The organism is Herbidospora cretacea (genome assembly GCF_001570605.1).
Lineage (GTDB): Bacteria > Actinomycetota > Actinomycetes > Streptosporangiales > Streptosporangiaceae > Herbidospora > Herbidospora cretacea.
Window position 1 is genome coordinate 346,029 of the sequence record NZ_BBXG01000001.1, and the last position, 57,671, is coordinate 403,699.

General features: G+C 72.5%; 42 protein-coding genes (2 of these 42 cut by a window edge). 20 read left to right on the top strand and 22 right to left on the bottom strand.

Annotated elements, in window-relative coordinates; all coding sequences use genetic code 11:
* On the bottom strand, window positions 1-764 hold the 5' portion of the coding sequence (locus AW270_RS00825; RefSeq protein ID WP_061289166.1) for a DMT family transporter. Its footprint begins 178 nt before the window's first position; the window shows 764 of its 942 coding nt (coding positions 1-764); it begins with the start codon at window positions 762-764; its stop codon lies beyond the left edge, outside the window.
* Between the two features lie 44 nt (window positions 765-808).
* Between AW270_RS00825 and AW270_RS00830 the strand changes: the two genes are divergently transcribed.
* Window positions 809-1,306: a MarR family winged helix-turn-helix transcriptional regulator gene (locus AW270_RS00830; RefSeq protein WP_061289171.1), complete on the top strand. Its 498-nt coding sequence runs from the start codon at window positions 809-811 to the stop codon at window positions 1,304-1,306.
* A gap of 138 nt (window positions 1,307-1,444) precedes the next feature.
* Here AW270_RS00830 and AW270_RS00835 read toward each other — a convergent pair whose 3' ends face one another.
* Window positions 1,445-2,602: an alkaline phosphatase PhoX gene (locus AW270_RS00835; RefSeq protein WP_061289174.1), complete on the bottom strand. Its 1,158-nt coding sequence runs from the start codon at window positions 2,600-2,602 to the stop codon at window positions 1,445-1,447.
* A gap of 115 nt (window positions 2,603-2,717) precedes the next feature.
* Here AW270_RS00835 and AW270_RS00840 point away from each other — a divergent pair, with 115 nt between their 5' ends.
* Genes AW270_RS00840 through AW270_RS00850 form a run of 3 tightly spaced genes read left to right on the top strand, consistent with a single transcriptional unit; the run spans window position 2,718 to window position 6,527 of the window.
* Window positions 2,718-5,078 (top strand): PEP/pyruvate-binding domain-containing protein, encoded by a 2,361-nt coding sequence (locus AW270_RS00840; RefSeq protein WP_061289177.1) that lies wholly within the window; start codon window positions 2,718-2,720, stop codon window positions 5,076-5,078.
* Window positions 5,079-5,092: 14 nt separating this feature from the next.
* Window positions 5,093-5,470: a YchJ family protein gene (locus AW270_RS00845; RefSeq protein ID WP_082801200.1), complete on the top strand. Its 378-nt coding sequence runs from the start codon at window positions 5,093-5,095 to the stop codon at window positions 5,468-5,470.
* Complete coding sequence (locus tag AW270_RS00850) at window positions 5,454-6,527, top strand: methyltransferase (RefSeq protein ID WP_061289184.1); 1,074 nt, start codon at window positions 5,454-5,456, stop codon at window positions 6,525-6,527. Before AW270_RS00845 ends, AW270_RS00850 begins: the two co-directional genes overlap by 17 nt.
* Here the strand turns inward: AW270_RS00850 and AW270_RS00855 are convergent.
* From AW270_RS00855 to AW270_RS00895, 9 genes are all read right to left on the bottom strand, one after another.
* On the bottom strand, window positions 6,514-7,014 hold the full coding sequence (locus AW270_RS00855) for a nucleoside deaminase (protein ID WP_061290108.1): 501 nt from the start codon (window positions 7,012-7,014) through the stop codon (window positions 6,514-6,516). The genes AW270_RS00850 and AW270_RS00855 overlap by 14 nt on opposite strands.
* A 2-nt stretch (window positions 7,015-7,016) precedes the next feature.
* Window positions 7,017-7,841, bottom strand: coding sequence for a carbohydrate ABC transporter permease (locus AW270_RS00860; RefSeq protein WP_218009044.1), 825 nt, complete (start codon window positions 7,839-7,841; stop codon window positions 7,017-7,019).
* Window positions 7,838-8,740 carry a carbohydrate ABC transporter permease gene (locus tag AW270_RS00865; protein ID WP_061289187.1) on the bottom strand — a complete coding sequence of 301 codons (903 nt, stop codon included), beginning with the start codon at window positions 8,738-8,740 and terminating at the stop codon, window positions 7,838-7,840. Before AW270_RS00865 ends, AW270_RS00860 begins: the two co-directional genes overlap by 4 nt.
* Window positions 8,741-8,742: 2 nt before the next feature.
* Entirely contained in the window at window positions 8,743-10,119 is a 1,377-nt protein-coding gene (locus AW270_RS00870) for an ABC transporter substrate-binding protein (RefSeq protein WP_169807234.1), read from the bottom strand.
* 86 nt (window positions 10,120-10,205) lie between these two features.
* A complete protein-coding gene (locus AW270_RS37350; protein ID WP_061289193.1) occupies window positions 10,206-11,747 on the bottom strand; it encodes a substrate-binding domain-containing protein in 1,542 nt (513 codons plus the stop codon).
* Window positions 11,748-11,794: 47 nt separating this feature from the next.
* A complete protein-coding gene (locus tag AW270_RS00880; RefSeq protein ID WP_061289196.1) occupies window positions 11,795-13,054 on the bottom strand; it encodes an enolase C-terminal domain-like protein in 1,260 nt (419 codons plus the stop codon).
* Window positions 13,051-13,905, bottom strand: a complete 855-nt coding sequence (locus AW270_RS00885; RefSeq protein WP_061289199.1) for an NAD-dependent epimerase/dehydratase family protein — start codon at window positions 13,903-13,905, stop codon at window positions 13,051-13,053. Before AW270_RS00885 ends, AW270_RS00880 begins: the two co-directional genes overlap by 4 nt.
* A gap of 96 nt (window positions 13,906-14,001) precedes the next feature.
* Window positions 14,002-14,586 (bottom strand): LGFP repeat-containing protein, encoded by a 585-nt coding sequence (locus AW270_RS00890; protein WP_061289202.1) that lies wholly within the window; start codon window positions 14,584-14,586, stop codon window positions 14,002-14,004.
* 73 nt (window positions 14,587-14,659) lie between these two features.
* Window positions 14,660-15,199, bottom strand: coding sequence for an RNA 2'-phosphotransferase (locus AW270_RS00895; protein ID WP_061289205.1), 540 nt, complete (start codon window positions 15,197-15,199; stop codon window positions 14,660-14,662).
* Window positions 15,200-15,296: 97 nt separating this feature from the next.
* Here AW270_RS00895 and AW270_RS37355 point away from each other — a divergent pair, with 97 nt between their 5' ends.
* Window positions 15,297-16,601, top strand: a complete 1,305-nt coding sequence (locus AW270_RS37355; RefSeq protein ID WP_082801202.1) for a glycosyl hydrolase — start codon at window positions 15,297-15,299, stop codon at window positions 16,599-16,601.
* Window positions 16,602-16,807: 206 nt separating this feature from the next.
* On the opposite strand, the gene AW270_RS00905 is transcribed toward AW270_RS37355, so the two are convergent.
* On the bottom strand, window positions 16,808-17,281 hold the full coding sequence (locus AW270_RS00905; RefSeq protein ID WP_063819065.1) for an NUDIX hydrolase: 474 nt from the start codon (window positions 17,279-17,281) through the stop codon (window positions 16,808-16,810).
* Window positions 17,282-17,325: 44 nt separating this feature from the next.
* Here AW270_RS00905 and AW270_RS00910 point away from each other — a divergent pair, with 44 nt between their 5' ends.
* The 11 genes from AW270_RS00910 to AW270_RS00960 all read left to right on the top strand — a co-directional run bounded on the left by AW270_RS00910 (window position 17,326) and on the right by AW270_RS00960 (window position 26,264).
* Complete coding sequence (locus AW270_RS00910; protein ID WP_157521597.1) at window positions 17,326-18,129, top strand: GNAT family N-acetyltransferase; 804 nt, start codon at window positions 17,326-17,328, stop codon at window positions 18,127-18,129.
* 9 nt (window positions 18,130-18,138) lie between these two features.
* Window positions 18,139-18,321, top strand: coding sequence for an EF-hand domain-containing protein (locus AW270_RS00915; RefSeq protein WP_245674515.1), 183 nt, complete (start codon window positions 18,139-18,141; stop codon window positions 18,319-18,321).
* Window positions 18,322-18,352: 31 nt separating this feature from the next.
* Window positions 18,353-18,934, top strand: a complete 582-nt coding sequence (locus AW270_RS00920) for an RNA polymerase sigma factor (protein ID WP_061289218.1) — start codon at window positions 18,353-18,355, stop codon at window positions 18,932-18,934.
* The gene (locus AW270_RS00925; protein ID WP_061289221.1) at window positions 18,931-19,806 is read left to right on the top strand and encodes a hypothetical protein; all 876 of its coding nucleotides are present in this window, start codon (window positions 18,931-18,933) and stop codon (window positions 19,804-19,806) included. Before AW270_RS00920 ends, AW270_RS00925 begins: the two co-directional genes overlap by 4 nt.
* 212 nt (window positions 19,807-20,018) lie before the next feature.
* Window positions 20,019-21,167, top strand: coding sequence for an inositol-3-phosphate synthase (locus AW270_RS00930; RefSeq protein ID WP_061289225.1), 1,149 nt, complete (start codon window positions 20,019-20,021; stop codon window positions 21,165-21,167).
* Window positions 21,164-21,766, top strand: coding sequence for an EboA domain-containing protein (locus AW270_RS00935; protein WP_061289228.1), 603 nt, complete (start codon window positions 21,164-21,166; stop codon window positions 21,764-21,766). The genes AW270_RS00930 and AW270_RS00935 overlap by 4 nt, the downstream gene beginning before the upstream one ends.
* 2 nt (window positions 21,767-21,768) lie before the next feature.
* A complete protein-coding gene (locus AW270_RS00940; protein WP_061289230.1) occupies window positions 21,769-22,626 on the top strand; it encodes a TatD family hydrolase in 858 nt (285 codons plus the stop codon).
* 1 nt (window position 22,627) lies between these two features.
* Entirely contained in the window at window positions 22,628-23,779 is a 1,152-nt protein-coding gene (gene eboE / locus AW270_RS00945) for a metabolite traffic protein EboE (protein WP_061289233.1), read from the top strand.
* Window positions 23,776-24,624, top strand: coding sequence for a copper resistance CopC family protein (locus AW270_RS00950; RefSeq protein WP_061289236.1), 849 nt, complete (start codon window positions 23,776-23,778; stop codon window positions 24,622-24,624). The genes eboE and AW270_RS00950 overlap by 4 nt, the downstream gene beginning before the upstream one ends.
* Window positions 24,625-24,636: 12 nt before the next feature.
* On the top strand, window positions 24,637-24,981 hold the full coding sequence (locus tag AW270_RS00955; protein WP_061289239.1) for a YajG family lipoprotein: 345 nt from the start codon (window positions 24,637-24,639) through the stop codon (window positions 24,979-24,981).
* Entirely contained in the window at window positions 24,981-26,264 is a 1,284-nt protein-coding gene (locus tag AW270_RS00960; protein ID WP_061289242.1) for a hypothetical protein, read from the top strand. The genes AW270_RS00955 and AW270_RS00960 overlap by 1 nt, the downstream gene beginning before the upstream one ends.
* Here AW270_RS00960 and AW270_RS00965 read toward each other — a convergent pair.
* The 4 genes from AW270_RS00965 to AW270_RS00980 form a co-directional block, all read right to left on the bottom strand.
* Window positions 26,242-26,799, bottom strand: coding sequence for a formylglycine-generating enzyme family protein (locus AW270_RS00965; protein ID WP_061289246.1), 558 nt, complete (start codon window positions 26,797-26,799; stop codon window positions 26,242-26,244). The genes AW270_RS00960 and AW270_RS00965 overlap by 23 nt on opposite strands.
* Window positions 26,799-27,533: a DUF427 domain-containing protein gene (locus AW270_RS00970; protein ID WP_061289249.1), complete on the bottom strand. Its 735-nt coding sequence runs from the start codon at window positions 27,531-27,533 to the stop codon at window positions 26,799-26,801. Before AW270_RS00970 ends, AW270_RS00965 begins: the two co-directional genes overlap by 1 nt.
* The gene (locus AW270_RS00975) at window positions 27,530-28,966 is read right to left on the bottom strand and encodes an amidase (RefSeq protein WP_061289252.1); all 1,437 of its coding nucleotides are present in this window, start codon (window positions 28,964-28,966) and stop codon (window positions 27,530-27,532) included. Before AW270_RS00975 ends, AW270_RS00970 begins: the two co-directional genes overlap by 4 nt.
* Window positions 28,967-29,193: 227 nt before the next feature.
* Complete coding sequence (locus AW270_RS00980; protein WP_061289254.1) at window positions 29,194-29,826, bottom strand: ATP-binding cassette domain-containing protein; 633 nt, start codon at window positions 29,824-29,826, stop codon at window positions 29,194-29,196.
* Between the two features lie 94 nt (window positions 29,827-29,920).
* On the opposite strand from AW270_RS00980, the gene AW270_RS00985 reads away from it, so the two are divergent.
* Window positions 29,921-30,874 (top strand): AraC-like ligand-binding domain-containing protein, encoded by a 954-nt coding sequence (locus AW270_RS00985; RefSeq protein ID WP_061289256.1) that lies wholly within the window; start codon window positions 29,921-29,923, stop codon window positions 30,872-30,874.
* Window positions 30,875-30,890: 16 nt separating this feature from the next.
* Here AW270_RS00985 and AW270_RS00990 read toward each other — a convergent pair whose 3' ends face one another.
* A complete protein-coding gene (locus AW270_RS00990; protein ID WP_061290116.1) occupies window positions 30,891-32,171 on the bottom strand; it encodes a lysine N(6)-hydroxylase/L-ornithine N(5)-oxygenase family protein in 1,281 nt (426 codons plus the stop codon).
* A gap of 92 nt (window positions 32,172-32,263) precedes the next feature.
* Here AW270_RS00990 and AW270_RS00995 point away from each other — a divergent pair, with 92 nt between their 5' ends.
* On the top strand, window positions 32,264-33,202 hold the full coding sequence (locus tag AW270_RS00995; protein WP_061289259.1) for a methionyl-tRNA formyltransferase: 939 nt from the start codon (window positions 32,264-32,266) through the stop codon (window positions 33,200-33,202).
* 16 nt (window positions 33,203-33,218) lie between these two features.
* Here the strand turns inward: AW270_RS00995 and AW270_RS01000 are convergent, their stop codons facing one another.
* Genes AW270_RS01000 through AW270_RS01015 form a run of 4 tightly spaced genes read right to left on the bottom strand, consistent with a single transcriptional unit; the run spans window position 33,219 to window position 36,736 of the window.
* Window positions 33,219-33,761, bottom strand: a complete 543-nt coding sequence (locus AW270_RS01000) for a hypothetical protein (protein ID WP_061289261.1) — start codon at window positions 33,759-33,761, stop codon at window positions 33,219-33,221.
* 56 nt (window positions 33,762-33,817) lie between these two features.
* Complete coding sequence (locus AW270_RS01005; protein ID WP_439649030.1) at window positions 33,818-34,609, bottom strand: ABC transporter ATP-binding protein; 792 nt, start codon at window positions 34,607-34,609, stop codon at window positions 33,818-33,820.
* A 14-nt stretch (window positions 34,610-34,623) separates the two neighbouring features.
* Window positions 34,624-35,685: a FecCD family ABC transporter permease gene (locus AW270_RS01010; protein ID WP_061289268.1), complete on the bottom strand. Its 1,062-nt coding sequence runs from the start codon at window positions 35,683-35,685 to the stop codon at window positions 34,624-34,626.
* Between the two features lies 1 nt (window position 35,686).
* Complete coding sequence (locus tag AW270_RS01015) at window positions 35,687-36,736, bottom strand: FecCD family ABC transporter permease (protein ID WP_245674517.1); 1,050 nt, start codon at window positions 36,734-36,736, stop codon at window positions 35,687-35,689.
* A 99-nt stretch (window positions 36,737-36,835) separates the two neighbouring features.
* On the opposite strand from AW270_RS01015, the gene AW270_RS01020 reads away from it, so the two are divergent.
* The gene (locus AW270_RS01020) at window positions 36,836-56,911 is read left to right on the top strand and encodes a non-ribosomal peptide synthetase (protein WP_082801238.1); all 20,076 of its coding nucleotides are present in this window, start codon (window positions 36,836-36,838) and stop codon (window positions 56,909-56,911) included.
* Entirely contained in the window at window positions 56,908-57,105 is a 198-nt protein-coding gene (locus tag AW270_RS01025; RefSeq protein ID WP_061289276.1) for an MbtH family protein, read from the top strand. Before AW270_RS01020 ends, AW270_RS01025 begins: the two co-directional genes overlap by 4 nt.
* 64 nt (window positions 57,106-57,169) lie before the next feature.
* Here AW270_RS01025 and AW270_RS01030 read toward each other — a convergent pair whose 3' ends face one another.
* Window positions 57,170-57,671, bottom strand: partial view of a DUF6492 family protein gene (locus tag AW270_RS01030; protein ID WP_157521598.1) — the 3' portion only. Its footprint extends 398 nt past the window's final position; 502 of the gene's 900 nt are visible here — the last part of the coding sequence; its start codon lies off the right edge, out of view; its stop codon occupies window positions 57,170-57,172.

The following is a 57,671-nucleotide window of genomic DNA, read 5'->3' on the forward strand; positions in this document are numbered from 1 at the left end:
GCGACCACGGTGCCGACGAGCACCCCCGTCACGGGGTTGAGCAGGCCGATGAGGCCGACCGTGCCGGCCGGGAGATGGCGCAGGCCGGTGAACCAGGCGGTGAAGGCGACCGCGGTGGCGATCACCGACACGTAGGCGTAGGCGGCGATCGCGGGGGCGTCCACCACGGGCGGGGCGCCCTCGGCGACGATCGCGACCGGGACCAGGACCAGGCCTCCGGCGGTGAGCTGCCAGGCCGTGGACGACAGCACGTCCACCCCCGCGCTCCAGCGCTTGGCCAGGATGAAGCCGACCGACGACAGGACCATCGCCGACACCGAGGCCAGGACGCCCCAGCCGTTCACCGCCCCGGCCCCGGTCAGGACCGTGAGGGCCACTCCGGCCACGCCGACGGCCGCGCCGAGCAGGTGGGTGACCGCCGGGCGTTCGGCGACCAGGCCCCAGGCCAGCAGCATCATCACCATCGGCGAGGTCGCCATGATGGTCGAGGCGACGCTCGACGGGAGCAGCTGCGCCGCCAGGTAGACGAGGGCGAAGAAGACGCTCATGTTGAGCGAGCCGAGGACGAGCGAACGCCACCACCACGACCCGCGCGGCAGGCTCCGCGTCACCAGCAGGAGCAGCAGACCGGCGGGGAGGGCGCGGAACACCGCGCCGTAGAGGGGATGGTCGGCGGGGAGGTAGGTGTGGGTGACGTAGTAGGTCGTCCCCCACGCGATGGGGGCGATGGCCGTCACCGGGGCCCACCGCCAGGTGGCTTCCATGGAAGCAATATAGCTTCCCGGGAAGCTATATCCTGACCGGCGTGATGGATCACGTCGCGCGCATCCAGCAGGAATGGGCCCGCGAGCGGCCCGACCTCGACGTCGGCCCGGCCGGGGTCATCGGGCGGTTGCACCGGGTCGGCGGTCACCTGACCGAGCGGCTCTGCCTCGTCTTCCGGCGGTTCGGGCTGACCGAGGGCGAGTTCGACGTGCTGGCCGCCCTGCGCCGGGCGGGCGCGCCCTTCGAACGGGCCCCCGGCGAGCTGGCCGCCCACACGATGGTGACCACGGGGGCGATGACCAAGCGGATCGACCGGCTGGAACAGTCGGGGCTCGTCACCCGGCGGCCCAGCGACTCCGACGGCCGGGGCCGCGTGGTGGCCCTCACCACGGCGGGCCTGGAGCTGATCGACGCGGCCTTCACCGAGCACATGGCCAACGAGCGCCGCCTGCTCGACGCCCTCTCACCGGAGGACGCGGAACGCCTGGAGGCGATCCTCACCACCTGGCTGGCCGCCTTCGAACTGCCCGTCGGCGACTGACGCGGCGTGACGGCGGGCGGGCCGAGCGGGTGAGGAGCGCCGGATGACCGCCGCACGCCGGGCGGCGGGAGGCGCCGGGGTGGGCGTGAGCCGTAACGGAAGAGGGGTGGCCGGTGGAAGGCCGGCCACCCGTTCGGTTCAGCGGCGGAACGGGCCGGTGACGCAGTAGGTGATGCCGCCCGACGACGAGCCCGACGTCCCGCGCTGCGACGAGAAGTAGAGGCGGTCGCCCGCCGGGCTGAAGGCCGGACCGGTGATCTCCGAGGAGCCCTGGCCGGTGATGCGGAGGAACGGGGAGATCTTGTCGTCGGGGGTGATCATGCAGATCTCCATGTTGCCGCCGTCCTCGGCGACGTAGAGGTCGCCCGAGGTGGCGCCGGTGACGTTGTCGACGCCGGTCAGCGGGGGAGTGCCCGGCGACACGAGGCTGTCGTCGTAGGCCAGCTCGTAGGTGTTGCCGGCCAGGTTGACCTGCCAGACGCGGTTGTCGCCCTTGGTGGTGAACCAGACGGTGTCGTTGGCGTAGTAGCAGCCCTCGCCGCCGTTGAACGACTTCGAGCCCGAGACCTGGCTGCGGGTCACTGTCGGCGAGCCGTCGGGGTCGGGGACGTTCGCCCAGGTGAACGAGCCGCTCGTGGCCGAACCGGCGACCATGACCTGGAGCCTGCCCGCCGACAGGTCGCCCCAGGTCGCCGGGACGAACCGGTAGAAGCGGCCGTCGGTCTCGTCTTCGGTCAGGTAGACGACCTTCCTGACCGGGTCGGCCGCCGCGGCCTCGTGTTTGAACCGGCCCATCGCGGGGCGCTGGACCGCCGCGCCGCCGAAGGGGTAGGTCTCGTACACGAAGCCGCGGCTGACCTCCTCGCAGGACAGCCAGGTGTTCCACGGGGTCTTGCCGCCCGCGCAGTTCTGCCGGGTGTCGGCCAGGATCCGGCCGGCCGACACGACGTCGCCGGAGGAGCCGAAGCGGATCGCCGAGGCGCCGCCGCCCGGGTTGATCTCGGAGTTGGAGACGTAGATCCAGCCGGATCCGTCGGCGAAGCAGGCCCCGCCGTCAGGGGCGTCGTGCCAGGTGTACGAGGTGCCGGAGACCACCTGCCGGGATCGGGCGATCACCCGGCTGGTGAAGCCCGACGGCAGCAGGATGCCGTTGGCGTCGGCCGCCAGGAGCGGGCCGTAGGGACTGGCGGCCGGTTGGGCCGGGGCCGCCAGGGCGGCGCCCTGCCAGAGAGTGCCGGAGAAGGCCACCATGCTCGCACCCAGGACGGAAGCGCGAAGGAAATTGCGTCTTTCCATGTTTTCTTACCTCCTTGACTGGGACTGTAAGCCGCGCAATGTTTACACACGGTGAACGGCACACGGGCGTGGCGTGTCGGGTTTGGTATGACCGAGTTTCCGGCATCATCCCGGAATGAGGCCCTATATCCCGCCCTACACCCTGCCGCTGACCAGCGAATCCGCCGACGTCGCGACCGCGGGCGGCAAAGGCGCCTCCCTCGCACGGCTCGCCTCGGCCGGGCTGCCGGTGCCCGGAGGGTTCCACGTCACCGTCGCCGCCTGTCACGCCGGGATGAACCGCGAGGTGACCGCCGCCATCGCGGCGGCCTACCGGGCGATGGGCGACGACGTGCCGGTGGCGGTGCGCTCGTCGGCCACGGCCGAGGACCGGCCCGACGTGTCGTTCGCCGGGCAGCACGACACCTATCTGGGGGTGCGCGGCGCCGCCGCCGTGCTCGACGCGGTGGAGCGGTGCTGGAACTCCCTCGACAACGACCGGGCGCGGGCCTACCGGCAGCGGGTGGGGATCGACCGGCCGGGGATGGCGGTGGTCGTCCAGGAACTGGTCGACGCGTCCGTCTCCGGGGTCATGTTCACCGAGCTCGACGGGAAACTGCTGATCAACGCGGCGTGGGGGCTGGGGGAGACCGTCGTGGGCGGCACGGTCACGCCCGACGTCTACACCCTCGACCGCGAGGGCCACATCGAGGAGACGATCTCCGAGAAGACGGTGATGGCGGGCACGTCCGGGCTCGTGCCGGTGCCCGCCGACATGCGGCTGGTCCCCACGCTGACCCGCGAGCAGGTGATGGCCCTGGCCGGTCTCGGCAGACGCATCGAGAACCTGTACGGCATGCCGATGGACGTCGAATGGGGGATCGCCGAGTCCAAGCCGTACATCCTCCAGGCCCGGCCGATCACCGGGCGGCGGGAGGTCTGGAACGACTCCCTGCGCGGTGACTACCTGTGGTGCAACGGCAACCTCGGCGAGGCCATCCCCAGCGTGATGACGCCGGTGACCTGGTCGGTGGTCCAGCGGTTCATGGCCGACGCCATGATCACCGGTTCGTTCGCCGGGCACCCGATGTGCGGCAACATCGGCGGCCGGTTCTACGTGAACCTGTCGGTCCTGCTCGCCATCGGCGAGTCGCTCGGCCTCACCCGGGTGATCCGCGACAGCCTGGAGCCGATCTTCGGCCGCCTCCCCGAGGGCGCCGACGTCCCGCGCCTGCCGCTGTCCAGGGCCCAGCTCGTACGGGGAGTCCTGCCCCTCCTGCGCGGCAGGCTGGGCCTGTTCACCTACGCCCGCAGGCTGAACCGCGCACTGCCCCGCGCCCGGCGCCGCGCCGACGACCTGCGGACCCTGATCGCCGTCAGCAACGACCTGCCGCACCTGTGGCGCGAGGCGGTCGAACCCTACTTCCGCGACTGCAACCGCCTCCTGGCCGCCGCCGGACGCCAGGACGCCGGCAGCCTGATCTTCCTGCGCAACCGCCTGGAACGCCTCGTCGGCACGGCCGACGCCAACGCGCTGACCAGCGGCTTCGGCGCTTACCTGGAGAGCATGGGGCCGCTGCTCAACCTCGGCCGGGTCAAGTGCGGGCGGATGTCCCGCGACGAGTACGCCCACCGCTGGGGCCACCGCTGCGCCGACGAGTTCGAACTCTCGGCCCCCCGGCCGGGAGAGGACCCCGAATGGCTCGACCAGGAGCTCCTCGGCCTGACCGAGGACCCGATCGAGCTGCTGCGGCGGCAGGAGGCGGTGTCCCGCGAGGCCTGGCGGCGCTTCCGGGAGCGCGACCCCGCCAACGCCTACCGCTACTGGGCCCGGATCCGGCGGTGGGGCGAGATCGTCCAGGCGCGGGAGGAGGCCAGGTCGGAGGCGGTGCGGGCGTTCTGGGTGCTGCGCGACTGGGTCCGCCGGGCCGGTTCGGTGGCCGGGATCGGCAACGACGTCTTCTTCCTGCGGATCGGCGAGATCCTCTCGCTCCTCAAGGGCGACCGGGACGTGCTCGGCCTGATCGGCGCCCGCCGCGCCGCCTACGACCACTACCGGTCGCTGCCGTCCTACCCCGGCGTGATCCGGGGCCGCTTCGACCCGGAACGCTGGGCCGCCGACCCGGACCGCCGCACCGACTACGCCGGCCCGAAGGCCGGGACGCCCGAACGCGACGGCTCCATCAGCGGATTCCCCGGCGCGGCCGGGGTGGTCGAGGGCATCGCCCGCGTCATCCCGTCGGTCGGCGAGTCGGAGCACCTGGCCGCCGGGGAGATCCTGGTCACGTCGGTGACGAACGTGGGCTGGACCCCGCTGTTCCCGCGCGCCGCCGCGGTGGTCACCGACGTCGGCGCACCGCTGTCGCACGCCGCGATCGTGGCCCGCGAACTGGGCATCCCCGCCGTCGTCGGCACCGGCGACGCCACCTCGCGCATCCGCGACGGCGCCCGCGTGCGGGTCGACGGGACCGCCGGGACGGTCGAGGTCCTCGACTAGGGAAGAATGGCCGGGTGGTCGAGACGGGGTGTCCTTGCGGGTCCGGCAAGGGTTATGGGGAGTGCTGCGGGCGGTTCCACGCGGGGGAGGCGGCGGCGCCGACCGCCGAGGCGCTGATGCGCTCGCGCTACAGCGCCTACGCCAAGGGCGACACCGCCTACCTGCTCACCACCTGGCACTCCTCGACCAGGCCCCAGCGGCTCGACCTCGACCGGAAGACCCGGTGGACGGGGCTGGAGATCCTCGGCGCCACCGGCGGGTCGGCCGTCCACACCGAGGGCACGGTCCGGTTCCGGGCCCGCTACGCCGAGCGCGGGCAGGCCGGCGTCCTGGAGGAGCACAGCGCGTTCACGCGCGAGAACGGCCGCTGGGTCTATGTCGCCGCTCTCTGACCTCGGCCTGCGCCGCTACCCCGACGACCCGCGCGACCGGTTCCGCGCCTGGGACGCCGCCGACGAATACCTCCTCGACGAGCTCGGCGAACCGCAGGGCACGGTCGTCGTGTTCGGCGACCGCTGGGGTGCGCTCACCACCGCCCTGGCCGCCTTCGACCCGGTGCAGATCACCGACTCCTACCTGACCCAGCAGGCCACCCGGGCCAACGCGGCCCGCCTGGGCCTGGGAGAGCCGCGCCTGCTGTCGGTGCTCGACGCGCCGCCGCCGCGGGTCGACACGCTGCTCGTCCGGATCCCCAAAAGCCTGGCCCTGCTGGAAGACCAGCTCGTCAGGCTCGCGCCGTCGGTCCACTCCGGCACGAGAATCGTCGGCACGGGCATGGTGAAGGAGATCCACACCTCCACGCTGGCCCTCTTCGAGAAGATCCTCGGCCCGACCCGGACCTCCCTCGCGGTGCGGAAGGCCCGGCTGATCTTCACCGAGCCGCGCCCCTCGCAGGCCACGAGCCGGTTCCCGGTCTCGTACAGCCACGAAGGGATGGAGCTGGTCAACCACGCCGGCGTGTTCTGCGCCGACCGGCTCGACATCGGCACCCGGTTCTTCCTCAAGCACCTGCCGGAGACGCGCAAGGGGCAGCGGGTCGTGGACCTCGGGTGCGGCAACGGGATCGTCGGGGCGTTCGTGCTGCGCGACAACCCCGACGCCGAGGTCCTGTTCGTCGACGAGTCCCACGCCGCGGTCGCCTCGGCCCGCGCCAACGTCCGGGGCCCGGCGGAGTTTCTGGTGGGCGACGGGCTGGCGGAGGCCGAGCCGGGGTCGGCCGACCTCGTGCTGTGCAACCCGCCCTTCCACGAGCACCAGGCCGTCACCGACGCCACCGCGTGGCGGATGTTCACCCAGGCCAGGCGGGCGCTGCGGCCCGGGGGCGAGCTGCGGATCGTCGGCAACCGGCACCTCGGCTACCACGCCAAGCTGAAGCGCCTGTTCGGCAACTCCGCCGTGGTCGCCGGCGACCCGAAGTTCGTCGTGGTCAGCGCGGTCAAGAGCCGGTGACGCCGGCCACTCGGTCGAACTGCCGGCGGTGGAGAGCCTTCATGGCGTCCTCGAACTCGGGGATCGGGCCTTCGACGGTCACCAGGGGGGCGACCTCCTCGATCGGGAGGGGGCGCACCGGCGCCGACGGCGCGCCCCACCCGTCGCGCCACCCGGTCAGCTGAGCGGCCGAGACGACGTACACGATGCGGCCGAGGCCCACCCATCCGTGGGCGGCCGAGCACATCGGGCAGTGTTCGCCGGAGGTGTAGACGGTCGCGCCCGCCCGGTCCTGCGGCGTCATGTTGGCGGCGGCCCACCGGGCCAGTTCGAACTCCGGGTGCCGGGTCTCGTCGCCGCCGGAGGTCCGGTTGTGGTCTTCGGCCAGTTTCGTGCCGTCGGCCGTGGCCAGCACCGAGCCGAACGGCTCCTCGCCCTTCTCGTACGCCTCGTGCGCCAGCTCGACGCAGCGCCGCAGATGCCCCAGGTCCGTCCCGGAAACCGCCATGATCACCCTTTCACCGCGCCGACCAGTCCGTTCACGAAGTAGCGCTGGAGGAACGCGAAGAGCGCGATCACCGGCAGCACCATGATCAATGATGCCGCGAGCACCTCGTTGTAGCGGACGACCGTACCGGAAATAAGGGATTCGAGCCCCAGCGGAAGCGTGTAGAGCGCCTCGTCGTTCAGGGAGACCCGGCTCAGCACGTACTCGTTCCACGTCGGGACCGCCGTCAGGACCGCGATCGTGATGTGGGCGGGCCTGGTCAGCGGCAGGTAGACGCGCAGGAAGATCCGCGCCTCGCTCGCGCCGTCGGCCCGCGCGGCCTCGCGCAGTTCCCTGGGGATGCCCCGGAACGCCGCCGTCAGCAGCAGCACCGTCAGCGGGGCCGTGCCGTTGACGAACGGCAGCACCAGGCCCATGTGGGTGCCGAGCAGGCCCAGCCGGTTCTCCAGGATGACGACCGGCAGCAGCACCGTGATGCCCGGGACGAACAGCAGCGCCACGAACAGCCAGTAGAGCGTCTTCGCGCCGGGGAACCTGAGCACCGCGAACGCGTAGGAGGCCAGGCTGTAGACGACCAGCACGCCGAGCACCGTCAGCCCGGTCACGACGAGGCTGTTGCGGAAGTAGTCGACGAACGCGAGCTGGTTCCACGTGGTCACGATCGTGTCGAACGTGGGCTCGCGCGGGATCAGGTGGCCGCCGTCGAGGATCTCCTCGCGGGTCTTGAACGCCCCCGACACCATCCACAGGAACGGGTAGAGGCTCAGCGCGGCGTAGATCGACAGCGCCACGTAGGCGGCCGTCCTCGCGATGCGGGCGGCGGTCACCGCACCCTCCTCAGCAGCCGGGCGTTGGCCAGGGTCAGCAGCACGGCCCCGACGAACAGCAGCCAGCCGAGCGCGCTCGACAGGCCGAGCGTGGGCGCCAGCCCCTTGAAGAACGCCAGCTCGTAGGTCTCCAGGGCGAGCACGTTGGTGTGCCCGCCGGGCCCGCCGTTCGTCATGATCAGGAAGATCTGGAAGCCGTGCAGCGAGTCGCGGACGCCCAGCAGCACGATCCCGGCCGTCATCGGCGTCAGCAGCGGCACGATGATCCGCCGCAGCACCTGGCGCGGGGCCGCGCCGTCGATGCGGGCCGCCTCGACCATGCTCGGGTCGATCGCCTGGAGCCCGGTCAGGTAGAGCAGCGTCGCGGTCGGCACCGCCGACCAGACCAGGATGAGGATCAGCGTCCACAGCGCGGTCGACGGGTTGGCCAGCCAGCCCTGCGGCTGCGCCAGCGAGCCGAGGCCCGCCGAGCGCAGCATCAGGTTGATCGACCCCTCGGGTTCGAGCAGGTAGCGCCAGGCGTAGTAGGTGGCGATGCCGGTGGTGACGTACGGGAGGAAGTACACCGAGCGCAGCAGCCCCCGCAGGCGGCGCACGGAGTTGAGCGTCACCGCCAGCGGCAGCGAGATGAGCACGGTCAGCAGCGGCACCGCCACGCACACCTGGAGGGTGTTCCAGGCGGCCCGGCGCACCCCCGGGGCCAGCGACGGGTCGGCCCACAGCAGGTCGGCGTAGTTCTCCAGGCCCACCCAGATCCACTCGGGGGTGAACCCGTTCCACGAGGCGAAGCTGAGCGCCAGGCCGCTGCCGATCGTGTAGACGCCCATCACCGCGAAGAGGGCCACGGCCGGGAACACGAACGCCCAGCCGGTGAGCCACTCCTTCCACCGGGCCGCCATGGCTACTCGGCCGACTTCCACATCGCTCCGAAGATGGCGTCCAGTTCCTTGCCCGCCTGCGCCGGGTCGAGCTCCTTCAGAGGTGACAGCCGGACGAACGCGTCACCCGGTTTGACCTGGTCGTAGCCGCCCGGGAAGAACGTCGTGTCGCCCGCGTCGTAGGTGCTGGCCGGGTCGCCGGTGAAGTACTTCTGCAGCGCGGCCAGCTCCGGGCCCATCAGCGTGGCCGCCTCGGCGCCCAGGTCGGTGGCCGGCAGGTCGAGCGACTCCTTGGCGACCAGGCCTGCCCCGGACGGCGAGGTGACGTAGTCGAGCCACTTGAGCGCGGCGGCCCGGTTCTTGGACGTCGAGGTGACACCGAGGGAGGTCAGGGCCAGCGGGGCCATCACGATGTCCTTGTGGGCCCCGGCCGCCGAGGGCGGGATCGGGAAGGTGAGCACCTTGTCGGGCGACATCCCGTTCTGGGCCAGGAAGGCCAGCGTGAACGTGCCGCCGACGTTGTAGGCCGACTTGCCCTGGGCGAACGCGATGTCGGCCTCGTCGATCCCGAGGGTGGTCGCGCCGGGCATCCAGTAGGGCGTCAGCTGCGAGTACAGATCGAGGGTCTTGACCCCGTCGGGAGACCCGAACCCGGCCGCGGTGTCCTTGCCGAACAGCCCCTGGAACTTCTCCTTGCCCAGGTAGGCGTGGGCGAGCGGCTGGTAGACCCAGTTGAACCCGACCTGGCTGACCTTCAGGCCGAGCGACAGGCCGCCCGCCTGCGGGTCCTTCTCCGTGGACGTCTTCAGCGCCGCCACGAACTCCTCCCAGCTGGCCGGGGGAGTGTCGGGGCTGAGCCCGGCGGCCTGGAGCTTCTCCTTGTTGGCGTAGACGATGCCGAACGCGCCCGCCGTGAACGGGACGGCGTACATCGACCCGGCCTTGGCCTGCTTGAACGGCGAGTCGGCCGCCGCCCGGTCGATTCTGCCCTGGTCGAGGACGCCCGCGTTCTGGGTGGACGGCAGGAACCGGCCCTTCCAGGCGTCGTTCACGTCGCCGCTGATGTCGGCGAGCAGCCCGGACGCGCCGAGCTCCAGGTCCTCACCGGCGGCGTGGGCCTCCAGCACGTCGGGCAGGTCGCCCGTCTGGGCGGCGCTCTGGATCTTGCTCTTGAAGACGTCGTCGGGCGTGACGGCCTCGACCTTCACGCCGATGCCGGTCTGCGCGGTGAACTGCTCGGCGGCCTTCTGGAGCGCCGCCGCGTGCGACTGCTTGAAGGTCCACATCGTTATCGACTGCCCTGACGCGGCCGGCTCGCCCGGCTGACCACCGCCGCCTGACGAACAGCCGGCGACCGCCACGGTGGCGGCGGCGGCCAGGGACAGGATTCGCGCTTTCATTGATGCCATGTCGGCCCCCTGGGGGTGGGACGCAAATCGTTAAGACTGAACCGTGAATTTACACGGGAGAAATCCTCTGTCAAGGGTCAGGCCGACTCGCGGCGGACCAGCCGGGCCGGGATGATCGTCTCCGTCGAGCTCTCGGTCAGCGTGCCCGACAGGCGGGCGAGCAGGCGTTCGCCGCAGGCCCGGCCGATCTCCCGCGCCGGGTTGGCCATCGTGGTCAGCCGGGGCGAGACCAGGCTCGCGGCCTCGATGTCGTCGAAGCCCATCACCGCCAGGTCGGCCGGGATCCGCAGGCCACGGGCCAGGGCGGCGTCGATCGCCCCCAGCGCCATGAGGTCGTTGGCGCAGAGCACCGCGTCGGGCGGGTCGGCGGTGCCGAGCAGCCAGGACGTGCCGCCCGCGCCGCCCGCGCGGCTGAAGCTGGTGTGCACCACCAGCCGGGGATCGGCCTCGATACCGGCCGACGCGAGCGCCAGCCGGTAGCCCGAGACTCGCTCGGCGGCGGGCCCCTCGGCGCGCGGCCCGCAGACGAACCCGATCCGCCGGTAGCCCGTCTCCAGCAGGTGGCGGGTCGCCTCGGCCGCGCCGCCCTCGTCGTCGCTGTGCACCAGGTCGACGCCGTCCTGCACCTGCACGCCGCCCAGCCGGACCACCGGCAGGCCCGCCTCGATGACCGGCAGGAGGTCCTCGGCGTGGGTGTGGAAGACGGCGAACGCGAGCCCGTCGACCTGCCGGGCGATCATCTGCTCGATCGCGGCACGTTCCATGTCCCGGTCGCCGTCGGTGTTGCTGATGATCTCGTCGTAACCGGCCGGCCGCAGCACGTCCTGCAGCCCCCGGGCCAGCGCCGGATAGAACGGGTTGGTGATGTCGGGGATGACCAGCCCGATCGTCTGGCTCCGGTTGGTCCGCAGCCCGCGCGCCAGCACGTTGGGCCGGTAGCCGAGCCGGTCGATCGCCTCCAGCACCCGCCGCCGCGTCTCCGCCGCGACCGGCCGCCGCCCGTTCAGCGTGTGGGACACCGTGGTCGCGCTGACCCCGGCCGCCTGCGCGACCAGCAGGATGCTCGGCCGCCGGGAGTCGGACCTCGGGGCGGGCGCGCGTCTGACCGGCGGCGCGGCGAACGAGGCCAGCGCCTCCCTGAGCTCCTCGCGGGCCTCCTCGGCGGCCGTGGGCGCGGGCACGCCGCCGGCCACCCGCAGGATCGCCGACTCCCACACCCGCCGGGCCGCCGCCGCGATCAGCGCCCCGGTCACGCCGGTGCCGAGCTCCTCCTCCCGCGCCGCGAACGCCTCCCGCGCGTGGGCGCGCAGGTCGGCGTTGTCGCGGTAGACGCGGGCCCGCGCCTGGTCGAGCACGCCGGTCGCCGCCACCCATTCGGCCACCACGCGCGGCACCGGCTCCCCGGGGAGCGGCCCGCGCGGCAGCAGCGGCGGATCGGCGTCGAAGTAGAGCTGCTCCTTGGCCGGGAAGTAGTTGAACACCGTCTTGACCGCGACGTCGGCCTCGGCGGCGACGTCGGCGACCGTGACGGCGGCGAACCCGCGTTCGGCGAACAGCCGCAGCGCGGCCCCGGTGATCGCCCGGCGCGTCTCGGCCTTCTTCCGCTCCCGCCGATCCATGGAGGGATCGTATATCCACACGCACCTTGCATCGGCTGTAACTTCACCTACGGCGGCTCGATCCCGCCGTCCGGGCGGCGGACCCGGGCCGACCAGCGTTCGTGGAGGTGCTTCTCCGGGGGGAACCTCGCGGCGGCGCGTTCGTCGAGGTCGACGCCCCAGCCGGGGGTGTCGTGCGGGAAGAGGTAGCCGCCGACCGGGTTGACGGTGCCGGGGAAGACCTCGGCGACCGGGTCGGGGTAGACGTGGCCCTCCTGGATCTGGAAGGCGTGGGTGGTGACGTCCAGGGCGATGTTGGCCGCCGCGCCGACCGGGGAGACGTCGGCGGGGGAGTGCCAGGCGGTGCCGACGCCGTTCAGCTCGCAGAGGGCCACCAGCTTCCGGGCGGGCGTCAGGCCGCCGATCGCCGAGACGTGCAGGCGCAGGAGGTCGACGCCGCCGTTCATGACGAGCCGCGCCGCGTCGGCCACCGACCCGAGCTGCTCCCCGGCCGCGATCGGCATCGGGGCCGCCGCCCGCACCTCGGGCAGCCGGTCGTAGTGCTCGGGCGCGATCGGGTCCTCCAGGAAGAACAGCCGGTACGGCTCCAGCGCCCGCGCCAGCTGGACCGCCTGCTTGACCGTGAGCCGGGAGTGGACGTCGTGCAGCAGCCCCGGCTCCTCGCCCAGCTCCTGGCGGGCCCGCTCGAACAGGTGAGGCGTCTCGCGGAGATAGCGCTGGACGTCCCAGCCGTCGGGATAGGGCGACGACGGGTAGCCGTTCGGCGAGCCCGGGGCGCCGTAGTGGCCCAGGCCCGGCGCCCCGGTCTGCAACCGGACGTTGCGGTAGCCCGCCTCCAGCAGCCGCCGGGCGTGGTCGAGGGTCGCCTCGACCGTCGCGCCCTCGGCGTGGAGGTAGGTGTCGGCCGCCGCTCTGACCCGGCCGCCCAGGAGTTCGTAGACGGGCATGCCGGCGCGCTTGCCCATGATGTCCCAGAGCGCCTGGTCCACGCCGGAGAGCGCGCTGTTCAGCACCGGGCCGCCCCGCCAGTAGGACGAGTAGTGGACCATCCGGACGATGTCCTCGATGTCGGCCGGATGACGGCCGATCAGCAGGGGCCCGACGTGCTCGTCGACGGCCGCGGCCACGGAGTGGAAGCGCTGGGTGAAGGTGGCGCAGCCCAGGCCGTACAGGCCCGGATCCGAGGTGTCGACCCGGACCACCACGAGCGGCGGCCCGCCGGGGGCGGTGACGATCGAGCGGACCCCGGTGATCCGGAGGTTGTCGCGGGACGGCCAGGGTGCCTGGGTCTCCTCGATCACGTTCATCTGCCCTCCACGGGGAACAGGTGCTCGGCGCGGAAGCCGAGGAGCGTCTCGGCCACCGTCAGGTCGACCGGGGCCTCGCGGCCCTCGAACCTCCGGCGGCGTTCGACGCCCGGGTGGAAGCGGTCGAGCAGGTCCTCCGTCGGCTGCGGCGCGAGCGTCGCCGGGGCCGTCACGAAGACGGCGTGGTAGCCGGTGAGCGGCGCGGTCAGGGCCAGCCACGCCGCGCGGGCGGCATCCCGGTCGTCCAGGTACGTCCACAGTTCCGAGGCCCCCGAGCCGGGGTCCCCGGCGTAGCGGGCGGCGGTCGTGTCGAACTTGTCGCCGGGCCCGCCGAGCAGCGGATAGCGCAGCGCCACCACGCCCGTCCCGAACCGGCGCGCCATCATCTCCCCGGTCGCCTCGTCGGCCTGTTTCGAGAGCCCGTAGGGGTCCTCGTTCTGGAGCGGGAGCCGCTCGTCGATCGGCAGATAGGCGGGGTGCAGCGGCTTGGCCGCCCACGGCATGCCGGTCACCGACAGGCTGCTGGCCAGCGCCACCCGGGATACCCCGGCCTGCCCGGCCTCCTCCAGCACCACGAAGGTCGAGCGGGTGTTGCCGCAGTAGACCTCCTCCGGCGTGCCCAGCGTCGGCGCCGGGATCGCGGCGAAGTGGAGCACCGCGTCGACCCCGGCGAGCGCCCGCCGGACCGTCGCCGGGTCGCCCGCGTCGCCCACCACGACCCGCGGCGCGTTGGGGGCCACCCGATCGAGCGCGGTCGCCTCGACCCCCAGCTCCGCCAGCAGCGCGAGCGTGGCCCTTCCCAGCCTGCCCGCCGCCCCCGTGACCAGCACCCGGCGGGGTGTGTCGGCCATTCGATCACCCTCCTGCAAAACGTTTTGCTTACGAGCAAAACGCGGCGTGCAGGGGTTTGTCAACGCACTTCGCTGGGGGATCTTATAGCCGGTATATCAGGCGTTCACCGAGACCGGGATCGTGTAGCCCTGACGGCAGGTGTCGCCCAACGTCCTGCTGTCGCAGCCCTTCACCCAGAAGGTGAACCGGGCCGCGTAGCCGCCGCTGGTGATCTGACCGGTCGGGACCGGGTGCACGACCTTGCCCGCCGTCCGCGAACCGGTCTTGATCCGGTACGACGGATACGACAGCGCCAGCCCGCCCAGGTCGCCCGGAGGGTTCACGGTCCAGTAGACCCGCCAGTAGTCGTAGTTGAACGGGTTGGACGGCCCCCACCGGAACACCGCCTTGCCGTTCTGCCGGTAGGCCGCCACGATCATCCGCTGGCCCTGGTCGGGCGTCCAGGCGACCTGGCCCCACTGGAACGACTGCTTGCGCCCGTTGGCGTTGGGCACGCTCCGCTCCTCGCCGGTCGGGCAGCCGAGTGGGCCGTTCTGGCCGCCGAGCGAGTGCCAGAAGTCGCCGATCAGCCCGTACGGCTGGACCGGGCACGGCGCGGCCGAGGCGGCGGTGGTGGTGGTGGGCAGGACCCCGGCCACGACGGCGGCGAGGGTCAGGAGGGCGCGGGACGAGGGTCGCATCTGAGGCTCCTTGATAGGGGGGGACGCCTTCAACGATGCGATCTCGGCCCCTTCCGCCGCAGGAGGGCCAGCCCTACGGAAAACGGATGAAACCCGGGGGTACGTGGGGGACCAGCCAGACCCTGTTGGCGCTGACCCGGAACTCGTGCCCGTCCCGGTGCATCGAACCGGCCTCGACCGTCAGGATCACCGGCCGGCCGCGCCGCGACCCGACCCGCGTGGCCGTCTCGACGTCTGCCGACAGGTGGACGTGGTGGCGGGCCATCCGCTGGAGCCCGCCGGCGCGGATCACGTCCAGGACCGGGGCGACGGTCCCGTGGTAGAGCAGCTCCGGCGGTTCGACCACCGGCAGGTCGAGGTCGACCTCGACCGAGTGGCCCTGGCTGGCGCGGATGCGGCCGTCGTCGATGACGTAGCGCTTCTTGTCGTTGGCCTCGACCACGTGGTCGAGCTCGGCCCGGTCGAAGGGGAAGCCGTGGGCGGCGGCGGCCCTGATCAGGTCGTCCACCGGGGTCCAGCCGTTCTCGTCGAGGACCAGCCCGATGCGTTCCGGCTCGTGCCGCAGGTGCTTGGCCAGGTACTTGGAGATGCGCACCATGCGCTTGTCGTCCATGGCCGTCGATTGTCCCGAAAAAGGGTTGTGAAGAAAAAGTGTTATCCGCAGGTCACGTGGGGGTCTCCGGTTCAGACATCCCCTACGAAGGACAACCATGACTCAGACAGTTCCCCGCCGGCGCACCGCGCTCGTCGTGGGCGCCTTGGTGGCCGCCCTGAGCGCGTCCCTGATCACCGGTGTCGGGCCCGCCGAGGCCGCCGACACGCTGGTCTCGCAGGGTCGGCCCGCGGTGGCATCGTCGGTCGAGCGGGGCGACCTGTCGGCGGCCGCGGCCTTCGACGGCAAGACGAACACCCGCTGGTCCAGCAAGTTCGCCGACCCGCAGTGGATCCGCCTCGACCTGGGCAAGGTCACGCCGATCACCCGGATCGTGCTCAACTGGGAGGCCGCGTACTCGACCGCCTTCCAGATCCAGACCTCGAACGACGCCGCCTCGTGGAAGACCATCCACACCACGACGGCCGGCAAGGGCGGCGTGCAGACGGTCAACGCGTCCGCGAGCGCCCGCTACGTGCGCCTGTACTCCACCAAGCGCAAGACCGTGTACGGCGTCTCCCTCTGGGAGTTCCAGGTCTTCGGCAACGGCTCGGGCACCTCCACCCCGACCCCTGCTCCTTCGACGACCCCGAAGCCGACGCCCTCGTCCCAGCCGTCGGCGAGCACCGGCAAGAAGGGTGTCGCCGTCTGGCAGATCCCCGGCGTCAACGCCGCCGTGGCCAACGCCAACGCCAACTGGTACTACACCTGGGCCGTCGACCACCCCAACATCACCACCCCGTCGAACAGCCAGTTCGTCCCGATGATCTGGGGCGCCAACAGCGTCACCGACGCCAACCTGGCCAAGGCCAAGGCCGCCGGCCCCTACCTCCTCGGCTTCAACGAGCCCGACTTCGCCGACCAGTCGAACATCACGGTCGAGCGGGCCCTCGAACTGTGGCCCAGGCTCCAGGACGCCGGCAAGATCCTCGGCGCCCCCGCCGTCGCGTGGGGCGGCGACCGCGCGGGCGGCTGGCTCGACCGCTTCATGACCGGTGTGAAGCAGAAGGGCTACCGCGTCGACTTCATCCCGCTGCACTGGTACGGCGGCGACTTCGTCACCGAGCGTGCCGTCAGCCAGCTCAAGGGCTACCTCCAGGCCGTGTACGACCGCTACAAGAAGCCCATCTGGCTGACCGAGTTCGCCCTGATCGACTTCAGCAACGGCACCCGCTTCCCGACCGAGGCCCAGCAGGCCGCGTTCGTGACCGAGTCGGCCAAGATGCTCCAGTCGCTCCCGTTCGTCGAGCGCTACGCGTGGTTCGGCATCGGCGCGGGCGCCAGCGGCGTCAACAGCGGCCTGTTCCGCGACAACGGCACGCCCACCCAGGCGGGCCGCGCCTTCCAGGCTCTGCCGCGCTAGTCACCGCAGCGGCAGGACCGCCATCCCGGGACCCGCACCCCCGGCCTCACCGCCCGGGTCCCGGGATGGCCCTGCGACAAGCCCGTTCGGCCGCGGCGAAGGCGACCGAGCGGGCTTTTCCGTACGGGCCGCTCGCGTTGTCGATCACCATGGCCCGAGAAGTGCGACAGCTCGGCCATCACGCCGGCGAGGCTCGACGCCGAGGATCACGAACGGGTGTAGCCCGCCAAGGTGGTGTCGATGATCTGGGCGCCGTCGAGCGGGGGCCCGGCCGGGTCCCACCAGTGGATGGCGGTGATCTCCTCGTTCGGCGTGAAGGCGTCGTGGCGGACGGCGGTCTCGCCGGTGAAGACGGCCGCGTACTCGGTGCGGGGCGGCCGGGTGAGCCGGAAGTGCGCGTAGCCCGCCAGGGTCAGCGCGGGCAGGTGCAGGCCGCTCTCCTCGCGCAGTTCCCGCACGGCGGCCTCAAGCGGGGTCTCGCCGGGGTCGATCCCGCCTCCCGGCAGTTCCCACTGGCCGCGGTAGCGGTCGTACACCAGCAGGAGATGTCCTTCGCACCAGACCGCGACCAGCGAGGCGGGCATCGGCGCGTCGCCGGGCGGGAGGGCTCCGTCCGCTGCGGGGAGGAAGGCGGTCAGCGCGTCGCCGGTCCGCTCGTCCAGGGCCAGATATGGGTTCATGAGGTCCATGGTGAGCTGACATGGTGAGCTGACAGGATCGGGTGGTGATCGAGGCGATGCAGGAACTCACCTCCCGCGCCTGGTTCCCCGGTGCCCGCTGGCACATCGGCGACCTCGCCTGGGGGCTGCGGCAGCACACCGGCCGGGAGCACGAGTGGCCGACGAAGGTGTGGCGGTCCGAAGGCGAGGTGGTCGCGTGGGGGTGGGCGGAGCTGCCCGGTCATCTCAACCTCCAGGCGGTCGACGAGCGCTGGGCCGGTGAGGTGCTCGACTGGTTCGCCGGGATCACCGAGCCCGAAAGCGTCGTCGTCTCCAGTGCCGAGCCCCACCTGATGCGCGCCGTCGAGGCGCGCGGGTTCGCGCGGCGGGAGGGGCCCTTCTTCCTGCATCTCGTACGCGACCTCGACGGCCTGGCCCAGCCCGGCGCCGAGTGTCGGCCCGTCACCGACGTCGCGGGCCGGGTCCGGGCCCACCGGGAGGCGTTCTACCCGTCGAGGGTCACCGAGGAGAGCTACCGCGCGGTCCAGGGGACCTGGCCGTACCGGAAGGAGCTCGATGTCGTCGCCCGTGTGGAGGGCGAGGTGGCCGCCTACTGCCTGGCCTGGCTCGACGACGCCCGCGGGGCGGTGCTGATCGAGCCGGTCGGCACCGTGCCCGACCACCGGGGGAAGGGGCTCGCCAGGGACGTCTGCCTGGCCGCGCTGCACGCCGCCAGGGCGCTCGGGGCCGAGATCGCCACGGTCAGTCCCCGGGGCGACGACGCCTGGCCGATTCCGGCTCGTCTGTACCGTTCGTTAGGGTTCAACCAAGTTGCCCGGACCGTGCATTATGGTGTGGCCCGACGATAAGGAGACCTGGTGGACCTGAAGGCTACGTTCGACGCCATCGACGCCGACCACGACGGATTCGTGACCGAGGCGGAGATCGTCGCCCACTTCCCCCACCTCCCCGCCGAGGCCCTGGGCGCGTACGCCACCGGGCTCGACGCCGACGGCGACGGCCGCTACTCCTTCGAGGAATTCTCCCGCCTCCTCGGGTAATGTCCCGGCTCTCCGCGCCATAGAGGGGGATGTGACCCCCGATGACTTCGAGGCCGTCTACCGCGGCACCTACGAACGGCTGACGCGCTACGCGGTGCGCCGCTGCGCCTCCGCGCAGGACGCCGCCGACGTGGTCGCCGACACCTACGCCGTGGCCTGGCGAAGACGCGACCGGATCCCCGGCGGCGGCGACGCCGTCCTCTGGCTGTACGCGGTCGCCCGCCGGGTGCTCTCCGAGCACCGCAGGAGAGACCACCGCCACCGCGACGCGCGGCTCGACGCCGAGATGGCCGACCTCTACGCCCGGACGCCCGGCGTCGAGATGAGCGTGATCGGCCAGACCTTCCGCGCGCTCCCCGACGGCGACCGCGAACTGCTCGCCCTGGTCGCCTGGGAAGGGCTCGGCCACGACGAGATCGCCGTGACGCTCGGCATCACGCGCAACAACGTCCGCGTCCGCCTGCACCGTGCCCGCCGCCGGTTCGCCAAGGCGCTGGCCGCCAACGGCGTGCCCACCGCGTTCGCCCTCGAGCCTGTCTCTCAGGCAGATTCCGGAACGCGAGCCACAGACGGCCTTCGGCCGCCCGCGCCTCACTTGGGAGAGACCCGATGACCGACCTTCTCACGACCATCGATCCCGCCCGCAAGGGGGGCGACCCGGACGCGCCGGGCGCCCGTGCGCTGCTGGCCCGGGTGATGAGCGAGCCCGTACCGGCGCGGCGGCGCGGGCGGCGGTTCCTGCGGCCCGCGCTGGTGGCCGTGGCCGCCGGGCTGATCGTGACCGTGACGCCGCCGCAGGTGGTGACCTCCTACGCCAACGCGGCCGTCGAGATCCACCGTGAGGGCGACCAGTACGTCGCCCGGGTCCTCGATCCCTTCGCCGACCGTGAAAGGTTCACCGAGGCGTTCCGGGCCGTCGGGCTCGACGTGCGGATCGAGGCGCTGCCGGCCTCGCCGCTGTCGGCCGGGAGGTCGATGGGGCTGATGATCGGCGGCACGTTCGACCGTCCCGGGGAGATCGGCGGGGAGTTCGCCTACGGCGGGGTCGTGCTGAGCGCCGACCCCGAGCCGAAGGGCTGCGAACCCTCCCGGCCGGGGTGCGCGATGGTCATCAGGGTGCCCGCGGGGTTCCCCGGGTCGGTGAGCGTCCGCCTCGGGCGGCCCGCGCGGCCGGGGGAGGAGTACGCCGACTACGACAAGGCGCTCGGGCCCGGCGGGCCGCTGCACGGCGTGAGGCTGCGGGACGGCGCGCCCGTGCGGGAGGTCAGGGCCGAGGCGGAGCGGCGGGGCCTGCGGGTGACGTACCGGGAGATCAGGATCGCGCCCGACGGAGGGCTGTCCTTCGTGGACACCGCGGCGGGGGAGAAGTGGACCGTGTGGAACGCCTGGCAGGTCCGCGCGGGGGAGGTCCGGCTGCTGGTGACCGAACAGCGGCTCAGTCAGAACCCGTTTTACAACGGGTCCGCGCCACCCCCCAACCTCTAGGCGGCATTGACCCGAGATGTACCACCCCGTAACAATATGGACGTCTCGGGCTTGGCGGCGGTGGCACGTCATGAGTCAAGCAGGGTTTTTTGAACCGTAGACGCGTTCGGCGTGCGCGTCCTCCGACTGGGGACCCAGCGTGCCATAGGCCGGCAGCCATCCGACCTCTCAAGCCGTCCCTTCCGGAGATATATCGAAAGGGAAGCTCGGTGATGGTGAAGCAGAGTCGGACAGGCGTCTGGTTCGTTGGGGTTCGTGGATCGGTGGCGACCACCGCCATGGCGGGTGCCGCCGCGGTGCGTCTGGGGCTCACCGCCCCCGTAGGCCTCGTGTCGGAACTGCCGGACTTCGCACAGCTTCCGCTACCCGCTTTCGGGGAGCTCGTGTTCGGCGGCCACGACATCGTGGCGACGCCCCTGGCGAAGCGCGTGGAGCAGCTGACCAGCTCGGGGGTGGTCCCGGCCAACATCGCCGCGGCGGTGCTGTCCGAGGTGACCGCGGTCGAGGCGGAGATCCGCGACGGCGTCCACGTGGAGGACGCGGTTCCGCAGCTCCAGGTCGTGGAGCGGCTGGCCGCCGACATCGCGGGCTTCCGCGACCGGCACGGGCTCGACCGGGTCGTCGTGATCAACGTGTCGTCGACGGAGCCGCCCAGCGCCTACCGTCCCGAGCACGACGACCTCACGGCGCTCACGAAGGCCATGGAGACCGACGCCTACGTGCTGCCGCCCAGTTCCGTGTACGCCTACGCCGCCTTCGAGGCCGGCTGCGCCTTCGTCGACTTCACCCCGTCGACCGGCGCCCGCCTGCCGGCCCTCGACGAGCTGGCGAAGTCGCGCGGCGTCCCGTACGCGGGCAGCGACGGCAAGACCGGTGAGACGCTCATGCGGTCGGCGCTCGCGCCGATGTTCACCACGCGGGCGCTGCGCGTCCTGTCGTGGTCGGGCACCAACCTGCTGGGCGGCGGCGACGGGGCGACCCTGGCCGACCCGGCGGCCGCGGCCAGCAAGACGGCCTCCAAGCAGCGGGGCATGGCGAAGATGCTCGGGTACTCCGCCGGGGGCGACGTCCACATTGACTACGTTCCTGACCTGGGCGACTGGAAGACCGCCTGGGACCACATCCTGTTCGAGGGTTTCCTCGGCGTCCGGATGACGATGCAGTTCACCTGGCAGGGCTGCGACTCGGCGCTGGCCGCCCCGCTCGTGCTCGACCTGGCCCGCTTCACCGCGTGGGCGCACGAGCAGGGCGAGTCGGGGGCGCTGGCCTCCCTCGGGTTCTTCTTCAAGGACCCGGTCGGCACCGACGAGCACCGGCTGCTCACGCAGTTCGACACGCTCAAGGATTGGGCCACCCGATGACGCCCGACGACCTGCGGGCCGCGCTCGACCTGACCCCCGAGGCGGAGGCCTGGCTCTCCGAGGGCCGGGCCAAGGTCGCCGCCGACCCGGCCAAGCTGGCGGTGCTGTTCCCGGCCGCCGGTCGCAAGGTCGGCCGGGGCCCCCTTCCGAGCCTGCCCGGCTGGACGGCCGACGACGCCGCCCGCGCCCTGCTGCTGGACGCGCTGCCGCAGCCCCGCGCGGAGGCCGTCGCCAGGGCGTACACCGAAGGGGACAACGCCGAGAAGCGGGCGGTGCTGCGCGCGCTGCCGGTCCTCGGCCTCGGTGACGACGGGCTGCCGCTGGTGCGCGACGCCCTGCGCACCAACGACACCCGGCTCGTGGCCGCCGCCATGGGCCCCTACGCCGCCGCCCGCCTCGACGACGAGGGCTGGCGGCACGGCGTGCTCAAGTGCGTGTTCGTCGGCGTCCCCCTGGCCGCGGTCGCGAATCTCGCCGACCGCGCGGACGCCGAGCTCGCCCGCATGCTGACCGACTTCGCCGCAGAGCGCGAAGCGGCCGGCCGCGTGGTGCCCGACGACGTGCACCACGCGCTCACCCTCGTAGACCAGGAGTCCTAACCGTGCGCATCTTCGACCCGCACATCCACATGACGTCGCGGACGACGGACGACTACGAGGCCATGTACGCGGCCGGCGTGCGCGCCCTCGTCGAGCCCGCATTCTGGCTGGGCCAGCCGCGCACCGGGGTGCGGTCGTTCCTCGACTACTTCGACAGCCTCGTGGGCTGGGAGCCCTTCCGGGCCGCGCAGTTCGGCATCCGCCACCACTGCACGATCGCGCTGAACCCGAAAGAGGCCAACGACCCGCGCTGCGTGGACGTGCTCGACGAGCTGCCCCGCTACCTCGCCAAGGACGGCGTGGTCGCGGTCGGCGAGGTCGGCTACGACTCCATGACCAAGGAGGAGGACGAGGCCTTCACGCGTCAGCTCGACTTGGCGAAGGAGCACGAGCTGCCGATCATGGTCCACACCCCCCACCGCGACAAGGCCGCCGGCACCAAGCGGACCCTCGACGTGGTGCGCGAGTCGGGCATCGCCCCCGGCATGGTCGTGGTCGACCACCTCAACGAGATGACCGTGAAGATGGTCGTCGAGTCGGGGAGCTGGGCCGCGTTCTCGATCTACCCCGACACCAAGATGGACGAGGACCGCATGGTCCGCATCCTCCAGGAGTTCGGCACCGACCGGATGCTGGTCAACTCGGCCGCCGACTGGGGGCGCAGCGACCCGCTGAAGACCCGCAAGACCGGCGACGCGATGCTGGCCGCCGGGTTCTCGGCCGACGACGTCGACAAGGTCCTGTGGCGCAACCCGGTCGAGTTCTACGCCCAGTCGGGCCGCCTCGACCTGTCGGACCTGAAGACCGACGAGACCTTCGAGGGCAACTCGGTGCTGCGCGGCGTGCGCAAGGACGCCTGACATGCGGCTCCGCCATCCCGACGGCTCGACGGTGCACGTCGCGTACTGCACCAACGTCCACCCCGCCGAGAACCTGGAAGGCGTCCTCGGCCAGCTCGCCCGGTTCGGCGAGCCGGTCAGGGAGGCCCTTGGCGTCGACCGCCTCGGCCTCGGCCTGTGGCTGGCGCGCGACGTCGCGACCGCCCTGGTGGAGGACCCGGTCCAGGTGGTCCGGCTCCGCCGCGAGCTCGCGGCCCGGGGGCTGGAGGTCGTGACGCTCAACGCCTTCCCCTACCGGGGGTTCCACGACCCGGTGGTGAAGCGGAAGGTGTACGTCCCCGACTGGACCACCCACGACCGCCTCCGCTACACGCTCGACTGCGCCTCGGTGCTGGCCGGGCTGCTGCCGGAGGACGCCGCGCGGGGGAGCGTCTCGACGCTGCCCCTGGCCTGGCGGACCGATTGGGATGCCTCACGAGCGGCCCAGGCTCGGACGAGGCTGACCGAACTGTCCGAGGGGCTGGCCAAGCTGGCCGCCTCCAGCGGCCGGACCATCCGGGTCGCCCTCGAACCCGAGCCCGGCTGCGTCGTGGAGACCGTCGAGCAGGCGTGCGCGGAGTTCGCCGCGCTCGACCACGACTGGCTCGGCGTCTGCCTGGACGTCTGCCACCTGGCCGTCCAGTTCGAGGACCCGGTCGAGGCGCTGGCCAGGCTGGAGGACGCCGGGCTGCCGGTGGTGAAGACCCAGGCGTCCTGCGCCCTGCACGTGGAGGACCCCGCCGCCGCGAAGGAGGAGCTGGCCGCCTTCCACGAGGAGCGGTTCCTGCACCAGACGCGCGAGCGCGGCGGCGGTTCGTGCGACGACCTCGACGAGGCCCTCGCCGGCCTGCCCGGGGACGACGCGTGGCGGGTGCACTTCCACCTGCCGCTGCACGCCGACCCCGAGCCGCCGCTGTCGAGCACGAGCGGCGTCCTGAACAGCACGCTGGAGGCTCTCTTCGGCGGGCCCCGGGCGGTCACCGACCACGTGGAGGTCGAGACCTACACCTGGCAGGTGCTCCCCGAGGACCGCCGCCCGCAGGGTGACGCGGGCCTGGTGGCCGGGCTGGCCGCCGAGCTCGCCTGGACGCGCGACCGCCTGGTCGCGCTCGGACTGGAGGACGTGTCCCGATGACGAGATGGCTGGCCCGGTTGCTGATCGCGGTGCTCTGCCTGGGCACGACGACGGTCCTCCTGGAGGGCCCGGCGTTCGCCCACGGCCAGCTCGTCGAGTCGACCCCCGAGAAGGGCGGCACCCTCGCCGACCCGGTCCAGACCCTGACGATGTGGTTCACCGAGGCGCCGCCCCGCAACGCCCACTTCACCGTGACCGGGCCGGACGGGAAGCGCGTCGAGAAGCCGTGGCTGGTCGGGGCGACGAAGCGGCTCGACGAGCCGGTCACCGAGCTCTTCCTGGTCGACGGGAAGTGGGAGCCCAGGCTCTACCACGAGGGCTACTCGGTCGAGCTCCCGGTGGCCTACTGGCCCAAGGCCGGCGAGTACTCCGTCGACTACCTCTCGATCGCCAGCGACGGCGAGCAGGTCAAGGGCCAGCTGAAGTTCACCTACGCCGGCAAGCCCACCAAGGCCCCCGAAGGCTGGAAGGCGCCCGACCACGGCCCCGACCCCGGTCTGCTCGCCGCGCTGGAGGCCGCCCACGAGCAGGACCGGAACCAGCAGCAGGCGCCCGTGCCGACGACGGACACCACCACGTCGACCCAGGTCCTGCCGACGACCGCGCCCAGCGCGGCGCCGTCCCCGGTGGCGGCGCCCGCCACCGGGGACGACAGCCCGCTGGTGTGGCTGATCCCGGTCGTGCTGGGCGTCGGCGTGGTGTTCCTGCTGGCGCGGGCGATGCGGCGGCCGCCGGCGAAGAAGCCCGGCCCGAAGTCCGCCGGTAAGCCGGCCGGGAAGTCCGCCGGGAAGTCCGGCAATCCCGCGAAGAACGCCGCGACCAAGGTCAGCGCGAAGAAACGTTAAGTGGAGAACCCCATGAAATTCCTCGCCGCGCTGTTCGTGGCGGTTTTGGCGCTGACGGGCTGCGCCACCGGCGGTCCCGCCGCCGCGGTCGGCCCGATCAAGGAGATCACCGTCACGATCTCCGGCAAGAAGGTCAGCCCGCCCCCCGGCCGGATCGAGGTCCGCCTCAACCAGGGCGTCAAGATCACCGTGACGAGCGACGTCGCCGACGAGGCGCACGTCCACGGGTACGACAAGGCCGCGACCCTGCTGCCGAACCACCCCTCGGTGATCTCGTTCCTGGCCGACACGACAGGGCTGTTCGAGGTGGAGACGCACGACCAGGACCTCCAGCTCTTCCAGCTCGTGGTGAGCTGATGCTGCTGGCCCACGGGGTGGGCGGCCGTCAGGACCTGCCCATCCCGTTCTCCGCCGCCCTCATCGGCGCGATCATCTGCCTCGTGGTGTCGTTCGCCGCGCTGGGGTTCCTCTGGCGGGAGCCCCGGCTCGGCGCCGGCCTCGACGACGCCCGGCCGCTGCCGGGGTTCCTCCAGTGGCGGGTGCCCGAGTGGGTGTGGCGGGCCGTCGGCCTGGTAGCGACGGCGTACTTCCTGATCGGGTTCTTCGGCCCCGACGACGCCGACAACCCGGTGGCCGGGGTGGTCTACGTCCTGTTCTGGGTCGGTCTGGTGCCGCTGTCGCTGCTGTTCGGCGGCGTCTGGCGGCTGTTCAACCCGTTGCGGACCGTCGTGCTGCTGGTCCGGGGCGAGCGGTCGTCCCGGCCGCTGCCCGACGCGGTGGGCTACTGGCCCGCCGCCGCCGGCCTCTTCGCGTTCGTCTGGCTGGAGCTGGTCGCCCCCGGGCGCGTGACGCTGCCCGTCATCGGGGGATGGCTCTCCCTGTACGCCCTCGCGATGCTCGCCGGCGGTCTCGTCTACGGCGTGAGGTGGTTCGACAAGGGCGACACGTTCGAGGTCTACAGCGACCTGGCCGGCCGGCTCTCACCGATCGCCCGCCGGGACGACGGCGTGCTGGTGTGGCGCAACCCCCTCGACGGCATGGCGACCCTGCGCCCCGCGCCGGGCCTCACCGTCCTGGTGATCGTGCTGCTCGGCTCGACCATGTACGACAGCGTCTCCAACGCCCCGTTCTGGGTCAGGTTCGTCCAGGAGAACAGCCTCCCGGCGCCGGTGACGGGGACCTTCGGGCTGGTGGTCGTGATCCTGCTCGTGCTGGGCGCGTACCTGCTGTCGACCCGGCTGGCCGGGCGGCGCGGGATGGCCGAGCAGGGCCGGACGGCGGGCGAGATCGCCCACTCGATCGTGCCGATCGCGATCGGCTACATCGTGGCCCACTACTTCACCCTGCTCCTGTACGAGGGCCAGCGCACCCTCGCCCTGCTGTCCGACCCCCTGGTGACCGGCGCCAACTGGCTCGGCACCGCCGACTGGACCATCCAGTCGGCGTTCCTGACGCCCGCGGCCGTGGCCATGCTCCAGGTCACCTTGATCGTCATCGGCCACGTCCTCGGCACGGCCCTGGCCCACGACCGGGCGCTGGTGCTGTTCCCCCGGCGGACGGCGGTGGCGGGCCAGGTCCCGCTGCTGGTCCTGATGGTCGTCTACACCGTGACGGGGCTCATGCTGCTGTTCGCGGCATAGAACGGGCCACCCGGAAGCCGAGATCGTCGATCTTGAACGTCGGGTGGCTCTTGCGGCGGCACGACGCCCGCAGCGCCCTGGGGCCGTCGTGCGCGCCGCCGCCCCGGAAGACCCGGTACTCGCCGTAGACCTCCGGGTCGTAGAGGTCGGACGTCCACTCCCAGACGTTGCCGATCATGTCGTACAGACCCCAGGCGTTGGGCTCCTTGAGCCCGGCCTCCCTCACCTCGCCGTGCCCGTTTCCGGCGTGCCAGGCGATGGCGTCGAGGTCCCCGTAGCGGTCGCCCCGGGACCCGGCCCGGCACGCGTACTCCCACTCGGCCTCGGTCGGCAGCCGGAACCCGTGGCGCTCGCAGTAGTCGCGGGCGTCGAACCAGGAGACGTCGGTGACTGGGCGGCGGTCGCCGGGGACGCCGTGGAACTCCTCCCGGGTCACCGGGCAGGCGGCGAGCAGGAACGGCTCGATCTCCACCGTCCACCCGGTGTTGCTCGCCTCGTCGCGGAGCAGGATCACCCCGCCCGGGATCTCGATCATCAGGAGAACTTGGTCTTCGGCCGGGTCTCCAGCTCACCGTCGACGTAGATGTCGAGCTTCTCGTTGTAGAACGCGACCAGCCCGGCGATCTTCTGGCTCTCCGGCAGCGGCGTCCGGTAGGACCAGGCGAGATCCTCGCGGCCGTTCACCGACCAGTACTCCGCCGACCCCTTGTAGGGGCAGTGCGTCACCGTGTCGGTCGCCTCCAGCAGGTCGAACCTGACGTCGGTCTTCGGCAGGTAGTAGCGGGCCGGCAGCCCGGTCTCGAAGAGGATCCGCCCGTTGCGCGACTCGGCGACGGTCTGGCCGTCCACCTCGACCCGGATGTGCCGCGACGACGGCAGGATGTCGATCCTCGTGTACGGGTCGCGCGCGTGGAAGAACACCTCCTCGTCCTCCTCGAACCAGGAGTCCATGGAGTCCCAGTCGAAGCGGATGTACTCCCGGATCTCCTCGATCGGCGAGTCGGCGTAGACCAGCCCGGTCGCCTCCCTGCCTCCCGAGGTGACGGTGTAGAGAGTGGCGTCGCCCCGCGAGGGCGAGTGGGGGCCGGGGCCCGACTCCTTGAGCGCCCCGGGCGCCACGTCCTTCAGCGGGAAGTAGTAGGTCGGGTAGTAGGGCGCCTCCCACACGAACAGCGCCGACGACGTGTCGGCCACCGGCAGGCCACCGAGGTAGACCCGCACACGCTTGGCCGTCGGCTCCAGCCGGACACGGCCTCTGGTTGTCGTCATACCGGCGGAAACCCACCCGGCTGACCCGATATTCCACCCGGAAACCGGTCCTTCCACGGCATCGCCTCCTCCAGGCGGGCGGCGATCCGGAACAGCAGGTCCTCTCTTCCGTACGGGGCGGCGATCTGGACGCCGGCGGGCAGCCCGTCGCGGCTGTGGCCCAGCGGGAGGCTGATCGCGGGCTGGCCCGAGACGTTGAAGACCATGGTGAACGGGCCGTAGTCGAACATCGAGGTCAGCCACGTCGTCAGGGTGTGATCGGGGTCGTCGTAGCGGAGGGTGCCGTGGGGGGCGGGGAGGCGGGCCAGGGTCGGGGTGACGAGCAGGTCGTGGGCGGTGAAGAAGCGGGCCGTCGAGCGGGTGACCCGGTTCTGGGCGGCGAAGGCGGCCATCAGGTCCAGCGCGCCGTACTCCCCGGCCACCTTCAGGACCTGGCGGGAGACGGCCTCCATCCGGGCGGGGTCGGGCTGCCGGGGCGCCAGCAGCAGGGAAGAGGCGATCGCGACCGCCTCGGCGACCGCGCTGCTCATGACGGCGTCCCAGTCGACCTCCGGGCTGGCCCGGGTGACGTGGTGGCCCATCCCCTCGAGGACGCGCCCCGTCCTGATCACCGCCTCGGCCACCTCGCCGTCGACCCGCGCGCCCGACCACGCCTCGGTGGTCACCGCGACGCGCAGCCGGCCGGGGTCCCTCGTCAGCTCGCCGGCGTAGCGGCCGGCCGGAGGCGGCGCGGTGTACTTGTCGCCGATCCCCGGGCCGTGGACGGCGTCGAGCAGGTGGGCGGCGTCGCGCACGGTGCGCGTGAGGGCGAACTCGCAGGCCATGCCGAGCATCGGCTCGCCCGTGTCGGGCCCGCACGGGACGCGTCCCCTGCTCGGCTTCAGCCCGACCAGCCCGCAGCAGGAGGCCGGGACCCTGATCGACCCCGCGCCGTCGCTCGCGTGGGCGAGCGGCACGGCGCCCGCCGCGACCAGGGCGGCCGCGCCGCCGCTCGACCCGCCGACGCCCCGGCCGAGGTTCCAGGGGTTGCGGGTGGGACCGTGCCTGAGCGACTCGGTGGAGAAGCTGAGCGCCAGCTCCGGGACGGTGGTCAGGCCCAGCGTCACCAGCCCGGCCTTCCGGAAGCGGGCCATCAGGTCGCTGTCGTGGCGGGCGACGACACCGGGGACGGCCCGGCTCCCGAGGAAGAACGGGACGCCCTCCGCGACCGGGCCGTGGTCCTTGATCAGGAAAGGCACTCCGGCGAGCGGGCCGTCGCCCGCGTGGTCGAGCGCCGGGGTGAACAGCGGCACGGCCAGCGCGTTGAGCGTCTCGTCGGCCTGGACGAGGGCCCGGCGGGCGGCGGTCTCCACCTCGCCGCCGGTGACCTCGCCGGAGGCGATCAGCTTCCGGAGGCCGACGGCGTCATGGCATGCGTAATCGTGGATTTCCATGTGAGAGGTCCTCTTTCCGGCGTCCTGGACGCCGTCCCATCGATCACATCGGCTCTTCCGCCCTGCGTGGCGGGGGAGCGGCGCACGGGCGCCGCCGGTTCGAGGCAGCCGGAACAGGGGGCTCGGCAGCCCCTGCTCGGGTGATCTGGGAGTGCTTACGCTCGCGACATGGTGCGGCAAGGCTGACAGTGGCCGCCCGGTCCTGTCGACCGTGTTTCGCGGCCCGGTCAGCGGGGGCAGTCGGCCTCGGCGCGGGTCGTGGTCGCGGAGCCGGAGACGAGGCGGTGGACCCAGCAGGCGCGGGCGGGGGTGTCGCGGGTCGTCACCACGACGGCGAGGCCCTCCTTGGTGAGGAGGTCCAGGGGCTCCAGCCGCGAGGGGGCGTCGAGCAGGAGGATGCGGGGGTTGGCCATGAGGGCGCGGCCGATGGCGGTGGCCTGGTGCTCCTCGGGCGTGAGCGCTCTCGGGTGGGCGCGGCGCTTCTCCTTCAGGGTCGGATAAAGGTCGTAGATCCGCCCGAGGGTCCACGGCCCGGCGGCCGCCCAGTGTCCGCCGACGAGAAGGTTCTCCTCCACGGTGAGCGAGGTGAAAAGACGATGATTCTGTGGCATGAGGCCCAATCCACGGGCCTTACGCCATTCCGGGGCTTCCCGGGTGATATCGATATCGTTATAGCGGATTGTCCCCTGTGTCGCGGGGTGCAGACCGGCGACGGTGCGCAGCAGCGTCGACTTGCCCGAGCCGGGAGCGCCCACGATCGCGTGGTGTTCTCCCTGCTCAACCCGCAGGGTGACGGTGCGGATCACGCGCTCGGCCCCATATCCGGCGGAGAGCGCGCTGACTTCCAGGACGGCGTTCATTTGCCGTCGATTGTGAGTTTCTCTCGCGGATGATGTCTTGCACCTGACGGCACACGACTTGACGCACAGCGCACCGGATCCCAACCTTGCTCACATGCCCTATTCCGCCCACACCGCGGGCGTCCCGGCCAAGGAGCGCCTGGATTTCTGGCAAGACGTGGTTTCCACGGCATTCGTGCCTTTAGAGGCGGTTTTTCCGGAGAAGCGATTTGAGGGAAAACTTCGCGCCACCACTCTGGGCTCCCTCGACGTGATCGACGTCGACACGACCGCCCACGCGGCCCTGCGCACCCCCAGACTGGTCTCCGCCGCCCCCTCGGACACCCTGAAACTCGGCCTGGTCGTGACCGGCCGGGGCCGGTTGGAGCAGTCGGGCCGCCAGGTCGTGGTCCGCACCGGCGAGATGGCCGTCTACGACACCGGCCGCCCCTACGCGCTCGGCTTCGACGAGCCCACCCGCCTGGTCGTCCTGATGTTCCCCCGCACCATGCTGGGCCTGTCCCACGACCACGTCGACCGGCTCACCGGGACCCCGATCCCCGGCGACACCGGCATCGGCGCCCTCGTCGCCCCCTTCCTGCTGCGCCTGGCGGGCCGGCTCGACGAGGTCGAGGCGAGAGGCGGCGCCCGCCTGGCCGCCAACGTCGTCGACCTGATCTCGACCATGCTCGCCGACCGCCTCGAACTGGCCCCCGCCGACCCCGACGCCGCCCGGCGGGCGATGCTGCTGCGCATCACGGCGTACATGGAGGGCCACCTGGGCGACCCCGGTCTCGACCCGGCCCGGATCGCCGCCGCCCACCACATCTCCACCCGCTACCTGCACAAACTGTTCAGCGGCGAGGGGACGACCGTGGCGGCGTGGATCCGCGAACGCCGCCTGGAACGCTGCGTCCGGGACCTGCGCGACCCCCTCCTGGCGGGCCGCCCGGTCAGCGCCATCGGCGCCCACTGGGGCTTCCCGGACGCCTCCCACTTCAGCCGCCTGTTCAAGGCGGCCTACGGCCTGTCGCCCCGCGACTACCGGAACGGGGTGGGATCCGCCTGATCCGCGGGTCTTTCCGTCAGCGCGCCGCCACGGCGCCGCGGTGGGCGAGGACGGAGTCGCGGATCTCCCCGGCGCGGATCGCCGTGGTCGACAGGAGCGTCGAGGTGAGGCCGTGGGAGTGTTCGGTGCCGCCCTGGAGGTAGACGCCGGCGGTGACCGTGGGGGCGAACTGGACGCGGTGGTCGCGGCTCACCTTGAGAGCGTCCTCGTCGTCGCGCAGGCACAGTTTGCCCGCCTCGCCCAGCAGCGCCGCCACGTCGTGGGGGCGGTAGCCGGTGGCGTGGACGAGGACGTCGGCCTCGATCGTGACCTGCTCGCCGGTCGGGAGGTACTCGACCGTCACGGTCAGGCCGTCGGGGCCCTCCTCGACGTCGCGGATGCGCGAGACGTTGAGCATCTGGAGCCGCTGGTGGCCGTGGACCTTCTCGCGGTACATGGTCGAGTAGAGGGCCTGGATGAGGTCCATGTCGACCACGGAGTAGTTCGTGCTGCGGTGGTAGTCGATGAGCGACTGCTTCACCTCGGCGGGGGCGGTGAAATAGACGTCGACCGCCTCGGGGTCGAAGATGCGGTTGGCGAACGGGCTGTCGTCGGCGGGCGTGTAGCCGTATTTGGCGAAGATCGCGCACACCTCGGCGTCGGTGAACGTGCGGTGGAGGTAGTCGACCGCCTCGGCCGCGCTCTGACCGGCCCCGAGCACTAACGCGCGGTTGATCCCGCCGCCGGAGGCCACCTTCTCGGCCACCTTCGGCACCAGCCCGCTGGTGTGCCACACCCGGTCGGACAGGACGGTCCCGGGCGGCAGATGCGGCTCCAGGCCCACCGCGACCGACAGGTTGCGCGCCCGGCGGACCCGGCCGTCGGCGGTGACGACGTCGAAGTAGCGGATCTCGCCGCTCTCCTTGACCGCCTTCACCTCCGTCACCTCGGCGGAGTAGGTCACCACGTGGTCCATCCGCGCCGCCGCCCACTCGAAGTAGTCGTGGAACTCCGCGCGCAGCGGGAACAGGGTCTTCTGATTCAGGAAGTCGACCAGGCGGCCCTTGTCCTGGAGGTAGCAGAGGAAGCTGAACTCGCTGGCCGGGTTCCGCATCGTGACCAGGTCCTTCGGGAACGACACCTGCATCGTCGCGTCGTCGATGAGCATCCCCCGGTGCCAGCCGAAGCGCGGCTGTCTCTCCAGGAAGACGGCGGTCATCCGGTCGCCCGGCGCGGCCTGCGCGTTGTGCTCCTCGACGGCAATGGCCAGTGCGAGGTTCGATGGCCCGAAACCGATCCCCAGAACGTCGTAGACCATCGTGGTCACGCGATCGCCTCCCTTGTCGCTCGTATGGTAAATAAGGTTAGCCTTACCTTGCAATATCGGCCGACAGAGAGGGAGCCCCCACCATGCGGGTCGTCATGTTCGGACACCAGACCTGGGGACACCGCACCCTCCAGGCGCTGCTGGAGTCGTCGCACGAGGTCGTGCTGGCGGTGACCCATCCGAAGAGCGACCACGCGTACGAGAAGATCTGGGACGACAGCGTCGCCGACCTGGCCGCCGCGCACGACGTGCCGGTGCTGCTCAGGAACCGGCCCACCGACCCCGAGTTACTGCAGGCCGTGAAGGACGCCCAGGCCGACGTCATCGTGGCCAACAACTGGCGGACCTGGCTCCCGCCGGAGATCTACGACCTCCCCCCGCACGGGACCCTCAACGTGCACGACTCCCTGCTGCCGAAGTACGCCGGGTTCTCACCGATCATCTGGGCCCTGATCAACGGTGAGCCCGAGGTGGGCGTGACGGCCCACCGGATGACCGAGGACCTGGACGCGGGCGACATCCTCATCCAGCGGTCGGTGCCGGTCCTGCCGACGCACACCGCGACGGACCTCTTCTTCGCGACCGTCGACCTGATCGCGCCGATCGTCCACGAGGGCCTGGACCTGATCGAGTCGGGCCGGGCGGTCTGGACGCCGCAGGACCGCTCGCAGGCGTCGTTCTTCCACAAGCGGGCCGTCGAGGACAGCCGCATCGACTGGACATGGCCAGCCGAGGACCTGGAGCGGCTGGTCCGCGCGCAGTCGGACCCCTATCCGAACGCCTTCACCTCGTACAAGGGGGAGCGGGTGCGGGTGCTCGAGGCCTCGGTCTCGGAGGGGTTCTACGGGGGGACGCCGGGGCGGGTGTTCATCCGCGAGGGCGACGGGGTCGTCATCGTGGCCGGCGCGGACGCGCGCAACGGCCGCCGCCACGGCCTCGCCCTCAAGAGGGTCCGGCTGGACGACGGTACGGAACTCGCCGCGACGGACCACTTCCGCACGATGGGCGGATACCTCGGCTGACCGCCGCCTCGGAGCGCTAGACCCGGTCCGCCGGGCGGGGCGCGCCGATCGAGCGCTCGTCCAGCCATACGACGTTTTTCCAGGGCGCGCGGCCGGAGAACTCCAGCGCCCCGACCGCCAGGATCACGACGCCCAGGGCGGTGACGAACCAGAAGGCCGGGTCGCTCGCCGGGGCCGTCGGGTCGAAGGCGGACACCATGCCGTCCGCATGCACGCCCGGGAGGTAGAGGATGTCCTGGCGGTCGCCCACCCGGGGGGCCGGTTCCCGGGCGTGCTGCTGCATGTCGCCGAGCAGGGGCGTCCCCTCGGCGGAGGTGAAGGCGACGATGACGGAGCGCCTGTGGACCTCGACGATCGTCCCCGACGCCGGCAGGTCGTTGGCCTGCCGGTACTGGTCGTAGAGGATGACGCCCAGCCCCAGCGCCAACGCGATCAGGCCCAGCAGCCCGATGGCGATGCCGCGCACGCGCGGGGGCACCGGCGTGGACGTGGCGCCTCGATCGGCGTTGGCCGGTGCGAGGGCCTCCTGGTACTCCTCTAACCCGCTCCTGCCGTCCATCGGCCACCTCGTCGATTTGAAGGCATTTGGGCAGTTCTACCCGCCTTCGAGAGCGGTCATGCGGTGTGGTGGCGGCCCATCGGGATGACCAGGGGGGTGCCGCTCACCGGATCGGTCGTCACCTGGCAGCGGAGGTCGAAGACCTCCTCCACGTTCGCCGCCGTGATCACGTCGGCGGGGTCTCCCTCGGCCACGATGCGGCCGTGCTTCATGGCGATCACGTGGTCGGCGTACCGGCAGGCCTGGTTCAGGTCGTGCAGGACCATCACGATGGTCCGGCCCTCGTTGCGGTTGAGGTCGTGGATCAGGTCCAGGACGTCGATCTGGTGGGCCAGGTCCAGGTAGGTCGTCGGCTCGTCCAGCAGCAGGACCGGGGTCCCCTGGGCCACCGCCATCGCGATCCACGCCCGCTGGCGCTGGCCGCCCGACAGCTCGTCGACCGCCCGCCCCGCCAGGTCGGCGATCCCCGTCGCCGCCAAAGCGCTGTGCACGGCCTCCTCGTCGGCCTTGGACCACTGCCGCCACCACGTCTGGTGCGGCGACCGGCCGCGCGTCACGAGGTCGAGGACGGTCAGGCCCTCCGGCGCGGTCGGGCCCTGCGGCAGGATGCCGAGCCGCCGGGCCAGCTCCCGCGTCGGGATCGAGTGGAGGGCCCGCCCGTCGAGCTCCACCGCTCCCTTGCGCGGCGCGAGCAGCCGGGCCAGGGCCCGCAGCAGGGTCGACTTGCCGCACGCGTTGGCCCCCACGATGGCCGTGACGCGTCCCGGCGGGACCTTGACGTCGAGGTCGTCGACGACGACCCGCTGGTCGTACGCGAGCTGGAGGCCGCCGGCCTGGAGTTCGGGGATGAGGATCACGGGGGTCAGCCTCCTGAGCCCGCGCGGTTGGCGCGGATGAGCAGCCAGAGCAGGATCGGGGCGCCGAGCACGCCCGTGACGATGCCGACCGGCAGTTCCATCGGGAACAGCCGGGCGGCGGCGAAGTCGGAGCCGGTCACGAACAGCGCGCCGGTCAGGCCCGCCGCCAGCGGGGGAGGCCAGGCGGTGCCGGCCAGGCGCTGGGCGATCTGGGGGCCGGCCAGGGCGACGAAGGCGATGGGGCCGCCGGCCGCCGTGCCGAACGCGACCAGGCCGACGCCGGTGACGAGCAGGGCCAGCCGGACGAACTGGACTCTCGTCCCCAGGCCGACGGCCACGTCGTCGCCGAGCTGGAGGGTGCGGGTCAGGCGGCCGAGCGCCAGGGCGAGCGGCACCAGGACGGCCATGGTGATCGCCAGCGGGAGGGCCTGGGACCAGTCGCGGCCGTTGAGGTTGCCGGTGAGCCAGCCCAGGGCGGCGTGCGCCTGGAACTGCATGCCGCGGGCGATCAGGTAGTCGGTGGCAGACAGGGCCATCCACTGGAGGCCGATGCCGACCAGGATGATGCGGTAGCCGGTGGTGCCGCGCCGCCAGGCCAGCACGTACACGAGGAAGGCCATGACGAACGTGCCGGCCAGGCCGAGGAACTGGGTGCCGACCGTGCCGGTCCAGCCGAAGACGATCCCGGCGACGACGGCCAGGCCGGCGCCCTGGGTGAAGCCGATCATGTCCGGGCTGGCCAGCGGGTTGCGCGTCATCGTCTGGAAGATCGCCCCCGACAGGCCGAAGGCGAACCCGACCAGGACGCCGACGACGGCCCGGGGCAGCCGGAGCTCCTGCACGATCAGCAGCGTGCCGGGGTCGCCGACGCCGACGACGGCCCGCATGGCGTCGGTGAAGGAGATGGGGAAGTCGCCGATCGACACCGACCAGGCGACCAGCAGGAACGTCGCGGCGGCCAGGGCCGCGCAGACGGTGATCAGGCGGGGGCGCAGCCGCCCGGAGACGGGCACCCTCCCAAGCCGGAAGTGCGCGCCGCTCCCGGGCTCGACGGTCTTGGTCGCCATGTCAGACCTCCGCCAGTTTCCTGCGGCGGACCAGCATGATGAAGAACGGGCCGCCCAGGAACGCGATCAGCACCCCCGCCTGCACCTCGATCGGCCTGGCGATCAACCGGCCGACGATGTCGGCCGCGATCAGCAGCGTGGGGGCGATCAGCGCCGACAGCGGCAGCAGCCACCGGTGGTCGGGGCCGAGCCCGGCCGACTGGGCCAGCGCCCGAGCCACGTGCGGCACGACCAGGCCGATGAAGACGACCGGGCCGATCGCGGCGACGGCCGAGCCGGTCAGCAGCATGATGGCGACCACGCCCTGGGTCCGGACCAGCGCCAGGTTGCGGCCCAGCGACGTGGCCACGTCGTCGCCCAGCGCGAGGCTGTTCAGGGCCGGGGCCGACGCGAAGGCCAGGAGAGAGCCGACCACCACGAACGGGAGGATCTGGACGGCCACGTCGCCGTTCAGCCCGGCGAGCGAGCCCGCCGACCAGAAGCGGTAGCGGTCGAGGGCCTCGATGTCCATGAGGACCATCGCGCTGGTCATCGAGCCCAGGAACGCGGTCACGGCGATGCCGGCCAGGGCGAGTTTCACCGGGGTGAGGCCCGAGCGGCCCATGCGGCCCAGCACGAACACCACGACGCTGGCCGCCGCCGCTCCCAGCAGGGCGAACCAGATGAAGCCGTACAGGGTCGCGATGCCGAAGGCGACGATCGAGACGACGATGCCGAACGACGCGCCGGCGCTGACCCCGAGCAGGCCCGGGTCGGCGAGCGGGTTGCGGGTGAGCGCCTGCATCAGGGTGCCGCCGAGGCCCAGGGCGAGGCCGGTGGTCAGGCCGATGGCGGTGCGCGGGCCGCGGACCGACCAGACGACGTTCTCGACGTTCGACGGCACGTCGCCCCCGGTGAGGGCGGCGACGACCTGGCCGAGGGGGACGGCGAGCGCGCCCAGGGCGAGGGAGAGCAGGCAGACGAGGACGAGCAGGGCGACCAGCAGGGTCACGAGCAGCGCGGGCCGGACCCCGGGAGGTGACTTACTGGGAGTAACTGAACCGATCGCCACGAATCCTCATCTTAGGTTAGGCAGCCCTTAACTCTAGCGCCCGGGTTTAGGTATCCTTTCCCAGGAACTTAGGTAATGCTTACCTTAGTAGTGGTGTCCATGGTTTGGGAGGCTCGGTCTTTCGTGTCCGCTATCGATCAGTCGGCGGTTTTCTGGCGCCAGCGCCTGACCCCTCTTCCCCAGCGGCTCACTCTCCCGGTGGACACGGCTCTCCCGCCCGGACCCCGGCAGGGGCGGCGGCCCCTTCCCGCCGTCCCCGAGGCGACCGGGCTGGCCGCCGTCGCGGCCCTGCTGCACCGCTACAGCGGCGCCACCGACTTATTGATCGGGTACGACACCCTCCCGCTCCGCCTGACCGTCACCCCCTCGACCCCGTTCGAGGATCTTGTACGCAGCGTCACCGCCGCCCTCGAGGAGGCCCGAGCCCACGGCCGCCCCGAGGAACTCCCCGAGGTCGCCGTCTCGGTCGGCCCCTGGCCCCGGCCCGCCGAGCTCACGGTGACCTTCGACCGGGGCGAGGTCGTCTTCGACGGGCCCGGCGACCCCGCCCACCTCGCCACCCTGCTGGCGAGCGCGCTCGCCGACCCGCGCACCCCCGTCGCCGACCTCGGCCTGCTCCCCGCCGAGGAGAGGGCGCGCATCCTCGACGGCTGGAACCGGACGGCGCACGCCGTGCCGCTGCGCACCTGGCCCGCCATGTTCGCCGACCAAGTCGCCGCCAGGCCCGACGAGACCGCCCTGGTCTTCGAGGACCAGTCGCTCACCTACGCCCAGCTCGACGAGCGCGCCAACCGCCTCGCGCACGCCCTCATCGCGCGCGGCGCGGGGCCGGAGAAGGTCGTCGCGCTGGCGGTGCCGAGGTCGCTGGACCTGATCGTGGCCGAGGTCGCGGTGCTCAAGTCGGGCGCGGCCTACCTGCCGGTCGACACCGACTACCCGCCGGACCGCGTCGCCTACATGCTCCAGGACGCCGGGCCGGTCTGCATGGTCACCACCGCCGAGACCGCCGAACCGGGCGCTTTCGTGCTGGACGCGGCGGAGACCGTACGGGAACTGGAGGACAGGCCGGCCACCGAGCCGGTGACCGATCTCACGGTCGACAACGCGGCCTACGTCATCTACACCTCCGGCTCCACCGGGCGGCCCAAGGGCGTCGTGCTGTCGCACGCGGGCGTGGCCAAGCTGGTCGCCACCCAGATCGAGCGGTTCGGCATCGGCCCGCACAGCCGGGTGCTCCAGTTCGCCTCGCCGTCGTTCGACGTCGCCTTCTGGGACCTGTGCCTCGGGCTGCTCTCGGGTGGACGTCTGGTCGTCGTCCCCTCGGAGCGCCGGGTCCCCGGCCGCCCGCTGGCCGACTACGCGCACGCCCACGGCGTCACCTTCATGATCCTGCCGCCCGCGCTGCTCGACGCGATGCCCGCCGACGTCACGCTGCCCCCGGCGACGCTGCTCGCGGGCACCGAGCGGGTCTCGCCCGAGCTGGTCAACCGCTACGCGCGCGGCCGGATGATGTTCAACGCCTACGGCCCGACCGAGGCCACCACCAACTCCACGCTCGGCCTCTGCGACCCGGACATCGCGCCGGGCTCCATCGTGCCGATCGGCGTCCCCGACCCGGGGACCCGCGCCTACGTCCTCGACGACCGCCTCAGGCCGGTCCCGGCGGGGGTCCCGGGCGAGCTGTATCTCGCCGGCGAGGGGCTCGCGCGCGGCTACCTCGGACGGCCGGCGCTGACCGCCGAGAGGTTCGTGGCCGACCCGTTCGGCGGGCCGGGGGAGCGGCTCTACCGGACCGGCGACCTGGTCAGGTGGCGGTCTGACGGCCGTCTGGAGTTCCTCGGGCGGGTCGACTCCCAGGTCAAGATCCGCGGGTTCCGCATCGAGCCCGGCGAGATCGAGTCGGTGCTGCGCGCCCACCCCGCCGTCGAGCAGGCCGCCGTCGTGGTCCGCGAGGACCGGCCGGGCGACCGCAGGCTGGCGGCCTACGTCGTGCCGTCCCTCGACGCGGGCGCGAGCGTCGAGGAGTGGAAGGACCTGCACGAACTCCTCTACTCCGCGGCGGCCGGCGACGGCTTCGCCGGGTGGAACAGCATGTACGACGGCCTCCCGATCCCCCTGGAGGAGATGCGCGAATGGCGGGACGCGACCGTCGCGCGCATCGAGGAGCTCGCCCCCGCCAGGGTCCTGGAGATCGGCGTCGGCAGCGGCCTCATCCTGTCCCGGGTCGCGCCCGCCGCCGAGGCCTACTGGGCGACCGACCTCTCGGAGGAGGCGGTCGCCGCCCTCCGCGAGCGCCTCGACCCGGCGCTGGCCGGGAAGGTCCGGCTCAGCGCCCAGCCCGCCGACGACGTCACCGGCCTGCCCGAGGGCTTCTTCGACCTCGTCGTGGTCAACTCGGTCGCGCAGTACTTCCCCGACGCCGATTATCTGAAGCGGGTCATCCGCCAGGCCGGCCGGCTGCTCGCCCCCGGCGGGGCGGTCTTCGTCGGCGACGTGCGCAACCTCCGGCTCCTGCGCACGCTGCGGGCCGCCGTGGAGACCCGCCGCCACCCCGACGACAAGCAGGCGATCCAGGCGGCGACCGGCCGTTCGGTGCTCTGGGAGGGCGAACTGCTCCTCGACCCCGACTTCTTCGCCACCCTCGACGGCTTCACCGCCGACATCCGGGTCAAGCGGGCCCGCGCGCACAACGAGCTGTCCCGCTACCGCTACGACGTCGTCCTGCGGCCGGGCGCCGCCCAGCCGGTGGCCGAGCAGGTCGTCCGGTGGACCGGCCCCGGCTTCGCCCTCGCCGACAACCTGCGCGTGACCGGCATCCCCAACGCCCGCCTCACCCAGGACCTCACGGCGCTCTACGCCGTCGACGACACCAGCCGCCCGGCCGCCGCCGAGGGCGTCGACCCCGAGGACCTGCACGCCTACGCCGAGTCGCAGGGCTACCGGGTCACCGTCACCTGGGACGGCGACGCCGACGACGGCTCCCTCGACGCGGTCTTCACCCGTGGGGAACCCCGCGCGATCTACCGCCCCTCCGGCGGGTTCCCGCTCGCCAACCGGCCCGCCCCCTTCCGGGACGTGACCGCGCTGATGCGGGTCCTGCGGGCGCACGCCGCCGAGTTCCTGCCCGACTACATGGTCCCGGCCGCCTTCACCCCGCTCGACCGGCTCCCCGTCAACACCAGCGGCAAGATCGACGCCGCCGCGCTCCCCGCCCCCGACTACGCCGCCCTCAGCTCCGGGCGCGCCCCGCGCGACCCCCGCGAGGAGCTCCTGTGCGCGCTGTTCGCCGAGGCGCTCGGCGTCCCGGGCGTCACCGTCGACGACGACTTCTTCGCCTTGGGCGGCGACAGCATCACCGCCATCCGGGTGCTCGCCGGGGCCCGCGCCGCCGGGCTGCGGCTGACCTCCCGGGACGTCTTCCGCCACCGCACGGTCGCCGGACTGGCCGGGGTCGTGGCCGACCTGGGCGCCGGGACCGCCGTGACGCTGGAGATCCCCGAGGGCGCCGACACGACCGGCCTCGACGTCGAGGAACTGCTGCCGCTGAGCCCCCTCCAGGAGGGCTTCTTCTTCCACTCGCTCGCCGACGACCACGACGCCTACGTGGTCCAGCAGGTCGTCGAGCTCGACGGCGACGTCGACCCCGAGCGGCTCCGGCGGGCGGCGGAGAAGCTGGTCGCGCGGCACGCGCCGCTGCGGGCCTGTTTCCGGCCGGGGGCCGGCGGCCGTCCCGTGCAGGTCATCCTGCGGGAGACCGGGCTGCCCTGGCGGGAGGCCGCTCACGACGTCACCGCCGAGGAGCGGGCCCGCCCGTTCGACCTGGCCGACGCGCCGCTGCTGCGCTGCGCGCTGATCGGCGGCCGCAGGCTGGTCCTCACCTTCCACCACATCGTCGCCGACGGCTGGTCGCTGCCGGTGCTCCACCGGGAACTGCTCGCGCTCTACGCGGGCGAGGAGCTCGGGCCGGTCACGCCGTACCGGGAGTTCCTGCGCAGTCTCGCCGGACGCGACCGCGAGAGCGCCCTGACCGCCTGGGCGGAGGCGCTCGGCGGCCTCGACGAGCCCACCCGCATGGTCGCCGCGCCGCCCGCGCCGGTGGTCCCGGCCCACGTGCGGGTCGAGCTGGCCGAGGACGTCACCGAGCGGCTCGCCGCCCGCGCCCGGCAGCTCGGCGTGACGCTGAGCACCGTCGTCCAGGGCGCGTGGGGGCTGCTCCTCGGCCGCACGACCAGGCGGGACGACGTCGTCTTCGGCACCACCGTGTCGGGCCGCGACGCCGAGGTCGCCGGGATCGAGGACATGGCCGGCCTGTTCATCAACACGCTGCCGACCCGCTTCCGGTGGAGCCCCTCGGCGACGCTGGCCGACCTGCTGACCACGCTCCAAAACGAGCAGGCCGCCCTGCTCGACCACCAGCATGTCGGGCTGGCCGCGATCCAGAAGGCCGCCGGGCGGGCGGGCGGCGGCGAGCTGTTCGACACGCTCGTGGTCTTCGAGAACTATCCGTCCAGCAGCGGCCTCACGGCGGGCGGGATCCGCGTCGCGGGCGCGGAGTTCCACGACACCGTGCACTATCCGCTCGCGCTGATCGTCAAGCCCGGCCGCCGCCTCGACCTGCGGCTGAAGTTCCACGACGGCCGGGTGCCCCGCGCCGGCGCCGAAGGGGTCGCCGACCGGCTGGCCCGCCTGCTCACCGCCGTCGCCACCGACCCCGGCCAGCGCGTGGCGCGCGTCGACCTGGCCGAGGACCCCGGCCCCCAGCAGGGCGAGACCGTCGAGCTTCCGAAGATCACTTTGACGGAACGCATCTCGGCACAGGCCGCCCGGACCCCGCACGCCCTCGCGGTCGTGTACAACACCACGCAGCTCACCTACGCCGAACTCGACGCCCGCGCGACCGAGCTCGCGGCCAGGCTTCACGCGGGGCGCGGGGACATCGTGGCCGTGGCGGTGCCGCGTTCGGAGCAGCTCATGATCGCGCTCCTGGCGGTGCTGAAGTCGGGCGCGGCCTACCTGCCCATCGACACCGGCTACCCGGCCGACCGCATCGACCACATGCTGACCGACAGCGGCGCGACGACGGTCATCCGAGGGCGAGAGCTGAATGTCGAAATTTCGCGGAGCTCGGGCGGCGAAAGCTGCCCGACCCAGCCCCAGGCCCCCGCTCCGGCTCAGGACCCGGCGCCCGTTTTCGATCAGGCTCGCCCCGGCGACCCGGCCTACCTGATCTACACCTCCGGTTCCACCGGGCGGCCCAAGGGGGCGGTGGTCTCCCACGAGGCCATCGTCAACCGGCTCGCCTGGATGCAGGCCGCCTACCCGCTCACCCCCGGCGACCGGATCCTCCAGAAGACCCCCGCCAGCTTCGACGTCTCGGTGTGGGAGTTCTTCTGGGCGCTCTGCGAGGGCGCGGCGGTCGTGTTCGCCAAGCCCGACGGGCACCACGACCCCGCCTACCTCGCCGAACTGATCAGCGCCGAGCGCGTCACCACGATGCACTTCGTGCCGTCGATGCTGGAGGCGTTCCTCGCCGCGCCCGAGATCACCGCCGACCCGGCGTGGAGCGCCTCCCTCAGGCGGGTGTTCTCCTCGGGCGAGGCCCTCCCCGGCCAGGCCGCCCGCCGCTGGACCGACCTGACCGGCGTCCCCCTCCACAACCTCTACGGCCCGACCGAAGCCGCCGTCGACGTCACCTTCCACCCGTACACGCGGGAGGAGAACGACGTCACGGTCCCCATCGGGAAGCCGGTCTGGAACACCGGGCTCCGGGTGCTCGACACCTGTCTGCGGCCCGTCCCCGACGGCGTCCCCGGCGAGCTCTACCTGACCGGGGTCCAGCTCGCCATCGGCTACCACGGCCGTCCCGGGCTGACCGCCGAGCGGTTCGTCGCCGACCCCTTCGGCAGCGGCGGGCGCATGTACCGCACCGGCGACCTCGTCTCGCGCCGCCCCGACGGCACGATCGACTACCTGGGGCGCACCGACCGCCAGGTCAAGCTGCGCGGCAACCGCATCGAACCCGGCGAGGTCGAAGCCGCCCTGGCCGCCGTCGACGGGGTCGCCCGCGCGGCCGTCACGATCAGGGCCGGCGCCCTGGTGGCCTACGTCGTGGGCGACGTCACCGAGGACGAGGTCAGACAGGCCGTCTCGGAGCGGCTTCCGGCCGCCATGGCGCCGGCGGCGTACATGATCATGGATGCTCTTCCGCTGACCCCCAGCGGGAAGCTCGACCGCGACGCCCTGCCCGCGCCCTCGGCGCGCAGGGCGGCGGCCCGCGCGGCCGGGAACCCGCGCGAGGAGCTGCTGACCGCGATCTTCGCCGAGGTGCTGAAGCTCGGCGAGGTCGGCGCCGACGACGACTTCTTCCTGCTCGGCGGCGACAGCATCAGCTCGATCGGCGTCTCCAGCCGGGCCCGCGCGGCCGGTCTGGCCGTCAGCCCCCGCGACGTCTTCGACCACCGCACCCCGGCCGCGCTGGCCGCGAACGCCGGAGCGGTGACGGCCGTCGCGCTGGCGGCCTCGGAGCTGGACCTGACCGAGGAGGAGCGCGCCAGGCTCGGCGACCTGGAGGTGTGGCCGCTGGCCCCGCTCCAGGAGGGCCTGTTCTTCCACTCGAACTTCGACGACGGCGACCTCGACGTCTACACCGTCCACGAGACCTTCGACCTGGACCGCCGCCTCGACCCCGACCGGCTCCGCGCGGCGATCGAGGCGCTGCTGGAGGCGACGCCGGGCCTGCGGGCCGGTTTCACCAGCGACGGCCTGCGCCGGCCGGTGCAGTTCATCGCGACCGGCTACGAGATCCCGCTGGAGGTGCACGACGACCCGGAGGACCTCGACGCCCTCATGCGGGCCGAGCGCCTCAAGCGGTTCGACCTCGACCGGCCGGTTTTGTTCCGCGTCCTGCTCATCCGCCTGCCCGACCGCGACCGCCTCGTCATCGGCCGCCACCTGCTCCTCTGGGACGGCTGGTCGGCCTGGCTGTTCCTCGACCGCCTCTTCTCCCTGTACGACGACCCCGCCCGGGAGCCCGCGCGGAGCAGCTACCGCGACTACCTGACCTGGCTCGACAACCAGGACACCGCCGTCGCGACCGCCGCCTGGCGCACGGCCCTGGCGGGCCTCGACGAGCCGACCCTGCTCGCGCCGGGCGACCACGACCCGGTCATCCCCGAGCAGCTCGACCGCGACCTGCCCGGCACGCTGCGCGAGGTCGCCCGGGGGCAGGGCCTCACGCTGAACACCCTGTTCACCACCGCCTGGGGTCTCACGCTGGCCAGCGTCACCGGCCGGAGCGACGTCGTGTTCGGCACCACCGTCGCCGGACGCCCGTCCGAGGTCCCCGACGTCGAGAACGTCATCGGCCTGTTCCTCAACACCGTCCCGGCCCGCATCGCCTTCGACCCGGCCGAGCCCGTCGGCGCGCTGCTCCGGCGGGTGCAGGACGAACGCCTCGCGCTGATGCCGCACGAGTGGCTCGGCCTCGGCGTCGTCCAGGCCGAGACCGGGCACCGCAGGCTGTTCGACACGCTGTTCGTCATGCGCGACGGCGACACCCGGGAACGCCTCGCCGACCTGCGCGACCGCCACGGCGCGACCGCCGTCGCCAACGTCGACGCGACCCACTACCCGGTCAACCTGATCGTCACGCCGGGCGAGCCGACCAGGGTCACCCTGGCCTACCGCCCCGACCTGATCTCCGAGGGGTACGCCGCCGGCCTGCTCGACCGCTTCGCCCTGATCGTCACGCGGCTGGCCGCCGACTTCACCGCCCCGGCCGGGCGTCTCGACACCTCGCTGCCGGGCGAGACCGCCGACCCTCACGAGAACCGCGTCGAGGAGCCCACCGACACCGTCGCCGACCTGCTGGCCGCCCAGGCCCGCCGGACCCCCGACGCCACGGCGCTGGTCTACGGCGAGGTCACCGTCACCTACGCCGAGCTCGACGCGCGGATCAACCGCATCGCCCGCCTGCTGATCGGCTGCGGCGCCGAGCCGGAGGCCGTCGTCGCGCTGGGCCTGCCCCGTTCGATCGACATGGTGGCGGCGCTGTTCGCGGTGCTGCGGACCGGCGCGGCGTACCTGCCGCTGGAGCTCGACCACCCCGACGACCGCCTGGCCGCCATGCTCGACGACGCCCGGCCGGTGGTCCTGGTCACCACGCCCGAGGTGTCGGCCCGGATCGCGGGCGACACGCCCCGGGTGTACCTCGACCGGCTGGAGGACCACGAGGCCGGCCCGGTCGAGGTCCAGTTCAGCCTCGAACACCCCGCCTACGTCATCTACACCTCCGGCTCGACCGGCCGCCCCAAGGGCGTCGTCACCCCCTACCGGGGCCTGACGAACATGCAGCTCAACCACCAGAGCGAGATCTTCGACCCGGCCGTGGCCTCGGCTGGTGGCCGCCGCCTGCGGATCGCCCACACGGTGTCGTTCGCGTTCGACATGTCGTGGGAGGAGCTCCTGTGGCTGGTCGAGGGCCATGAGGTGCACGTCTGCGACGAGGAGCTCCGCCGCGACGCCCTGGCGCTGGTCGCGTACTGCGAGGCGAACCGGATCGACGTCGTCAACGTCACCCCGACCTACGCCCACGTCCTCATCGAGGAGGGGCTGCTGGAGGGCCACCGGCCGCCGCTGGTGCTGCTCGGCGGCGAGGCCGTGTCCGACCACGTGTGGTCGGTGCTGCGCGACACCGAGAGGACCTACGGCTACAACCTCTACGGCCCGACCGAGTACACGATCAACACGCTCGGCGGCGGCACCCACGACAGCGACACCCCGACCGTCGGCACCCCCATCAGGGGCACCCGCGCGCACATCCTCGACGGCTGGCTCCGGCCGGTCCCCGAGGGCGTCGCGGGGGAGCTCTACATCTCCGGCATCGGCCTGGCGCGCGGCTACCTGCGCCGCCCCGGCCTGACCGCCGAACGCTTCGTCGCCGACCCGTTCGGGCTGCCCGGCGAGCGCATGTACCGCACCGGCGACCTGGTCAGACGGCGACCGGACGGCAACCTCGACTTCCTCGGCCGCACCGACGACCAGGTGAAGATCCGCGGCCACCGCATCGAGCCGGGCGAGGTCGAGAGCGCGCTCACCCGCCTGCCGCAGGTGGCCCAGGCCGCCGTGGTCGTGCGCGACGACCGCTTGGTGGCCTATCTCGTGCCCGCCCCGGGAGACCGCCGCGAGACCGAGAGCGACCAGATCGGCGAGTGGCAGGAGATCTACTCCGACGAGTACGAGGAGATCGGCACCGCCGTCTGGACCGAGGACTTCGCCGGCTGGGACAGCTCCTACGACGGCGCCCCGATCCCGCTGGAGCACATGCGCGAATGGCGCGAGGCCACGGTCGACCGCATCCGTTCGCTGAACCCGCGCAACGTGCTGGAGATCGGCGTCGGCTCCGGCCTGCTGCTGTCGAGGCTCGCCCCCGAGGCCGAGAGCTACTGGGCGACCGACTTCGCCGCCCCGGTCATCAGGAAGATCGGCGAGGACCTGAGGCGCGACCCGGCGCTGGCCGCCAAGGTCACCCTCCGCCACCAGGCCGCGAACGTCACCGACGGCCTGCCGCGTGACTTCTTCGACACGATCGTCATCAACTCCGTCATCCAGTACTTCCCGAGCCTCGACCACCTGACCGAGGTCATCGAGGGCGCGATGGCGCTGCTGCGGCCGGGCGGCGCGCTGTTCGTCGGCGACGTGCGGAACCTGCGGCTGAACCGGCACTTCCACGAGGCGATCCAGGCCGTCAAGGGCGGCGACGCCGACCGCAGCCTCGCCCTGGAGAAGGAGCTCCTGGTCGACCCCGACTACTTCACGGGCCTCGGCCACCCGGTCGACCTGCGCACCAAGCGGGGCCACCGGCACAACGAGCTGTCCCGGTACCGCTACGACGTGGTGCTCCACGCCTCGGACGCCGACATGTCGGTGCGGGACGTCCCGCAGGTCGCCTGGCCCGACTTCACCGGGTTCGAGGGCCGGCCGATCCGGGTCACCGGCATCCCCGACGCCCGGCTCGCCGAAGGCGGCGTCGAGACCGAGTTCCTGCACACGTTCGGCCCGGCCGTCACCACCTGGTCATCCGAGCCGGGCTGCTTCGAGGCCGTCTTCCTGCCGGAGATCCCGCGCGCGCTCGACGGCGTCTACCGGCGGACCGGGGGAGTCCCCCTGGCCAACGACCCCGGCGACGCCCGCCGCTCCGCCGCCCTGGTGGCGGCGGTCCGCGAGGACGTCAAGCGGGAGCTGCCCGACTACATGGTGCCGGGCGCGTTCGTCGTGCTGCCCCAGCTGCCGATGAACGACAACGGCAAGCTCGACGTCACCGCCCTCCCGAACCCCGAACCGGTCACCGGCGGTGGCGGCCGGGCCCCGCGCACGCCGGTGGAGGAGACCCTCTGCCGCATCTTCGCCGAGGTCCTCGGCCTGGCGGAGGTCACGGCGGAGGACGCGTTCTTCGAGCTCGGCGGCCACTCGCTGCTGGCCACCCGCGTGGTCAGCCGGGCCCGCGCCGAGCTCGGGGCCGAACTCGCCATCAGGGACCTGTTCGAGGCGCCCACCCCGGCCCTGCTGGCCGAGCGCGTCGCGGGCAGCGCCCCGGCCCGCCCGGCGCTGACCGCCCGGCCGAGGCCCGAGCGCGTCCCGGCGTCGGCCGCCCAGCGCCGGTTGTGGCTGGCCGAACGGCTGTCGGGCGGCGACGCCTACCACTTCCCGCTGGTCGTGAGGTTGCGCGGCGCGTTCGACGCGACCGCGTTCGAGCAGGCGCTGAACGACGTGGCCCGCCGCCACGAGGTGCTGCGGACCGTCGTCCGGGAGGTCGAGGGTGAGCTCCACCAGGTCGTCACCGACCTGACGGTGACCCTCGGCGACGACCCCCGCAGGCCCTTCGACCTGGCGAACGAGCCGCCCGTGCGGGCCTCGGTCGAGCGGACCGGTCCGGACGAGCACGTCGTGACGATGATCCTGCACCACATCGCCACCGACGAGTGGTCCGACCGCCCGTTCCTGCGCGACCTGGAGACGGCCTACCGCGCCCGCCTGCTCGGGCAGGCCCCCGCGTGGGAGCCGCTCAAGGTCCAGTACGCCGACTACACCCTCTGGCAGGACCGCCTGCTGGCCCAGGAGGGCGACCGTCAGCTCGCCTTCTGGCGCGACCGCCTCGACGACCTGCCCGAGGAGATCGCGCTCCCGCACGACGGCCCCCGCGTCCCCGGCGGCGCGTCGGGCCTCGTCCGGGTGGACGTCCCGGCCGCCGACGCCCTCAGGGAGCTCGCCGCCGCCACGGGCACCAGCGTGTTCATGGTCCTCCAGGCCGCGGTGGCCGCGCTGCTGCACCGGCTGGGCGCGGGCGACGACATCCCGATCGGGGCGCCGATCGCGGGCCGTACCGACGAGGGGCTCGACGACCTCGTCGGGTTCTTCGTGAACACGCTCGTCCTGCGGGCCGACGTGTCCGGCGACCCGACGTTCGGTGAGCTGCTCGACCGGGTGAAGGAGGCCGACCTGGCCGCCTTCGCCCACCAGGACCTCCCGTTCGAGCGGCTCGTCGAGGACCTCAACCCGCCCCGCGTGCCCGGCCGGAACCCGCTGTTCCAGGTCATGATGGGCTACCACCACCGGCCCGGCGGCGACCCCGACGTGCTGGGCCTGGAGACCGAGTGGATCGACACCCGGATCGAGACGGCCAAGTTCGACCTCGACTTCACCTTCGTCGACGGTCCCCGCATGACGCTGCTGCTGGAGTACGCCGAGGGCCGCTTCACCGAGCGGACCGCCGCCGATATCGCCGCCCGCGCGCTGAAGCTGATCGAGGGCCTGCGGCTCGACACCCGGGTCAGCGACCTGCCGATCCTGCTGGAGAGCGACGTCGCCCTCCCCGCCGGGCCGCGTGGACTCCCGTTCCGGTCGATCCCGGCGATCGTCGAGGAACTGGCGGCGGCCCGGCCCGGCCAGACCGCCCTGGTCACCGCCGACCGGAGCTACACCTTCGCCGAGCTGGCCGCCCGGGTCCGCGCGGTCGCGGCCCACGTCGTGGCCAAGGGCGCGGGGCCGGAGAAGGTCGTGGGCCTGGCGGTCTCCCGGGCCGAGATGGTCCCGGCGATCCTGGGCGTGCTGGCGTCGGGGGCGGCCTACCTGCCCATCGACCGCGGCTATCCGGCCGACCGGCTGGCGTACATGATCGCGGACACCGGGCCCGTCTGCGTCCTGGCCTCCCTCGACGGCGTCGAGGGAGACGTCGGCGTCGCGGACGTGCACCCCGACGGCGCGGCCTACGTGATCTACACCTCGGGCTCGACCGGCACCCCGAAGGGCGTCGTCGGCACCCACCGGGGCATCGCCAACCTGTTCGCCAGCCACGCCGGCAACCTCATCCCCGAGGAGCCGGGCAGAGCCCTGCACGCCGCGTCGTTCAGCTTCGACGGTTCGTGGGAGCCGCTGCTCTGGCTGCTGGCCGGGCACGCGCTGTACGTGGCCGACGAGCAGACCATGACCGACCCGGCCGCCCTGCTCGCCCTGATCGAGCGCGAACGGCTCGACTACGTCGACCTCACCCCCACCTACCTGCGCGAACTCCTGCACCACGGGTTCCTCGACGGCTACGCGCCCCGGGTGCTGTCGGTCGGCGGCGAGGCGACCCCGCCGGAGCTGTGGCAGTGGCTGAAGGACCGGCCGGGACTGACCGTCCACGACCTCTACGGCCCGACCGAGTGCGCGGTCGACGCCTACGGCTGGCACGACGGCTGGGCCGCCCCGGTGGCCGGCATCCGCGTGTACGTGCTGGACGGCCGTCTCCGCCCCCAGCCCGCCAACGTGCCGGGCGAGCTCTACCTCGCGGGCCCGGGGCTGGCGCGCGGCTACCTCAACCGGCCCGGCCTGACCGCCGAGCGCTTCACCGCCGACCCCTTCGCGGCGGGCGAGCGCATGTACCGTACCGGCGACCTGGCCCGGTTCCGCCCCGACGGCACGCTCGAGTTCCTCGGCCGCGCCGACGACCAGGTCAAGCTGCGCGGCTTCCGGATCGAGCTCGGCGAGATCGAGGCCGTGCTCCGCGCCCACCCGGCCGTCGCCCAGGCCGCGGTGATCGTCCGGGACGAGACGCTGGTCGCCTACGTCGTCTCCGCCGCGACCGAGGACGACCTGCGGCGGCACGTCGCGGCGCAGGTGCCCGAGCACATGGTTCCGGCGGCGTTCGTCGCGCTGGACCACCTGCCGAGGTCGGTCGCCGGGAAGCTCGACCGCCGGGCGCTCCCGGCCCCCGAGCGGAGGGCCACCGCGTCGCGCCGTCCCCGGGACGCCCGGGAAGAGGTGCTCTGCGCGGTCTTCGCCGACGTGCTCGGCACCCAGGTCGGCCCCGACGACGACTTCTTCGCCCTCGGCGGCCACTCGCTGCTGGGCATGCGCCTGGTCAGCCGCGTCCGCGCGGCCCTGGGCGCGGAGGTGTCGCTCCGGGCGGTCTTCGACGCGCCGACCCCCGCGCGCCTGTCCGGGCTGCTCGGCGACGCGGCCCGGCCGGGCCCGGTGGCCGTCGAACGACCCGAGTTCACCCCGCTCTCCTACGCCCAGCGCCGGATGTGGCTCCTGGACCGGATCGATTCCGGCGGCGCCTACGAGATCACCATGGCCTGGCGCCTGGAAGGCTCGCTCGACGTCGGCGCGCTCCAGAGCGCGCTGGACGACGTCGTCGAACGGCACGAGGCGCTGCGGACCGTCTTCCCCGACCGGGACGGCGAGCCCTACCAGCTGATCCTCCAGAACGTCACGGTCCCGCTGGTCCACGGGCCGGTGACGACCGGGTTCGCGCTCGACCGCGAGATCCCCGTCCGCGCCCACCTCCACGACGGCGTGCTGACCCTGGTCGTCCACCACATCGCCACCGACGAGTGGTCCGACGCGCCGTTCAGGCGGGACCTGGCGCTGGCCTACAACGCCAGGCTGGCCGGACACGCCCCGGCCTGGGCCCCGCTGAAGGTCCAGTACGCCGACTACACCCTCTGGGCCTCCGAGGGCGACCCCGGCTACTGGGCGGAACAGCTGCGCGACCTGCCCGACGAGCTGGCGCTCCCGGCCGACCGGCCGCGTCCGGCGGAGAGCTCCTTCAGGGGCGGCCTGGCGGGCTTCACCCTCGACGCCGGCCTGGAGGCCAGGCTGCGCGAGGTGGCGCGGGCGCACGGCGTCAGCATGTCCATGCTGGCCCAGGCGGCGGTCGCCGCCCTGCTCAACCGGATGGGGGCGGGGGAGGACATCCCGCTCGGCACGCCGATCTCGGGCCGTACCGACGAGAGCCTCGAAGACCTCGTCGGGTTCTTCGTGAACTCGCTCGTCATCCGGGCCGACCTGAGCGGCGACCCGAGCTTCGCCGACCTGCTGGCCCGCGTCCGCGACACCGCGCTGGCCGCCTACGAGCACCAGGACGTGCCGTTCGAGCGGCTCGTCGAGGTGCTCGACCCGCCGAGGTCGCTCGCCCGCCACCCGCTGTTCCAGGTCATGGTCGTCTACCTGACCGGCCAGACCGGCGCGCCCGCGCTCGACGGCCTCACCCTGACCGAGGTCGAGGTGGCCCAGGACACCGCGAAGTTCGACCTGAGCGTCGACTTCATCGAGCGCGAGGACGGCGTCGAGGGCTGGATCGAGTACAGCGCCGACCTGTTCGACCAGGCCACCGCCGACCTGCTCGCCGCCCGGCTCGTGCGGCTCCTGCGCCAGGTGGCCGCCGACCCCTCCGTGCCCGTACGCCACCTCGACGTCCACCTCGAAGAGCCCCCGGCCTTCACGAGCGTCGAGACCCCGGCGGCCACCCTGCCCGAACTGTTCCGCACCCAGGTCAGCCGCACGCCCGACGCGCTCGCGCTGGTCTTCGGGGACACCCGCCTGACCTACGCCGAGTTCGACGCCCGCGTCGAGGAGACGGCCAGGGTCCTGGCCGGGCTCGGCGCGGGCCCGGAGACCACCGTCGCGGTGGCGCTGCCACGCTCGATCGAGCTGGTCACGGCCCTGTACGCCATCCAGCGCGCCGGGGCCGCCTACCTCCCGCTCGACCCCGGCCTGCCCGAGGAGCGGAAGCGGTTCATGCTGGCCGAGGCCGGCCCCGTGCTCGTCATCGACGGCCCGCTCCCGACCGGCCCGCACGGCGACCTGCCCGAGCGGTACGACCCGCGCAGCCCCGCCTACTTGATCTACACCTCCGGCTCGACCGGCCGCCCGAAGGGCGTCGTCGTCCCGCACGCCGGCATCGCCAACCGCCTCCAGTGGATGCAGGCCGAATACGGCCTGACCTCAGGCGACCGCGTCCTCCAGAAGACCCCGGCGAGCTTCGACGTCTCGGTCTGGGAGTTCTTCTGGCCGCTCATGACCGGCGCCGCGCTCGTCGTGGCCCGGCCCGACGGCCACCGCGACCCGGCCTACCTGGCCGATCTGATCGAGCGGGAGGGCGTGACGACGGTCCACTTCGTGCCGTCGATGCTGCGCGCGTTCCTCGACGTCTTCCCGGATGTCTTCCCGGATGTCTTCCCGGGTGTCGAGGCGCGGGGCCTGAAGCGGGTGCTCTGCTCCGGCGAGGCCCTCCCGTCCGACCTCGCGGCCCGGTTCCACACCCTGATCGACGCCGAGCTGCACAACCTCTACGGCCCCACCGAGGCGTCGGTCGACGTCACCGCCGTCCAGGTGGCAGGGGACGAGGTCACGATCGGCCGGCCGATCTGGAACACCCGCGCCTACGTGCTGGACCGGTGGCTCCGGCCGGTCCCGCCCGGGGTCGCCGGGGAGCTCTACCTCGCCGGCGTGCAGCTCGCGCGCGGCTATCTCGACCGGCCCGCCCTGACGGCCGAGCGGTTCACCGCCGACCCGTTCGTGCCGGGGGAGCGCATGTACCGTACCGGCGACCTGGCCCGCTGGAACCGCGACGGCACGCTCTCCTACCTCGGCCGCACCGACCACCAGGTCAAGATCCGCGGCTTCCGCGTCGAGCTCGGCGAGATCGAGGCGGCGATCGGCGGCGTCAACGTCGTCGTCGCCCGCGACGACCGCCTGGTCGCCTACGTCGTCGGCGAGCCGCGCGACCTGGACCTGGCGCGGGTGCTGCCCGGCCACATGGTCCCGGCCGCCGTCGTCTGGCTCGACGCGCTGCCGCTGACCACCAGCGGCAAGCTCGACCGCCGTGCCCTGCCCGATCCCACGTTCACCGTGGGCGACGCCCTCCCCGCCAACCCGCGCGAGGAGGCGCTGGCAGGGGTGTTCGCCGACGTCCTCGGTCTCGGCCGGGTCGGCGCCGACGACGACTTCTTCGCCCTCGGCGGCGACAGCATCGTCGCGATGCGCCTGGTCAGCCGGGCGCGGGCGGCCGGTCTCGCGCTCACCCCGCGCGACGTCTTCAGGCACCGTTCCGTACGCGGCCTCGCGGCGGCCGCCTCCCCGGTGACGTCCGACGAGCGGGCGGTCTCCTTCTTCACCCCGGCGGAGCGCGCCGAGTTCGGCGACCCGATCCTGCCGGTGACCCCGCTCCAGGCCGGTCTGCTCTTCCACGCCTCCTACGACGACGAGGACGTCTACACCGTCCAGGTCGTCTACGAGATCACCGGCGAGGTCGACGCCCCCCGCCTTCGAAGGGCAGGCCAGGCGCTGCTCGACCGCCACGAGAACCTGCGCGCCGGGTTCGGCCACCTCACGTCGGGCCGCCCGGTCGCCTTCGTCCCCGAGCGGGTGGAGCTCCCGTGGCGGGAGATCGCCCCGGAGGACCTCGACGCCGAACTCGCCGCCGAGCGACGCCGCTTCCCGGTCTCCGAACCGCCGCTGCTGCGCCTGATGCTGGCCGGGAACCGCCTCGTCCTCTCCCACCAGCACGTCCTCCTCGACGGCTGGTCGCTCCCGGCGCTGATGGCCGAGTTCACCGCCCTCTACGAGGGCCGCCCGCTGCCGGAGGTCCGGCCGTTCCGCGACCACCTGGAATGGCTGGCCCGTCAGTCGGTTCCCGACGCCCGGCGAGCGTGGGCGGAGGCTCTCGACGGCGTCGAACCGACCCTGCTCGACGCCGGAACCCACCGCCCGGCCCTGCCGCAGCTTCACGAGGTGCGGCTGTCGGCGGCCGAGACCGACCGGCTGACCTCCTACGCGCGGGCCAGCGGCCTCACGCTCAACACGGTCGCGCAGGGCGCGTGGGGCCTGCTGCTGGCCCGCCTCACCGGCCGGGACGACGTCGTCTTCGGGGCCACCGTCTCCGGCCGCGACCTGCCCGGCTCGGAGTCGATGGTCGGCCTGTTCATCACGACCGTCCCCGTGCGGGCCACCCTGCGCGAGGGCGAGCGGATGACGGCGTACCTGACGAGACTCCAGGACCGGCAGGCCGGGCTCATCGAGCACCAGCACCTCGGCCTGGCCGGGATCCAGAAGGCGGCCGGCACCGGCGAGCTGTTCGACACCCTGATGGTCTTCGAGTCCTACCCGGACGCCGGCGGCCACGACCGCTTCACCCCGGTCGCCCACCACGACGCCACGCACTATCCGCTGACCTGGGCCGTCGAGCCCGGCGACTCGGGGCTGGTTTTGACGGCGGAGTTCCACGGCGACCGCGCCAGGGCCGAACGCGTCGCCGACGCCCTGGTGGAGATCCTCAGGCAGGTCGCCGACGACCCGGTCGTCGGCACGCTCGACGGCCTGGCCCCGGGGGAGCGCGCCTGGCTGCTCGACCGGGGAACCGGCCCGGTCCTGGAAACGGGCGGGACCGTCCCCGAGCTGTTCGCGGCCCAGGCGGCGGCCACTCCTTCGGAGGTGGCCCTGGTCGCGGGCGGCCGGTCGTGGACGTTCGCCGAACTCGCCACCTCGGTCGAATCCGTCGCCAAGGCGCTGGTCGCACGCGGCGCTGGCCCGGAGAAGATCGTCGCGCTGGCGCTCCCGCGCACCGCCGACCACGTCGTCGCCATCCTGGCGGTGCTGCGGTCGGGAGCCGCCTACCTGCCGATCGACCCCGGCCTGCCGGAGGCGCGCGTCGCCGACATGCTCGCCGACGCCTCGCCGGTGCTGGTCCTGGAGACCCTGGAGAGCCTCGACGGCTCCGGCGACCTGCCGACGAGCTACTCAGGTCAGAGCCCGGCCTACGTGATCTACACCTCCGGCTCGACCGGCCGCCCGAAGGGCGTCGTGGTCACCCACGCCAGCCTCGCCAACCTGTTCCACAGCCACCGCGCCGACCTCTACGACCGCGTCAAGGCCACGACGGGCCGCCGCCACCTGCGGGTCGGCCACGCCTGGTCGTTCTCCTTCGACGCGTCCTGGCAGCCGCAACTGTGGCTGGTCGACGGCCACGCCCTCCACGTCGCCGACGACGAGACCCGCCGCGATCCGGTCCTGCTGGAGCGCTTCGTCCGCGACCACGAGATCGACTTCATCGAGGTCACCCCGTCGTTCCTGGCCCAGATGCCCGGCCTGCTCGACGACGGCCCGCTGTCCCTCGTCGGCGTCGGCGGCGAGGCCGTGACGGACGGCCTGTGGGCCAGGATGCGCGACGGCGTCAACCTCTACGGCCCCACCGAGGCCACCGTCGACGCCCTGGTCGCCCACACCCGCGACAGCGACACGCCCCTGGTCGGCCGCCCGGTCGCCAACACGCGGGCCTACGTCCTGGACGCCGGCCTGCGCCCGGTCGCCCCCGGGGTGACCGGCGAGCTCTACCTGTCCGGCGCGGGCCTGGCCCGCGGCTACCTGAACCGCCCCGGCCTGACCGCCGAACGGTTCACCGCCGACCCCTTCGCGGCCGGGCAGCGCATGTACCGCACCGGCGACCTGGCCCGCTGGACCGCCGACGGCAGGCTCGACTACCAGGGCCGCGCCGACGACCAGGTCAAGGTGCGCGGCCACCGCGTCGAACCGGGCGAGATCGAGGCCGTGCTGAGCCGCTGGGCCACCCAGGCGACCGTGCAGGTGCGGGACGGCAGGCTGATCGCCTACGTCGTCGGCGCCGTGGCGGGGCTCCGGGAACGGGTGTCCGGGGAACTCCCCGACTACATGGTCCCCAGCGCCTTCGTCGAGCTGGACCGCCTGCCGACGCTGCCGAACGGCAAACTCGACCGGGCCGCGCTCCCGCCCCCGTCGTTCGCGCCCTTCGAGAGCCGCTCCCCGTCGGGGGAGGCCGAGCAGGCGCTGCTGGCGGTGTTCGCCGAGGTGCTGGACGTGCCCGGCATCGGCGTCGAGGACGACTTCTTCGCCTTCGGCGGCGACAGCCTGGTCGCCATGCGCGTCATCGCCCGGGCCCGCGCCGCCGGCTGGACGGTCACCGCCCGCCAGATCTTCGAGTCACGCACCGCCGAGGCGCTGGCCCGCGTCGCGGAGCGGCGGGCCATCCCGCTGACCCCGATCATGCGCCGCCTGGTCGAGCGCCCCCACATGGAGGCGTTCTGCCAGTCGGCCGTGATCCGGCTCCCCGAGGGCCTGACCTCTCCGGAGTTCGACGCCCTCCTTGGGAAGGTGGCCGACCGTCACCCGATGCTCCGCTCCCACCTGGCCGACGACGGTCTCCACATCGGCGACTTCGTCACCGGCGACCTGGACCCGCGCGCGGGCCGCATGGTCAAGGCCGACTGGCTCGGCGACCGCGTCCGGCTGTCCATCCACCACCTGGCCGTCGACGCGGTCTCGTGGGGCGTCATCCTCGACGACCTGGCCGCCGCCTGGCGCGGCGAGGACCTGCCCCCGGTCCCGGTCCAGTTCCGCCAGTGGGCCACGGCCGGGGACGACCTCCCCGCGCTCGGCGTCCACGGCACCGTGGGCGAGGCGGTGAGGTCGTCCACCGTCGTCCCCGCCTTCGAGGTCACCGACGCCCTGCTGGTCGAAACCCTGCGCACGGCCTTCGGCCGCGACGTCACGATCGAGGTCGAGGGCCACGGCCGCGACGGCGACCGCGACCTGTCCCGCACGGTCGGCTGGTTCACCCGCGTCACCGTCCACGGCGACGGCGAACCGGAGGTCCTGCTGAACTACCTCGGCCGGGTCACCCCCGAGGAGGGCGACTGGACCGCCGACTCCTCTGCCGACGAGGTCGCCGACCACCCGGACGCCCCCCTGAGTCACCCGTACACCATCGACGCCGTCACCATGGACGGCGTGTTCACCGCGACCTGGACCCGCGCCCCCGGCGCCCCGGACCTGGCCGACACGTGGCGCGACGCGCTCACCGAGAAGGGAAACCCCGCATGAGCACCAACCCGTTCGAGAACCCCGACGGCGTGTACCTCGTCCTGGTGAACGAGGAGGGCCAGCACAGCCTGTGGCCCGAGTTCGCCGACGTCCCCCCGGGCTGGACGGTGACCTTCGGGCCGGCGGGGCGGCAGGCCTGCCTCGACCACATCGAAGTGACGTGGACGGACATGCGCCCGGCCGGCTTGCGCTAGCGGGAAGAGGAGAGGCCGGGTCCGCCCCTCGGACCCGGCCTTCTGTGGTGAACCGCCCGGTGCCTCAGAATCCGCTGGACAACGGCCTGGTCACTTGGCCGTTGTTCACGAACTGGCCGTTTCCCAGGTACGGGGCGACCCGTTCCCAGACGGCCTCCACCGGCACGTCAGCGGTGGACTGCACCACGGAGAAGAAGAAATCCGTATCGGAGCGGAAGCTCTGTGACGGGTCCCACGGGTCGAAACCGCCCGGCCGCCACACCGAGTTCTCGTACAAGGACTGGGATGTCACGTAGTGGTACTGCTCCAGGCAGCCCATGGTCTGGAGGAAAATCCCGTACAGCGCATGCTCGGTCCACGGCAGGAGGTCGATGAGAGCGTCGACGGCGAGCCGGTGGGTGGGGACGCTCTTCCAGGCTCCCGGACGTGCGATCCGGCAGATGTACCGGAACATCCGGTTGACGGCGTCCACGTTGAACAACCCCGGTGTGAAACCGAGATATCCACCGTTCCACGTCGTCCGCAGGACGGCGGACGACCATTCGTACCATTCGGGGTGGATCCCG

What these genes read in the sequence shown, in the direction of transcription:
- AW270_RS00830 (WP_061289171.1), top strand. Translation starts at nt 809, where the DNA reads ATGGATCACGTCGCGCGCATCCAGCAGGAATGGGCCCGCGAGCGGCCC.
- AW270_RS00835 (WP_061289174.1), bottom strand. Translation starts at nt 2,602, where the DNA reads ATGGAAAGACGCAATTTCCTTCGCGCTTCCGTCCTGGGTGCGAGCATG.
- AW270_RS00840 (WP_061289177.1), top strand. Translation starts at nt 2,718, where the DNA reads ATGAGGCCCTATATCCCGCCCTACACCCTGCCGCTGACCAGCGAATCC.
- AW270_RS00850 (WP_061289184.1), top strand. Translation starts at nt 5,454, where the DNA reads ATGTCGCCGCTCTCTGACCTCGGCCTGCGCCGCTACCCCGACGACCCG.
- AW270_RS00855 (WP_061290108.1), bottom strand. Translation starts at nt 7,014, where the DNA reads ATGGCGGTTTCCGGGACGGACCTGGGGCATCTGCGGCGCTGCGTCGAG.
- AW270_RS00865 (WP_061289187.1), bottom strand. Translation starts at nt 8,740, where the DNA reads ATGGCGGCCCGGTGGAAGGAGTGGCTCACCGGCTGGGCGTTCGTGTTC.
- AW270_RS00870 (WP_169807234.1), bottom strand. Translation starts at nt 10,119, where the DNA reads ATGAAAGCGCGAATCCTGTCCCTGGCCGCCGCCGCCACCGTGGCGGTC.
- AW270_RS37350 (WP_061289193.1), bottom strand. Translation starts at nt 11,747, where the DNA reads ATGGATCGGCGGGAGCGGAAGAAGGCCGAGACGCGCCGGGCGATCACC.
- AW270_RS00880 (WP_061289196.1), bottom strand. Translation starts at nt 13,054, where the DNA reads ATGAACGTGATCGAGGAGACCCAGGCACCCTGGCCGTCCCGCGACAAC.
- AW270_RS00885 (WP_061289199.1), bottom strand. Translation starts at nt 13,905, where the DNA reads ATGGCCGACACACCCCGCCGGGTGCTGGTCACGGGGGCGGCGGGCAGG.
- AW270_RS00890 (WP_061289202.1), bottom strand. Translation starts at nt 14,586, where the DNA reads ATGCGACCCTCGTCCCGCGCCCTCCTGACCCTCGCCGCCGTCGTGGCC.
- AW270_RS00895 (WP_061289205.1), bottom strand. Translation starts at nt 15,199, where the DNA reads ATGGACGACAAGCGCATGGTGCGCATCTCCAAGTACCTGGCCAAGCAC.
- AW270_RS37355 (WP_082801202.1), top strand. Translation starts at nt 15,297, where the DNA reads ATGACTCAGACAGTTCCCCGCCGGCGCACCGCGCTCGTCGTGGGCGCC.
- AW270_RS00905 (WP_063819065.1), bottom strand. Translation starts at nt 17,281, where the DNA reads ATGAACCCATATCTGGCCCTGGACGAGCGGACCGGCGACGCGCTGACC.
- AW270_RS00925 (WP_061289221.1), top strand. Translation starts at nt 18,931, where the DNA reads ATGACCGACCTTCTCACGACCATCGATCCCGCCCGCAAGGGGGGCGAC.
- AW270_RS00930 (WP_061289225.1), top strand. Translation starts at nt 20,019, where the DNA reads ATGGTGAAGCAGAGTCGGACAGGCGTCTGGTTCGTTGGGGTTCGTGGA.
- AW270_RS00935 (WP_061289228.1), top strand. Translation starts at nt 21,164, where the DNA reads ATGACGCCCGACGACCTGCGGGCCGCGCTCGACCTGACCCCCGAGGCG.
- eboE (WP_061289233.1), top strand. Translation starts at nt 22,628, where the DNA reads ATGCGGCTCCGCCATCCCGACGGCTCGACGGTGCACGTCGCGTACTGC.
- AW270_RS00950 (WP_061289236.1), top strand. Translation starts at nt 23,776, where the DNA reads ATGACGAGATGGCTGGCCCGGTTGCTGATCGCGGTGCTCTGCCTGGGC.
- AW270_RS00955 (WP_061289239.1), top strand. Translation starts at nt 24,637, where the DNA reads ATGAAATTCCTCGCCGCGCTGTTCGTGGCGGTTTTGGCGCTGACGGGC.
- AW270_RS00960 (WP_061289242.1), top strand. Translation starts at nt 24,981, where the DNA reads ATGCTGCTGGCCCACGGGGTGGGCGGCCGTCAGGACCTGCCCATCCCG.
- AW270_RS00965 (WP_061289246.1), bottom strand. Translation starts at nt 26,799, where the DNA reads ATGATCGAGATCCCGGGCGGGGTGATCCTGCTCCGCGACGAGGCGAGC.
- AW270_RS00970 (WP_061289249.1), bottom strand. Translation starts at nt 27,533, where the DNA reads ATGACGACAACCAGAGGCCGTGTCCGGCTGGAGCCGACGGCCAAGCGT.
- AW270_RS00975 (WP_061289252.1), bottom strand. Translation starts at nt 28,966, where the DNA reads ATGGAAATCCACGATTACGCATGCCATGACGCCGTCGGCCTCCGGAAG.
- AW270_RS00980 (WP_061289254.1), bottom strand. Translation starts at nt 29,826, where the DNA reads ATGAACGCCGTCCTGGAAGTCAGCGCGCTCTCCGCCGGATATGGGGCC.
- AW270_RS00985 (WP_061289256.1), top strand. Translation starts at nt 29,921, where the DNA reads ATGCCCTATTCCGCCCACACCGCGGGCGTCCCGGCCAAGGAGCGCCTG.
- AW270_RS00990 (WP_061290116.1), bottom strand. Translation starts at nt 32,171, where the DNA reads ATGGTCTACGACGTTCTGGGGATCGGTTTCGGGCCATCGAACCTCGCA.
- AW270_RS00995 (WP_061289259.1), top strand. Translation starts at nt 32,264, where the DNA reads ATGCGGGTCGTCATGTTCGGACACCAGACCTGGGGACACCGCACCCTC.
- AW270_RS01000 (WP_061289261.1), bottom strand. Translation starts at nt 33,761, where the DNA reads ATGGACGGCAGGAGCGGGTTAGAGGAGTACCAGGAGGCCCTCGCACCG.
- AW270_RS01010 (WP_061289268.1), bottom strand. Translation starts at nt 35,685, where the DNA reads ATGGCGACCAAGACCGTCGAGCCCGGGAGCGGCGCGCACTTCCGGCTT.
- AW270_RS01020 (WP_082801238.1), top strand. Translation starts at nt 36,836, where the DNA reads ATGGTTTGGGAGGCTCGGTCTTTCGTGTCCGCTATCGATCAGTCGGCG.
- AW270_RS01025 (WP_061289276.1), top strand. Translation starts at nt 56,908, where the DNA reads ATGAGCACCAACCCGTTCGAGAACCCCGACGGCGTGTACCTCGTCCTG.